Source organism: Komagataeibacter xylinus, from assembly GCF_009834365.1.
Taxonomy (GTDB): domain Bacteria; phylum Pseudomonadota; class Alphaproteobacteria; order Acetobacterales; family Acetobacteraceae; genus Komagataeibacter; species Komagataeibacter xylinus_D.
Map to the genome: position 1 here is coordinate 2,288,886 of NZ_CP041348.1, position 57,671 is coordinate 2,346,556.

Annotated in this window: 49 protein-coding genes, 3 tRNA genes and 3 pseudogenes (2 of these 55 cut by a window edge); 43 read left to right on the forward strand and 12 right to left on the reverse strand. The window is 60.8% G+C overall.

Annotated features, from left to right (window positions below):
• From tig to bcsA, 31 genes are all read left to right on the forward strand, one after another.
• Positions 1-811: the 3' portion of a trigger factor gene (gene tig / locus FMA36_RS10900; RefSeq protein WP_159262318.1), read on the forward strand. It extends 527 nt beyond the left edge of the window; the window shows 811 of its 1,338 coding nt (coding positions 528-1,338); its start codon lies beyond the left edge, outside the window; the stop codon is at positions 809-811.
• A gap of 264 nt (positions 812-1,075) precedes the next feature.
• Entirely contained in the window at positions 1,076-1,711 is a 636-nt protein-coding gene (locus FMA36_RS10905) for an ATP-dependent Clp protease proteolytic subunit (RefSeq protein WP_061272180.1), read from the forward strand.
• A 134-nt stretch (positions 1,712-1,845) separates the two neighbouring features.
• Complete coding sequence (gene clpX, locus FMA36_RS10910) at positions 1,846-3,105, forward strand: ATP-dependent Clp protease ATP-binding subunit ClpX (RefSeq protein WP_078524412.1); 1,260 nt, start codon at positions 1,846-1,848, stop codon at positions 3,103-3,105.
• 162 nt (positions 3,106-3,267) lie between these two features.
• On the forward strand, positions 3,268-5,760 hold the full coding sequence (lon, locus tag FMA36_RS10915; RefSeq protein WP_159262319.1) for an endopeptidase La: 2,493 nt from the start codon (positions 3,268-3,270) through the stop codon (positions 5,758-5,760).
• Positions 5,761-5,941: 181 nt separating this feature from the next.
• Positions 5,942-6,229 (forward strand): HU family DNA-binding protein, encoded by a 288-nt coding sequence (locus FMA36_RS10920; RefSeq protein ID WP_061272185.1) that lies wholly within the window; start codon positions 5,942-5,944, stop codon positions 6,227-6,229.
• A gap of 82 nt (positions 6,230-6,311) precedes the next feature.
• Positions 6,312-6,386 (forward strand) — tRNA-Val (locus tag FMA36_RS10925).
• Between the two features lie 33 nt (positions 6,387-6,419).
• A tRNA-Asp gene (locus tag FMA36_RS10930) sits at positions 6,420-6,496 on the forward strand.
• A 292-nt stretch (positions 6,497-6,788) separates the two neighbouring features.
• Complete coding sequence (locus FMA36_RS10935) at positions 6,789-7,154, forward strand: NADH-quinone oxidoreductase subunit A (protein WP_061272187.1); 366 nt, start codon at positions 6,789-6,791, stop codon at positions 7,152-7,154.
• A gap of 23 nt (positions 7,155-7,177) precedes the next feature.
• Positions 7,178-7,759, forward strand: coding sequence for a NuoB/complex I 20 kDa subunit family protein (locus FMA36_RS10940; RefSeq protein WP_078524409.1), 582 nt, complete (start codon positions 7,178-7,180; stop codon positions 7,757-7,759).
• A gap of 1 nt (position 7,760) precedes the next feature.
• Entirely contained in the window at positions 7,761-8,417 is a 657-nt protein-coding gene (locus FMA36_RS10945; protein ID WP_206065313.1) for an NADH-quinone oxidoreductase subunit C, read from the forward strand.
• A gap of 4 nt (positions 8,418-8,421) precedes the next feature.
• The gene (locus FMA36_RS10950) at positions 8,422-9,678 is read left to right on the forward strand and encodes an NADH-quinone oxidoreductase subunit D (RefSeq protein WP_110568827.1); all 1,257 of its coding nucleotides are present in this window, start codon (positions 8,422-8,424) and stop codon (positions 9,676-9,678) included.
• A 5-nt stretch (positions 9,679-9,683) separates the two neighbouring features.
• Positions 9,684-10,334 (forward strand): complex I 24 kDa subunit family protein, encoded by a 651-nt coding sequence (locus FMA36_RS10955; RefSeq protein ID WP_159262321.1) that lies wholly within the window; start codon positions 9,684-9,686, stop codon positions 10,332-10,334.
• Between the two features lie 5 nt (positions 10,335-10,339).
• Positions 10,340-11,665 carry an NADH-quinone oxidoreductase subunit NuoF gene (nuoF, locus tag FMA36_RS10960; protein WP_159262322.1) on the forward strand — a complete coding sequence of 442 codons (1,326 nt, stop codon included), beginning with the start codon at positions 10,340-10,342 and terminating at the stop codon, positions 11,663-11,665.
• Between the two features lie 5 nt (positions 11,666-11,670).
• Entirely contained in the window at positions 11,671-13,737 is a 2,067-nt protein-coding gene (nuoG, locus tag FMA36_RS10965; protein WP_159262323.1) for an NADH-quinone oxidoreductase subunit NuoG, read from the forward strand.
• Positions 13,738-13,741: 4 nt separating this feature from the next.
• Complete coding sequence (gene nuoH / locus FMA36_RS10970) at positions 13,742-14,764, forward strand: NADH-quinone oxidoreductase subunit NuoH (protein ID WP_159262324.1); 1,023 nt, start codon at positions 13,742-13,744, stop codon at positions 14,762-14,764.
• A complete protein-coding gene (gene nuoI, locus FMA36_RS10975; protein WP_061272200.1) occupies positions 14,764-15,252 on the forward strand; it encodes an NADH-quinone oxidoreductase subunit NuoI in 489 nt (162 codons plus the stop codon). The genes nuoH and nuoI overlap by 1 nt, the downstream gene beginning before the upstream one ends.
• Before the next feature lie 78 nt (positions 15,253-15,330).
• Positions 15,331-16,104 carry an NADH-quinone oxidoreductase subunit J gene (locus FMA36_RS10980; RefSeq protein ID WP_159262325.1) on the forward strand — a complete coding sequence of 258 codons (774 nt, stop codon included), beginning with the start codon at positions 15,331-15,333 and terminating at the stop codon, positions 16,102-16,104.
• The gene (nuoK, locus tag FMA36_RS10985; RefSeq protein WP_078524400.1) at positions 16,097-16,420 is read left to right on the forward strand and encodes an NADH-quinone oxidoreductase subunit NuoK; all 324 of its coding nucleotides are present in this window, start codon (positions 16,097-16,099) and stop codon (positions 16,418-16,420) included. Before FMA36_RS10980 ends, nuoK begins: the two co-directional genes overlap by 8 nt.
• Before the next feature lie 5 nt (positions 16,421-16,425).
• Complete coding sequence (gene nuoL, locus FMA36_RS10990) at positions 16,426-18,363, forward strand: NADH-quinone oxidoreductase subunit L (protein WP_159262326.1); 1,938 nt, start codon at positions 16,426-16,428, stop codon at positions 18,361-18,363.
• A 25-nt stretch (positions 18,364-18,388) separates the two neighbouring features.
• Positions 18,389-19,813, forward strand: a complete 1,425-nt coding sequence (nuoN, locus tag FMA36_RS10995) for an NADH-quinone oxidoreductase subunit NuoN (protein WP_159262327.1) — start codon at positions 18,389-18,391, stop codon at positions 19,811-19,813.
• A 3-nt stretch (positions 19,814-19,816) separates the two neighbouring features.
• The gene (locus FMA36_RS11000; protein ID WP_159262328.1) at positions 19,817-20,608 is read left to right on the forward strand and encodes a biotin--[acetyl-CoA-carboxylase] ligase; all 792 of its coding nucleotides are present in this window, start codon (positions 19,817-19,819) and stop codon (positions 20,606-20,608) included.
• Between the two features lie 296 nt (positions 20,609-20,904).
• Complete coding sequence (locus FMA36_RS11005) at positions 20,905-22,548, forward strand: ribonuclease J (RefSeq protein WP_159262329.1); 1,644 nt, start codon at positions 20,905-20,907, stop codon at positions 22,546-22,548.
• A 306-nt stretch (positions 22,549-22,854) separates the two neighbouring features.
• On the forward strand, positions 22,855-24,177 hold the full coding sequence (proS, locus tag FMA36_RS11010) for a proline--tRNA ligase (RefSeq protein WP_159262330.1): 1,323 nt from the start codon (positions 22,855-22,857) through the stop codon (positions 24,175-24,177).
• Between the two features lie 2 nt (positions 24,178-24,179).
• Positions 24,180-25,424, forward strand: a complete 1,245-nt coding sequence (locus FMA36_RS11015; protein ID WP_159262331.1) for a lipoprotein-releasing ABC transporter permease subunit — start codon at positions 24,180-24,182, stop codon at positions 25,422-25,424.
• Entirely contained in the window at positions 25,417-26,118 is a 702-nt protein-coding gene (locus FMA36_RS11020) for an ABC transporter ATP-binding protein (RefSeq protein WP_159262332.1), read from the forward strand. Before FMA36_RS11015 ends, FMA36_RS11020 begins: the two co-directional genes overlap by 8 nt.
• A 138-nt stretch (positions 26,119-26,256) precedes the next feature.
• Positions 26,257-29,691, forward strand: a complete 3,435-nt coding sequence (gene dnaE, locus FMA36_RS11025; protein WP_159262333.1) for a DNA polymerase III subunit alpha — start codon at positions 26,257-26,259, stop codon at positions 29,689-29,691.
• A gap of 207 nt (positions 29,692-29,898) precedes the next feature.
• A complete protein-coding gene (gene metX, locus FMA36_RS11030; protein ID WP_159262334.1) occupies positions 29,899-31,068 on the forward strand; it encodes a homoserine O-acetyltransferase MetX in 1,170 nt (389 codons plus the stop codon).
• A 2-nt stretch (positions 31,069-31,070) separates the two neighbouring features.
• Positions 31,071-31,685, forward strand: a complete 615-nt coding sequence (gene metW, locus FMA36_RS11035) for a methionine biosynthesis protein MetW (protein ID WP_078524387.1) — start codon at positions 31,071-31,073, stop codon at positions 31,683-31,685.
• Positions 31,686-31,711: 26 nt separating this feature from the next.
• The gene (locus tag FMA36_RS11040; protein WP_159262335.1) at positions 31,712-32,323 is read left to right on the forward strand and encodes a nitroreductase family protein; all 612 of its coding nucleotides are present in this window, start codon (positions 31,712-31,714) and stop codon (positions 32,321-32,323) included.
• 308 nt (positions 32,324-32,631) lie between these two features.
• Positions 32,632-33,975, forward strand: coding sequence for a DEAD/DEAH box helicase (locus FMA36_RS11045; RefSeq protein WP_159262336.1), 1,344 nt, complete (start codon positions 32,632-32,634; stop codon positions 33,973-33,975).
• Between the two features lie 491 nt (positions 33,976-34,466).
• A complete protein-coding gene (gene bcsA / locus FMA36_RS11050) occupies positions 34,467-39,059 on the forward strand; it encodes a UDP-forming cellulose synthase catalytic subunit (protein ID WP_159262337.1) in 4,593 nt (1,530 codons plus the stop codon).
• Positions 39,060-39,234: 175 nt separating this feature from the next.
• On the opposite strand, the gene FMA36_RS11055 is transcribed toward bcsA, so the two are convergent.
• From FMA36_RS11055 to FMA36_RS19455, 3 genes and pseudogenes are all read right to left on the reverse strand, one after another.
• Positions 39,235-39,324, reverse strand: a tRNA-Ser gene (locus FMA36_RS11055).
• Between the two features lie 66 nt (positions 39,325-39,390).
• Positions 39,391-39,723, reverse strand: coding sequence for a site-specific integrase (locus FMA36_RS11060; RefSeq protein ID WP_240906335.1), 333 nt, complete (start codon positions 39,721-39,723; stop codon positions 39,391-39,393).
• A 173-nt stretch (positions 39,724-39,896) separates the two neighbouring features.
• Positions 39,897-40,436: pseudogene (locus tag FMA36_RS19455) on the reverse strand (IS5 family transposase); the annotation flags it as partial.
• Between the two features lie 58 nt (positions 40,437-40,494).
• On the opposite strand from FMA36_RS19455, the gene FMA36_RS11080 reads away from it, so the two are divergent.
• The gene (locus FMA36_RS11080; RefSeq protein WP_159262340.1) at positions 40,495-41,709 is read left to right on the forward strand and encodes an IS256 family transposase; all 1,215 of its coding nucleotides are present in this window, start codon (positions 40,495-40,497) and stop codon (positions 41,707-41,709) included.
• A gap of 55 nt (positions 41,710-41,764) precedes the next feature.
• Here the strand turns inward: FMA36_RS11080 and FMA36_RS11085 are convergent.
• Positions 41,765-41,986 (reverse strand): annotated as a pseudogene (locus tag FMA36_RS11085) (transposase); the annotation flags it as partial.
• 145 nt (positions 41,987-42,131) lie between these two features.
• On the opposite strand from FMA36_RS11085, the gene FMA36_RS11090 reads away from it, so the two are divergent.
• From FMA36_RS11090 to FMA36_RS11125, 8 genes and pseudogenes are all read left to right on the forward strand, one after another.
• A complete protein-coding gene (locus FMA36_RS11090; protein WP_010516652.1) occupies positions 42,132-43,211 on the forward strand; it encodes an IS5 family transposase in 1,080 nt (359 codons plus the stop codon).
• Between the two features lie 353 nt (positions 43,212-43,564).
• Positions 43,565-44,191, forward strand: coding sequence for a hypothetical protein (locus FMA36_RS11095; protein WP_159262341.1), 627 nt, complete (start codon positions 43,565-43,567; stop codon positions 44,189-44,191).
• An 86-nt stretch (positions 44,192-44,277) separates the two neighbouring features.
• A complete protein-coding gene (locus tag FMA36_RS11100) occupies positions 44,278-44,490 on the forward strand; it encodes a hypothetical protein (protein WP_159262342.1) in 213 nt (70 codons plus the stop codon).
• Positions 44,491-44,548: 58 nt separating this feature from the next.
• Positions 44,549-44,884 carry a hypothetical protein gene (locus tag FMA36_RS11105; protein ID WP_159262343.1) on the forward strand — a complete coding sequence of 112 codons (336 nt, stop codon included), beginning with the start codon at positions 44,549-44,551 and terminating at the stop codon, positions 44,882-44,884.
• Between the two features lie 131 nt (positions 44,885-45,015).
• On the forward strand, positions 45,016-45,726 hold the full coding sequence (locus tag FMA36_RS11110; protein ID WP_159262344.1) for an autoinducer binding domain-containing protein: 711 nt from the start codon (positions 45,016-45,018) through the stop codon (positions 45,724-45,726).
• Between the two features lie 79 nt (positions 45,727-45,805).
• Complete coding sequence (locus tag FMA36_RS11115; RefSeq protein ID WP_159262345.1) at positions 45,806-46,435, forward strand: acyl-homoserine-lactone synthase; 630 nt, start codon at positions 45,806-45,808, stop codon at positions 46,433-46,435.
• A gap of 172 nt (positions 46,436-46,607) precedes the next feature.
• Positions 46,608-46,784, forward strand: coding sequence for a hypothetical protein (locus FMA36_RS11120; RefSeq protein ID WP_159262346.1), 177 nt, complete (start codon positions 46,608-46,610; stop codon positions 46,782-46,784).
• Between the two features lie 217 nt (positions 46,785-47,001).
• Positions 47,002-47,756 (forward strand): annotated as a pseudogene (locus FMA36_RS11125) (IS5 family transposase).
• 766 nt (positions 47,757-48,522) lie between these two features.
• Here the strand turns inward: FMA36_RS11125 and FMA36_RS11130 are convergent.
• The 4 genes from FMA36_RS11130 to FMA36_RS19740 form a co-directional block, all read right to left on the reverse strand.
• On the reverse strand, positions 48,523-48,693 hold the full coding sequence (locus FMA36_RS11130) for a hypothetical protein (protein WP_159262347.1): 171 nt from the start codon (positions 48,691-48,693) through the stop codon (positions 48,523-48,525).
• A 74-nt stretch (positions 48,694-48,767) separates the two neighbouring features.
• Positions 48,768-48,971, reverse strand: coding sequence for a TOBE domain-containing protein (locus FMA36_RS11135; protein ID WP_159262348.1), 204 nt, complete (start codon positions 48,969-48,971; stop codon positions 48,768-48,770).
• Positions 48,972-49,057: 86 nt separating this feature from the next.
• Entirely contained in the window at positions 49,058-50,035 is a 978-nt protein-coding gene (locus FMA36_RS11140; RefSeq protein WP_159262349.1) for a ribonucleotide-diphosphate reductase subunit beta, read from the reverse strand.
• A gap of 44 nt (positions 50,036-50,079) precedes the next feature.
• Entirely contained in the window at positions 50,080-50,208 is a 129-nt protein-coding gene (locus FMA36_RS19740; RefSeq protein ID WP_276612579.1) for a hypothetical protein, read from the reverse strand.
• A gap of 277 nt (positions 50,209-50,485) precedes the next feature.
• Here FMA36_RS19740 and FMA36_RS11145 point away from each other — a divergent pair, with 277 nt between their 5' ends.
• Positions 50,486-51,802, forward strand: a complete 1,317-nt coding sequence (locus FMA36_RS11145) for an O-antigen ligase family protein (protein WP_240906336.1) — start codon at positions 50,486-50,488, stop codon at positions 51,800-51,802.
• A gap of 170 nt (positions 51,803-51,972) precedes the next feature.
• A complete protein-coding gene (locus FMA36_RS11150) occupies positions 51,973-53,340 on the forward strand; it encodes a lipopolysaccharide biosynthesis protein (protein ID WP_159262350.1) in 1,368 nt (455 codons plus the stop codon).
• Positions 53,341-53,361: 21 nt separating this feature from the next.
• On the opposite strand, the gene FMA36_RS11155 is transcribed toward FMA36_RS11150, so the two are convergent.
• The 3 genes from FMA36_RS11155 to FMA36_RS19460 form a co-directional block, all read right to left on the reverse strand.
• Positions 53,362-55,518 (reverse strand): TonB-dependent receptor, encoded by a 2,157-nt coding sequence (locus FMA36_RS11155; protein ID WP_159262351.1) that lies wholly within the window; start codon positions 55,516-55,518, stop codon positions 53,362-53,364.
• 68 nt (positions 55,519-55,586) lie between these two features.
• A complete protein-coding gene (locus tag FMA36_RS11160; protein ID WP_206065083.1) occupies positions 55,587-56,048 on the reverse strand; it encodes a DUF2946 domain-containing protein in 462 nt (153 codons plus the stop codon).
• Between the two features lie 103 nt (positions 56,049-56,151).
• Entirely contained in the window at positions 56,152-56,616 is a 465-nt protein-coding gene (locus tag FMA36_RS19460) for a hypothetical protein (RefSeq protein ID WP_240906596.1), read from the reverse strand.
• A 21-nt stretch (positions 56,617-56,637) separates the two neighbouring features.
• On the opposite strand from FMA36_RS19460, the gene FMA36_RS19465 reads away from it, so the two are divergent.
• Positions 56,638-57,015 carry an energy transducer TonB gene (locus FMA36_RS19465; RefSeq protein ID WP_240906570.1) on the forward strand — a complete coding sequence of 126 codons (378 nt, stop codon included), beginning with the start codon at positions 56,638-56,640 and terminating at the stop codon, positions 57,013-57,015.
• A gap of 136 nt (positions 57,016-57,151) precedes the next feature.
• Here FMA36_RS19465 and FMA36_RS11170 read toward each other — a convergent pair.
• Positions 57,152-57,671 (reverse strand): IS630 family transposase gene (locus tag FMA36_RS11170; RefSeq protein WP_159260215.1) (it continues 429 nt past the right edge of the window). Within the gene, positions 57,152-57,671 belong to an annotated coding region that runs on past the window's edge; the region does not span the whole gene.

Consider the following 57,671-nt stretch of genomic DNA (forward strand, 5'->3'; position numbering starts at 1 on the left):
GGTTGACGGCACGGCCTTCGAAGGCGGCTCCGCTGACGACGTGAACGTCGAACTCGGCGGCGCGGGCTTCATCCCCGGTTTTGCCGAGCAGATCGTGGGCATGAAGGCCGGTGAAGAAAAAGTGATCACCGTCACCTTCCCCGCCGATTACGGCGCGGAGCACCTTGCGGGCAAGGAAGCCACCTTCGACATCAAGGTGAAGGAACTCAAGCGCCCGGTCGAAGCCAAGATCGATGACGAGCTGGCCAAGAAGCTCGGCTTCGAGGGGCTCGAGCAGGTGCGCGAACTGATCACGCAGCAGGTCACGCAGGAATACGACCAGCTTTCGCGCCTGCGCCTCAAGCGCGAGCTGCTCGACAAGCTGGCCGAGAAGACCGACTTCCAGGCCCCTCCGGGCATGGTGGATGCCGAGTTCAGCCAGATCTGGGCCCGTATCGAGGAAGACCGCAAGGCCGGTCGTCTCGATGAGGAAGACAAGGACAAGGACGAGGACACCCTGCGCGCCGACTATCGCAAGATTGCCGAGCGCCGCGTGAAGCTGGGCCTTCTGCTTGCCGAAATCGGTCGTGTGAACAACATCACCGTGACGCAGGAAGAAATCGTTCATGCCGTTCGGGCCGAAGCCGCGCGCTATCCGGGCCAGGAACAGGCCGTGTTCGAATATTTCGGCAAGAACCCGCAGGCGATCGATGGCCTGCGTGGCCCGATCTTCGAGAACAAGGTCATCGACTACATCGTCGAGCTGGCCAAGGTCGAGGATAAGGTCGTGACGCCGGAAGAGCTGGCCGAAATGCCGGAAGCTGACGTCTGATCCGCTCTCGCGGCATAGGTAACGCCTGCGGCGCGCGGAAGGGGACTTCCGCGCGCCGTATGTGTTTGTGGACAGGTGAACACGCGCGGATTGTGCGGCCCGTTTCTGGCAAAATGACAGGGGTGGGGTGGTATCTGGCGTGTTTGTCTCTATTTTGTCATAAGTAACCGGGAAGGGTCCGGCTGCGCCTGCGCTGTCCGTGCCTCCTGCACCGGGCACGTAACGTGGATCGGGCCCTTGCTTTTCAGGATCGGGAATATGGCTATGAGGGATCGGGATCCCGTAGAGATCTTCAATAACGCTCTGGTACCGATGGTGGTCGAGCAGACCTCCCGCGGAGAACGGGCATTCGACATCTATTCCCGCCTTCTGCAGGAACGGATCATCTTTCTCACCGGGCCGGTCTATGACCAGGTCTCGGCGCTGGTTTCCGCGCAGCTGCTTTATCTGGAAAGCGTGAACCCCAGCAAGGAAATCTCGTTCTACATCAACAGCCCCGGCGGCGTGGTGTCGGCGGGGCTCGCCATCTACGACACCATGCAGTACATCCGCTGCCCCGTCAGCACGGTGTGCATCGGGCAGGCGGCCTCGATGGGGTCGCTGCTGCTGGCCGGTGGCGAGAAAGGGCGGCGATTCGCGCTGCCCAACTCGCGTGTCATGGTGCACCAGCCTTCGGGCGGGGCGCAGGGCCAGGCCAGCGATATCGAGATCCAGGCGCAGGAAATCCTGACCATCCGCCAGCGCCTGAACGAGATCTACAAGGAGCACACCGGCCGCACGCTCGAGGAGATCGAGCAGAAGCTGGAGCGCGACAGCTACATGTCCGCTGAAGAGGCGCAGGCATTTGGCATTGTGGATGAAGTGGTCCGTCGTAACGTTGCGTCAAAACCTGCAGAGTAATCTGCATCAGGGAGCGCGTTCGCAGGCGCGCTCCCGGCCCCGGCGGGGAAGGGTTGCCTGCGGCGGTCCGGGCAGCGTTTTCCGCTCGGTCGCAAGGTATGGAGAAGTTCCCCTGAGCGGGAATAGGAGCGGTTATGAATAACAAGTCCGGCGATTCCAAAAATACGCTTTACTGCTCGTTCTGCGGCAAGTCGCAGCATGAGGTCCGCAAACTGATCGCCGGTCCCACCGTGTTCATTTGCGATGAATGCGTCGAATTGTGCATGGATATCATCCGCGAGGAGCACAAGACGCATCTGGTCAAGTCGCGCGACGGGGTGCCTACGCCGCGTGAAATCTGCAAGATTCTCGATGATTACGTCATCGGGCAGGGTCATGCGAAGAAGGTGCTGTCGGTGGCGGTGCATAACCACTACAAGCGCCTCGCCCACGCCCAGAAGAACAATGATGTCGAGATTGCAAAATCCAACATCATGCTCATCGGTCCCACCGGCTCGGGCAAGACCCTGCTGGCCCAGACGCTGGCCCGCATCCTGGATGTGCCCTTCACCATGGCCGACGCCACCACCCTGACCGAAGCGGGCTACGTGGGCGAGGATGTGGAGAACATCATCCTCAAGCTGCTGCAGGCGGCCGACTACAATGTGGAGAAGGCCCAGCGCGGCATTGTCTACATCGACGAGATCGACAAGATTTCGCGCAAGTCGGACAACCCCTCCATCACGCGTGACGTGAGCGGCGAGGGCGTGCAGCAGGCCCTGCTCAAGATCATGGAAGGCACCGTGGCCTCCGTGCCGCCGCAGGGCGGGCGCAAGCACCCGCAGCAGGAGTTCCTGCAGGTTGACACCACCAACATGCTGTTCATCTGCGGTGGCGCGTTTGCGGGGCTCGACAAGATCATCAGCGCGCGCGGCAAGGGCTCGGGCATTGGCTTTGGCGCCGATGTGCAGTCGCCCGACGAACGGCGCATGGGGGCCGTACTGCGCGAGGTCGAGCCTGAGGATCTGCTGAAATTCGGGCTGATCCCCGAGTTCATCGGTCGTCTGCCCGTGGTTGCCACGCTGGAAGATCTTGATGAGGCAGCCCTGATCGAGATTCTCACCAAGCCCAAGAACGCGCTCGTCAAGCAGTATGCCCGCCTGTTCCAGATGGAGGACGTGCAGCTTACCTTCACCGAGGATGCGCTGCGTCAGGTAGCCCAGCGCGCCATCGCGCGGCGTACGGGTGCGCGTGGCCTGCGTGCCATTCTCGAGAGCATCCTGCTTTCGACCATGTTCGACCTTCCCGGCCTGAAGAATGTCGAGGAAGTAGTGGTCAACAAGGAAGTGGCTGAGGGCAAGGCGCAGCCTGTCTATGTGTATGGCAAGAACCAGCCGGCTGAACAGTCCGCCTGACGGTCTGGCCGCTTTACGCCGAATTGTCGCCACCGGGCTTGTGGTGGTGGCGCGTCGTGACAACATTGAAGTGAGGTTGTCGCATATGCGGCGCAACGGATGGGTAGGCCACATGCCTGGGTGCCCATCCGGGATCGTCCATCAGGAGGTCAAAAAAACAATATGTCTGAAACTGACAGACTGACTCCCGTGCCCGAAGGCACGGAAAACACCGATACCAACACCACCAGTAATCCCGTCGCCACCACGCGTGGCGTGGAGGGAGCTGAAGATGATGCGCGCGACACGATTGCCGTGCTGCCCCTGCGCGATATCGTCGTCTTTCCGCACATGATCGTGCCGCTGTTCGTCGGGCGTGAGAAATCCGTCCGCGCGCTTGAAGCGGTAACGCGCAGCGACAAGCAGATCCTGCTCGTGGCCCAGAAGAACGCGGCGCAGGATGACCCCACGCCCGATGACATCTACCGCTACGGCACGGTTTCCACCATCCTGCAGTTGCTCAAGCTGCCCGACGGCACGGTCAAGGTGCTCGTTGAAGGGGGCAGGCGCGCCCATATCACCGCGCTGCACGAGGTCGATGGCCATTTCGAGGCCGAGATCGAGGACGTGCCCGAGCAGGAAACCGATGGCAAGGAAGCCGAGGCGATCGGCCGCACGCTGATCGGCCAGTTCGAGCAGTACATCAAGCTGAACAAGAAGATCGCGCCCGAGGTGCTGGTCTCTCTCAACCAGATTGATGACCTGTCGAAACTCGCGGACACCATTGCCAGCCACCTGAACCTGAAGATTCCCGAAAAGCAGGAAATCCTCGAGATCCAGGACGTGAACGCGCGCCTGGAGCGGGTTTTCGCGCATATGGAAGCCGAGATCGGCGTGCTGCAGGTGGAAAAGCGCATCCGTAACCGCGTGAAGCGGCAGATGGAGAAGACCCAGCGCGAGTACTATCTCAACGAGCAGCTCAAGGCGATCCAGAAGGAACTGGGCGAAGGCGAGGACGGCAAGGACGAGACCGCCGAGCTTGAGGAAAAGATCGCCAAGACCAAGTTGAGCAAGGAAGCGCGCGAAAAGGCCCTGGCCGAGCTGAAAAAGCTGCGGAGCATGAGCCCGATGTCCGCCGAGTCGACGGTAGTGCGCAACTATCTCGACTGGATTCTGGGTATTCCGTGGAAGAAGCGCTCGAAGGTCCGCCATGACCTGTCCGAGGCCCAGAAGGTGCTCGACACCGACCATTACGGGCTGGAGAAGGTCAAGGAACGTATCATCGAGTATCTGGCCGTGCAGAGTCGCGCCCAGAAGCTCAAGGGGCCGATCCTGTGCCTTGTGGGGCCGCCGGGCGTGGGCAAGACCTCGCTTGCCAAGTCCATCGCCAAGGCGACGGGGCGGCAGTATGTGCGCATGTCGCTTGGTGGCATGCGCGACGAGGCCGAGATCCGTGGCCACCGCCGCACCTATATCGGCTCGATGCCCGGCAAGATCATCCAGGGCATGAAGAAGGCCAAGACCTCGAATCCGCTGTTCCTGCTTGATGAGATCGACAAGCTTGGCGCCGACTGGCGCGGCGATCCGTCTTCGGCCCTGCTTGAAGTGCTGGACCCCGAGCAGAATTCGACCTTTGGCGATCACTATCTGGAGGTCGATTATGACCTGTCGGATGTGATGTTCATCACCACCGCCAACAGCCTGAACATGCCCCAGCCGCTGCTGGACCGCATGGAGATCATCCGCCTGTCGGGTTACACGGAGGATGAGAAGGTCGAGATTGCCAAGCGCCATCTGCTGGGCAAGCAGACGGCTGCCAACAACCTCAAGCCGGGCGAGTGGTCGGTGTCGGATGATGCCCTGCGCGAGCTGATTCGCAGCTACACGCGTGAGGCGGGCGTGCGTAACCTCGAGCGCGAAATCGCGACACTGGCCCGTAAGGCTGTGACCGAGATCGTGACCGGCAAGGCCAGGACCGTGACGATCACGGCCGAAAATCTTGAGCAATACGCAGGCGTAAAGCGCTTCCGCCACGGCGAGACCGAGTCGGAAGACATGGTCGGAGTCGTGACCGGGCTGGCCTGGACCGAAGTGGGCGGGGAAATCCTGACCATCGAAAGCGTGATGGTGCCCGGCAAGGGCAACATCAAGCTGACCGGCAAGCTTGGCGATGTGATGAAGGAAAGTGTCGCGGCAGCATTGTCCTATGTGCGTAGCCGCGCAGTGACCTTTGGCATCAGCCCCGACCTGTTTGAAAAGCGCGACCTGCATGTGCATGTGCCTGAAGGGGCCACGCCCAAGGATGGCCCTTCGGCTGGTATCGCCATGGCCACCTCGATCGTGAGCGTGATGACGGGAATCCCCGTGCGGCGCGACGTGGGCATGACCGGCGAAATCACGCTGCGTGGCCGCGTGCTGCCGATTGGCGGCCTGAAGGAGAAGCTGCTGGCTGCCCATCGTGCCGGGCTGCGCACCATCTTCATCCCCAAGGATAACGAGAAAGATCTCGTTGATATCCCCACGGTGGTGACCGAGGCGCTGACCATCCTGCCGGTCTCGCATGTGGATGAAGTGATTGGTCAGGCACTCGTGGAAAAGCCCGAGCCGATCGAGTGGACGGAGCCGGTGGCAGCACCCTCCGCCGAAGGCGCCACGACACCTGCATTGACGCATTGAGCGCTGTAGGGCAGGGGTGCGTGGTCGCAAAAATGTCATGAAGGAGGGGAATGACGGTTTTCTCTGTCATTCCCCGAATTCTGTTGGTTGACGTGAGAAAAAACAGCGGCATAGTGCGAGCAGAAATGCGGCGCGATGTTTGAACGATTGCGTAAGCGCACAGTACAAAGAAAGGCGTAAAATGGAGAAGCCACTTAACAAGCAGGAACTGGTTGCTGCGGTAGCCGAGGAAGCCGATCTGGCCAAAGCCAAGGCTGGCGAAGTGGTTGATGCGGTTTTCGGTGCAATCGAAAAGGCGCTGGCAAACAATCAGGAAGTCCGTCTGGTCGGTTTCGGCACGTTTGTCACGGCGACCCGCAAGGCCGCCAAGGGCCGCAACCCCCGCACGGGTGAACCGCTGGACATTCCGGAATCCACGTCCGTGCGTTTCAAGCCGGGCAAGAACCTGAAGGAAGCGGTCAGCAAGTAAGACCGCCTGTTTTCAGGAAAAAAAGAGGGGGCAATCCATTTTTCGGGTTGCCCCCTTTTTTGTAATCCCTTACTAGGGGCGCGGGCGATTAGCTTAGCGGTAGAGCATCTCGTTTACACCGAGAGGGTCGGCGGTTCGATCCCGTCATCGCCCACCATGTTTCCTGTTGCAGTACAGGAACATGCCCCATGCGGGTGTAGCTCAGTTGGTTAGAGCGCCGGCCTGTCACGCCGGAGGTCGCGGGTTCGAGCCCCGTCACTCGCGCCATTATGGCGCAGCCATCATCATAATGTTCCGCACCACGCCAGATGCCATTGCGCTGGCGTTTTTTTGTGCCGGTTTTTCCACACGGAAAAATGAGAATAATAAATCGTACCATTATAGTCATGACAGGGCAGTGTTAACGGAAGCGTTACTGTATTCAGCCTCACGGTAATGTTCATGAGTGCACACGGTTAAGTAACTGTTCCCCCCACCGGGTTGGGTCTAGCATCCCTTCAGCCACATATAAGTCGATAAAGACACCGGGCGGCGTATTAACAGGTTGGGAACACGGAAGATGCATTCCGTTATCGCTGATTATTTGCCCGTACTGATATTCGGGTGCATTGCTGTGGTGATCGCGGGGGCCATGCTGGGCAGCTCGCTGCTTTTTGGCCACCAGAAACCCTATGCCGAGAAAACGTCGGCCTATGAATGTGGTTTCGAGGCATTTGACAATGCCCGCCGCCGTTTTGACGTGCGGTTCTATCTGGTGGCGATCCTGTTCATCATTTTCGACCTTGAGGTCGCTTTCCTCTTTCCCTGGGCGCTCAGCCTGTCGCGGATCGGCTGGTTCGGCTTTGCCTCCATGATGGGTTTCCTCGGCGTTCTGGTGGTCGGCTTCATTTACGAATGGAGCAAGGGCGCGCTGGACTGGGATTGAGCATGACAAGGGGAGGCGCCCCAATGGGCAACGATGATACCTCAGGGCCGGGTCGGCCCGCTGACAGCATTGCCTGGAACCGCGACATGCTGCCCCCGGGGCCGGAGCAGGATGCGGTGATAAAAGGCATCACCGGCGAGATGACGGAAAAGGGCTTTGTCGTCGCCAGTCTCGACAAGCTGGTCAACTGGGGGCGCACCGGCAGCCTGTGGCCCATGTCATTCGGGCTGGCCTGCTGTGCTGTCGAGATGATCCACGCCTACATGCCGCGCTACGATCTTGACCGCATGGGCATCATTCCGCGCGGCTCGCCACGCCAGTCCGATGTAATGATCGTGGCGGGCACGCTCACCAACAAGATGGCACCGGCGCTGCGCCGGGTGTACGACCAGATGGCCGAGCCGCGCTGGGTCATCTCCATGGGGTCATGCGCCAACGGGGGCGGGTATTACCATTATTCCTATTCCGTCGTGCGAGGGTGTGACCGGATCGTGCCGGTGGATGTGTACGTGCCCGGCTGCCCGCCCACGGCGGAGGCACTGATCTACGGCATCCTGCAACTGCAGAAAAAGATCCGCAGGACAGGGACAATCCGCCGTGGCTGATGTGCAGAACCTTCCCGCAAGCCAGCCGCGCGGGGTCACGGGTAGCCTGGGGTCGATCAGCTTCCGGCTTTCCACAGCCGTGCCGGGCATCATGTCCGCCGGCATCGAAAAGGGCGAACTCGTGGTGCGCACCACGCGCGACCGTCTGCTCCCGCTCATGTCCATGCTGCGCGATGATCCGCTTTATGCCTGCCAGCAGGTGATGGACATATGCGGCGTGGACTTTCCCGACCGGGCCGAGCGGTTCGAGGTGGTCTACAACCTGCTGTCAGTCACCCATAACCACCGCATCCGCGTGATCGTGACCACGGACGAGACCCATCCCGTGCCGTCGGTGCACCAGCTCTGGCCTGCCGCTACATGGTGGGAGCGCGAGGCGTATGACCTGTTTGGCATCCTGTTTACCGACCAGCCGGACCTGCGCCGCATCCTGACCGATTACGGCTTCGAGGGGCATCCGCTGCGCAAGGACTTCCCGCTGACCGGCTATGTCGAGATGCGGTACGACGAGGAGCGGCGGCAGGTGGTCTATGAGCCGGTCGATCTGGTGCAGGACTTCCGCAATTTCGACTTTGAATCGCCATGGGAAGGCATCCTGACCCTGCCTGGCGATGAAAAGGCCCATGCCGACCGCCATGACATCAAGCGAAAGGGATAAGCCGATGAGCGATGTCACCCTTCGTAGCGATACGGACATTCCCGACAGCCTGCTGCCAGAAGAGCCCGATGGCGAGGTAAAGCGCCATGTGGTGGAAATTGATTCCCACGCGCTGAACTTCGGCCCCCAGCATCCCTCCGCCCACGGCGTGCTGCGCCTGGTGCTGGAGATGGAAGGCGAAGTCGTGGCCCGCGCCATCCCGCATGTGGGGCTTTTGCATCGTGGCACGGAAAAGCTGATCGAGTACAAGACCTACCCCAAGGCGCTGCCCTATTTTGACCGACTCGATTACGTCTCGCCCATGTGCGAGGAGCAGGCCTTCGCGCTGGCGGTGGAAAAGCTGCTCAACATCGAGGCCCCGGACCGCGCGAAGTGGATCCGGGTGATGTTTGCCGAGATCACGCGCATCCTCAACCACATCCTCAACCTGACCTCCTTCGGGCTGGATTGTGGTGCGCTCACCCCCGCGCTGTGGGGGTATGAGGAACGCGAGAAACTGATCGAGTTCTATGAGGCCGCATCGGGCGCGCGCTTTCATGCCAATTACGTCCGCCCCGGCGGCGTATCGCGCGATCTGCCCGCGGGGCTTGAGGAACGCATAGCCAACTGGGCGCGTACCTTTCCGCAATGGATTGATGACCTTGAATCCCTGCTGACCAGCAACCGGATCTGGAAACAGCGCACGGTGGGCATTGGCGTATTCACCACCGAGCAGGCGCTGGCCTGGGGCTTCAGCGGGCCGTGCCTGCGGGCCTCGGGCGTGCCGTGGGACCTGCGGCGCAGCCAGCCCTACGATAATTACGACAAGGTGCAGTTCAACGTGCCCGTAGGCCGGCAGGGCGACTGTTATGACCGCTACCTCGTGCGCGTGGCCGAAATGCGCGAGAGTGTCAGCATCATCAACCAGTGCCTCGAGCAGATCCGTCCCGGCCCGGTGAAGGTGCGCGATCACAAGATCACGCCACCACCCCGGCGCGAGATGAAGCGCTCGATGGAGGCGCTGATCCATCACTTCAAGCTGTTTACCGAAGGCTATCACGTGCCGCCGGGTGCGACCTACACCGTGACCGAAACGCCCAAGGGCGAGTTTGGCGTGTATCTGGTGGCTGATGGCAGCAACCGGCCGTATCGCTGCAAGATCCGGCCTACGGGTTTTTCCCATCTTCAGGCCATTGATGAGATGTCGCGCCGCCACATGCTGGCGGATGCCGTGGCCATTATCGGGTCGCTCGACCTGGTGTTTGGCGAGATTGACAGGTGACCGACATGTCCACCCAGCCCACTGCGCCCACGGGCGTGGAACCTACCCATTTCGCATTTGATGCCGAGAGCGAGCAGCAGATTGCGGTGATCCTTGCCAAATACCCGCCCGAGCGCAAGGCAAGCGGCGTGCTGCCGTTGCTTTACGTGGTGCAGAAGCAGATGGGCCGCCAGACCGGCAGCGCGTGGATACCGCGCATTGCCATGGACGTCGTGGCCGAACGCCTCGATATGGCGCCGATCCGGGTTTATGAGGTCGCGACTTTCTACCTCATGTTCAACACGAAGCCGATCGGGCGCTACCACCTGCAGGTCTGCACCACCACCTCGTGCTGGCTGCGCGGGTCGGATGATGTGACGGCGGCGTGCAAGAAGGCCGCGGGCATCAGGGCATTTGGCGAGACGAGTGCAGACGGCCTGTTCACCCTGACGGAGGTGGAATGCCTCGGCGCCTGCGCCAATGCCCCGATTTTGCAGGTTGATGATGATTACTACGAAGATCTGGACGGCCCGCGCACGGTTGAGCTGATCGAGGCGCTCAAGCGCGGGGAGCGGCCCACGCCCGGCCCCACCATCGACCGCCTGAACTCCGCCCCCGCAGGCGGGCGCAAGGTGCTGGTGGATGATGCGGCGGCCAAGCCGCAGGGGCAGGGGTAAAACGCATGTTGCAGGACAAGGATCGTATCTTCACCAACCTGTATGGCCAGAATGACTGGACGCTGGCCGGGGCCCGCGCCCGGGGCGACTGGGATGGCACGGCGGAAATCCTCGCGCGCGGGCGCGATGCCATCATCGGCGAGATGAAGGCATCAGGCCTGCGCGGTCGCGGCGGGGCGGGCTTTCCCACCGGGGTCAAATGGTCGTTCATGCCGCGCAAGAATGACGGGCGACCGCATTATCTCGTCATCAATGGCGATGAGTCCGAACCCGGCACCTGCAAGGACCGCGAGATCCTGCGCCACGACCCGCATAAGCTGGTGGAAAGTGCGCTGATCGCCTCCTTCGCCATGGGGGCGCATGCGGCCTACATCTATATTCGCGGCGAGTTCTATAACGAGGCCATGCACCTCCAGCATGCCATTGACGAGGCATACGAGGCGGGGCTGATCGGCAAAAACGCCTGCGGCTCGGGTTGGGATTTTGACTTCTACATCCATCGCGGCGCGGGTGCTTACATATGCGGTGAGGAAACGGCCCTGCTTGAAAGCCTTGAGGGCAAGAAGGGCCAGCCGCGCATGAAGCCGCCTTTCCCCGCAGCAATGGGCCTGTATGGCTGCCCCACCACGGTCAATAACGTGGAAAGTATTGCGGTCTCGGCCACCATCCTGCGGCGCGGGGCGGCATGGTTCTCGGGGCTGGGGCGGCCCAATAACGCGGGCAGCAAGCTCATGGCCATATCGGGCCACGTCAACACGCCCTGCGTGTTTGAAGAAGAGCTTGGCGTGCCGATGCGCGAAATCATTGAAAAGCATGGCGGTGGCGTGCGCGGCGGCTGGGACAACCTGCTCGCCGTCATTCCCGGTGGCTGCTCGGTGCCCATGCTGCCGCGTGATGTATGTGAAAACGTGCTGATGGATTACGACAGCCTGCGCGCCGAAGGCTCCGGCCTTGGCACCGGCTGCATGATCGTGATGGACAAGTCCACCGACATCATCGCGGCCATCGCCCGGTTCTCGAAATTCTTCAAGCATGAAAGCTGTGGCCAGTGCACGCCGTGCCGCGAGGGTACGGGCTGGATGATGCGCATCATGGAACGCATGGTGGAAGGCCGCGCCGAGATCGAGGAAATCGACATGCTCGAGCAGGTCACCCGCCAGGTGGAAGGCCACACCATCTGCGCGCTGGGCGATGCGGCGGCATGGCCCATACAGGGGCTGATCCGCCGGTTCCGACCGGTGATGGAAGAACGCATCCACGCCTACAAGGCGGCCCATGGCGGCAGCCGGCCGGTGCAGGTGCCCACCGGCCTTGTTGAAGCGGCGGAGTAGGAACAGTGGTCAAAGTAACCGTTGACGGTATTGTGGTTGATGTAGCCCCCGGTTCTTCCGCGCTGCAGGCGTGCGAGGCGGCGGGCAAGGAAATACCGCGCTTTTGCTACCATGAGCGGCTTTCGGTCGCGGGTAACTGCCGCATGTGCCTTGTTGAAGTATCGGGCGGGCGCAAGCCGGTGGCTTCTTGCGGCTTTCCCATCAGCAATGGCATGCAGATCTTTACCGACACCGCGGTTGTGCGCCGCGCGCGTAAGGCGGTAATGGAGTTCCTGCTCATCAATCACCCGCTTGACTGCCCCATCTGTGATCAGGGCGGCGAGTGCGACCTGCAGGACCAGGCCTTCGGCTACGGGGCAGACCATTCGCGCTACCGCGAGAACAAGCGCGCGGTGACCGACAAGTATCTCGGCCCGCTGGTCAAGACGGTCATGACGCGCTGCATCCAGTGCACGCGCTGCATCCGCTTCTCCACCGAGGTGGCGGGCGTGCCGGAACTTGGTGGCGTATCACGCGGCGAGAACCTCGAGATCACCAATTACGTCGAGAAGGCGCTGACATCCGAGCTATCAGGGAACCTGATCGACATCTGCCCCGTGGGCGCGCTGACCTCGCAGCCCTACGCCTTCAGCGCGCGGCCGTGGGAGCTCAAGCGCACGGACTCGATTGATGTGTGCGATGCGGTGGGCACCAACATTGTCATGCAGGCACGCGGGGCATCGGTGCTGCGCATCGTGCCGCGCATCAATGATGAAGTGAACGAGGAGTGGCTGGCCGACAAGGGGCGCTTCGTGGTCGATGGCTTCCGCCGCCGCCGCCTTGACCGGCCCTGGGTGCGGGTGGAAGGCAAGCTCCAGCCTGCAAGCTGGGCGGATGCGTTCTCGCTCATTGCAACGCGCCTCAAGGGCGTGCCGGGTGCGCGCATCGGTGCGATCGCAGGTGACATGTGCGATGCCGAGAGCCTGATGGCGCTGAAAGACCTGATGGGCATGCTCGGCTCGCCCAATATCGACTGCAGGCAGGACGGCGCGCACTACGATACATCCCGCCGTGACTTTTACACTTTCAATACCGGCATTGCCGGTATTGATGAGGCGGATGCGCTGCTGATCGTGGGCTCCATCCCCCGGCAGGAAGCCCCGGTGCTCAACGCCCGCATCCGCCGGCGGTTTGTTGATGCGGGGCGGGGCAAATTCCCCATCGCCATGATCGGCGCGCCCAATGCCGACCCGACCTACACTGCCACCGTGCTGGGCGAGGGGCCGGACACGCTGGCAAAGCTCGCGGCAGGCGACCTGCCCTTTGCCGAGGTGCTGGCAAACGCCAAAAACCCCATGATCATCGTGGGCCACGGCGCGCTGACCCGCCCCGACGGGCAGGCCATTGCAAACGCATGCTGGAATCTTGCAGTGCAGTCGGGCGCCATCCGCCCCGACTGGCACGGCTTCAACGTGCTGCACACGGCAGCGAGCCGTGTGGCCGGGCTGGACCTCGGCCTCGTGCCCGGCCCGCAGGGGCATGACGTGGCGGGCATGCTGGGCGGTGGCGTGGACGTGCTGTGGCTGATGGGGGCCGATGAGTTCGCGGTGCATGACATCGGTCAGGACACGTTTGTCATCTATCAGGGCCACCATGGTGATGCAGGAGCCGCGCGGGCGGATGTGATCCTGCCCGGCGCGCTCTATGCCGAAAAGCCGGGCACCTACACCAATACCGAAGGGCGCGTGCAGCAGGCTTTCCGTGCGGTCATGCCGCCAGGCGAGGCGCGTGAGGACTGGCGTATCCTGCGTGCCTTCTCGGAGGTGGCGGGCCGCAAGTTGCCCTATGATACGATCGAGGCCCTGCGCGCGCGCATGGCACAGGCGCATCCGGCCTACGGGCAGGCGGAACACAGGCGGCTTGGCGCAGCGGACACCACGGCCCCCCAGCCGGGCAGCGTGGCGGTGGCGGCAACGCCCTTTCACCCGGTCATTGCCGATTATTACCTGACCCATGCCGTGTGTCGCGCAAGCCCGACCATGGAAACCTGTTCGGGGATATACGTGCGCCCCGCAACCGAGGCGGCGGAGTAGGGACATGGCGGATTTCTTCTATCACACCACGCTTGGCCAGATTTTGCTGATCGTGCTGGAATCGCTGGCGGTACTCGTGCCGCTGCTGCTTGGCGTGGCCTATCTTACGCTGGCCGAGCGCAAGGTGATGGCCGCGATGCAGCTGCGCAAGGGGCCGAACGTGAACGGTCCGTTCGGCGTGCTCCAGGCCTTTGCCGATGCCATCAAGATGCTGACCAAGGAGACAGTCATTCCATCAGGTGCCAACCGGATGCTGTTCCTGTTCGCGCCGTTCCTCACCTTCTCGCTGGCCATGATCGCGTGGGCGGTCATTCCCACCGGCAACGGGCTGGCCATTGCCAACATCAATGTGGGCATTCTCTATCTGCTGGCCATCTCCTCGCTCGGTGTTTACGGCATGCTGATCGCGGGCTGGGCGTCGAACTCCAAATACGCCTTTCTCGGCGGGCTGCGCTCGGCTGCGCAGATGGTGTCGTATGAAGTGTCCATCGGGCTGGTGATCGTGTCGGTGCTGCTGGCGGTGGGCAGCCTCAACCTGAACGACATCGTGCTGGCGCAGCGGCATGTGTGGTTCTGCCTGCCCATGTTCCCGATGTTCATTGTCTTTTTCATCTCGGCGCTGGCCGAGACCAACCGCGCGCCGTTCGACCTGCCCGAGGGCGAGAGTGAACTGGTGGCAGGTTTCTTTGTGGAATATTCGGCGCTCGCCTTCGGCCTGTTTTTTCTGGGTGAATACGCGAACATGTTTCTCATGTCCGGCATGGTCAGCATCCTGTTTCTCGGTGGCTGGCTGCCGCCGCTGGCCATTGCACCCTTTACATGGATACCGGGGCCCCTGTGGCTGATCGCCAAGATCCTGTTCTGCCTGTTCGTGTTCATCTGGGTGCGCGCAACATTCCCCCGCTACCGTTACGACCAGTTGATGCGACTGGGCTGGAAGGTGTTCCTGCCGTTCTCGCTGGCGTGGATGGTGCTGACGGCGGGGTTCCTGATGGTAACGGGCCTTCTGCCCGGAGGAGCAGGCTGATGAATGCGTTGACCAAAGCCGCCCGTTCCATGCTGCTCGCCGAACTTGCAGCAGGCATGGGGGCAACGCTGAAGGCGTTTTTCAAGCCCAAGGCCACGATCAACTACCCCTACGAGAAAGGTGTGCTCTCGCCTCGCTTTCGTGGCGAGCACGCGCTGCGTCGCTACCCCAATGGGGAGGAACGCTGCATTGCGTGCAAGCTGTGCGAGGCGACATGCCCCGCCGAGGCGATTACCATCGAGGCCGAACCGCGCGATGACGGCTCGCGCCGCACCACGCGCTACGACATCGACATGACCAAATGCATCTATTGCGGCCTGTGCGAGGAAGCCTGCCCGGTCGATGCGATTGTCGAGGGGCCGAATTATGAGTTCGCGACCGAAACCCGCGAAGAACTGATGTACGACAAGGACAAGCTGCTGGCCAATGGCGACCGCTGGGAAAGCGTGCTGGCCCGCAGGCTCGAGCTTGATGCCCCGTACCGCTGAACGTGCATGGCCGCCCCGGCCCATGTCGGGGCAGCCTTGCCAGCAGGAGGAAACATCCATGCGGCAGGAAACCTACCCATGATGACCCAGATTGTCTTTTACGTTTTTGCTGCGGTTCTGGTCCTGTCCGCCACCATGGTGGTGAGCGCGCGCAACCCGGTGCATTCGGTGCTGTTCCTGATCCTTGCGTTCTTCAACGCAGCAGGCCTGTTCCTGATTGCAGGCGCCGAGTTCCTGGCGATGACGCTGGTCATTGTCTATGTGGGCGCGGTCGCGGTCCTGTTCCTGTTCGTGGTCATGATGCTGGATGTCAACTTCACGCAGATGCGTGAAGGCGTGCAGCGTTATGCGCCCATTGGTGGTGTTGTGGGTGGCGTGCTGCTGGTTGAACTGCTCATGGCGTTCATGCACTGGCGGTCGGCTTCCAATATCGGGCAGATCGCGCATCTCGCGCCCTCATCGCCCACGCGCACCAATACGGCGGCGCTCGGCGATGTGATCTACACCCACTACATCTTCCTGTTCCAGACCTGCGCGCTGGTGCTGCTTGTCGCCATGATCGGGGCCATCGTGCTCACCCTGCGCGAGCGGCCCACCGGGCGGCGGCAGAACATCGACCGCCAGCACGACCGCACCGCCGCTGATTCACTTGAAATGCTGCAGGTGCCGCTTGGCGCGGGCGTTGATGCGCAGGGCGGCTTCCTGCGCCCGCATGAAAGCTACGACATCGCTGCCGTGCCCGGCACCTATGGCACCGAGGCCTGGCGCGTGGCGGAGGCACACGAAACAGCCAGCACCGCGCTGGTGATCACAACGCCTGCGCACGGCACGAAAGGAGAGGGCGATGAATAGCCCGATTGAGGCCATCGGCCTGACACCCTACCTGAGCATTGGCGCGATCCTGCTGGTGCTGGGGGTGTTCGGCATTTTTCTCAACCGCAAGAACGTCATCATCATCCTGATGTCGATCGAGCTGATCCTGCTTTCGGCCAATATCAATTTCGTGGCGTTTTCAGCGGCTACCGGCGACCTGTCGGGTCAGGTGATGACCCTGTTCGTGCTGACCATCGCGGCTGCGGAATCCGCCATCGGGCTGGCCATTGTCACGGTGTATTTCCGTAATCGCGGCTCGATTGAAGTCGACGATATTACGATGATGAAGGGGTAAGGGAAATGCAGGCGGCATCCTTCCTTTTTGAAGTCGCGGTCTTCGCGCCCCTGATCGGGTTTCTGCTCGCTGGTGGCTTTGGCCGCCTGATGGGTGATGGCGCGGCGCGGTTCACCACAATTGCCCTCATGCTGTGTGCGGCGCTGTCCGCCATTGGCGTGCTGGGGTTCGAGATGGGGGGCGTGAACCCCATCGTCGTGCCCGTGGCGGACTGGATCCACGCGGCAGGCTTTACGGCCGACTGGCAATTGCGCATGGACATGCTCTCGGTTAGCGTGGTGGCCATGGTCACGACCGTGTCGCTGCTGGTGCATGTGTACAGCGTGGGCTACATGGCGCACGACGCGCAGCCGGTCTACCGCTTCTTTGCCTATCTCTCGCTGTTCACTTTCGCCATGCTCATGCTGGTCACGTCCGACAACCTGCTTCAGCTCTTCTTCGGCTGGGAAGGGGTGGGGCTGGCGAGCTACCTGCTGATTGGCTACTGGTATGACCGCCCCGCCGCGTGTGCTGCGGCCATCAAGGCGTTCGTGGTCAACCGCATTGCCGACCTGTTCTTCCTTGTCGGCATCTCGCTCATCTACATCCGGCTGGGCAGCGTGTCGTATGATGCGATCTTCGCCGCCATTCCCTATCACGTGCATGACACGTTCCAGCTTTTCGGCACGCATCCGCTGCTGGAGGTGATCGCCACCCTGCTGTTCATCGGCGCCATGGGCAAGTCGGCGCAGCTTTTCCTGCACACCTGGCTGCCCGATGCGATGGAGGGGCCAACCCCGGTCTCGGCGCTGATTCACGCGGCCACCATGGTCACGGCGGGCGTGTTCCTGATGGTGCGCATGTCGCCGCTGGTGGAACTCGCCCCCATAACCCGCGACTTCATTATTCTCATTGGCGGCACCACCAGCTTCTTTGCCGCCACCGTGGGGCTGGTTCAGCCCGATATCAAGCGTACCATTGCCTATTCCACCTGCTCGCAGCTTGGCTACATGTTCGTGGCCGTTGGCGTGGGGGCATATCAGGCCTCGATGTTCCACCTCACCACGCATGCTTTCTTCAAGGCGCTTTTGTTCCTTGGCGCGGGCTGCGTGATCCATGCCGTGCATGACGAACAGGACATGTTCCGCATGGGCGGGCTGTGGCGGAAGATCCCCTATACCTACGCCGCCATGTGGATTGGCAGCCTCGCGCTGGCCGGTATCTTTCCGTTCGCGGGCTACTGGTCGAAGGACGCTATTTTAGAGGCCGCATGGATGTCGGGTTCCTCCATGGGCCATTATGGCTGGATGATGGGCTGCATCACCGCGTTCCTCACCGCTCTGTATAGCTGGCGGCTGATCTTCCTGGTGTTCCATGGCAAGCCGCGTGATGCCCACCTGCATGAGGGCGCGCATGAAAGCCCGCCTTCGATGATGGTGCCGCTCGCGGTCCTGTCGGTCGGCGCCGTGCTGGCGGGCGTGGTGCTGGCGCCGTTCTATGTAGGTGCCAACCAGGCCGGGTTCTGGGGCGGGGCGATTGCCAGCCTGCCGGGGCATGACATCATGGAGCGCCTTGAACAGACGCCGGACCTGATTGCGCTGGTGCCGACCTTCGCAGGCGTTGCGGGCATTGCCGTGGCCTATCTGTGCTACATGGCAAGCCCCGGCATTCCGGCTACGCTGGCCCGCAGCCTGCGCCCGCTTTACCTGTTCCTGCTCAACAAATGGTATTTCGATGAGGTGTACGATGCCGTGTTCGTGCGCCCCTACCGTGCGCTGGCGCGGCTGTTGTGGAAGGGCGCTGACGAAGGCGTGGTCGAGGCCATACCCGAAGGGCTGGCCCGCCTGACTGCAGGTAGTGCCGGGCAGGCCGTGCGGGTGCAGACCGGGTCGATGGCGGTCTATGCCTTTTCCATGCTGATCGGGCTGGTGGTGCTGCTGACCACCATCCTGTTCGCCCGCTAACCCCAGCGATGTCAGGGTCAAACCAATGAACTGGACACTTGCTCTGCCCGAAATCGTGCTGGCCCTGTCCGGGCTGGTCATCCTGCTGGCCGGGGTGATGCAAAAGCGCGGTCAGGCTTTCTTTTCGTGCACCATGATGACGCTGTTCGCCCTGGTGGTGACGGCGGCCCTCGTGGTGCTCTCGCCCGATGGCACGGGTTACAGCCATGTTTTCATCAATGATGGCTTCGCGCGCTTCATGAAGGTGCTGGCGCTGGCGGGAGCGGCACTCTCGCTGGTGCTGGGCATTGGCTATGCGCGCGAGATGGAAATCGACAAATTCGAGTTCCCCGTGCTGGTGCTGTTCTCGACCCTTGGCGCCATGATCATGGCCTCATCGGGCAACCTCATGACGCTGTTCGTGGGGCTGGAGCTGTCATCGCTGTCCATCTACATCCTGTGCGCGTTTGCGCGTGATCAGGTTACGGCGGCAGAGGCGGGCCTGAAGTATTTCGTGCTGGGCTCGCTGGCCTCGGGCATCCTGCTTTATGGCATCTCGCTGGCTTACGGCTTTGCAGGCACGCTGGACTATGCCGGGTTGCAGCAGGCGGTGCGCGGCAGCGCCGTGCTGCCTGCGGGGCTTATGGTGGGCATCGTGTTCGTGCTGGTGGGGCTGTGCTTCAAGCTGTCCATGGTACCGTTCCATATGTGGACGCCCGATGTTTACCAGGGCGCCCCCACCTCGGTCACCGCCTATATGGCTGGTGCGCCCAAGATTGCAGCGTTTGCCGTGCTGCTGCGGGTCATGGCGGGACCGTTCGGCTCGATGGCGCATCAGTGGCAGTTGCTGATCGAGGTGGTCTCGGCGGCGTCGATGGTGTTTGGCGCGCTCGCGGCCATTCCGCAGGGCAATATCAAGCGGCTCATGGCGTATTCCTCCATCGGGCATATGGGCTACGCCATGATCGGGCTTGCGGCAGGCACGGCGGAGGGCACGCGCGGCACGCTGGTCTATCTGGTGACGTATCTGTTCATGAACGTGGGCGCGTTCGCGGGCATCGTGGCCATGCGGCGCAAGGGGCGTGCGGTCAGCCGCATCAGCGACCTTGCAGGACTGGGCCGCACCGACCCGGGCATGGCGCTGGCCATGGCGGTGTTCATGTTCTCCATGGCAGGCGCACCGCCGCTGGCAGGCTTTTTTGGCAAGTTGATGGTGTTCTATGCCGCGATCAACGCCCAGCTTTACGGGCTGGCGGCAATCGGTATCATCAGTAGCGTGGTCGGGGCGTATTATTATATACGCATCGTCAAGATCATGTTTTTTGATGCTGCAGCCCCGGCGCTGGACCGCGCGCCGGTTTCGGTCTCGTTCGTCTCCGCCGGCATGGGGCTGGTGACGGTGTTCTTCATCGTGGCACTCGGCCCGGTTGCCACGGCAGCGCAGGCGGCGGCAGGCGCATTGTTCAGGTAGTTCATGACCCATAGCCCCTCTGCTTTCCGCACCATGAGCATTCCCCGCAATGGGGGGCGTACATGGCAGTTGCAGGTGCACGACAGGCTCGGCTCCACATCCGACCTGTGCAAGGACATGCTGGCGAAAGGGCAGGGGCAGGACGGGCTTGCGGTGCTCGCACTTGAACAGACAGCCGGGCGCGGCAGCCGGGGGCGCGAGTGGCGTGATCCGGGGGGCAATCTGGCGCTGTCTGTCATGTTGGTGGGGCAGGGGGCCGTGGTGCCGGTGGGGGCATGGCCGTTCATTGCGGGGCTTGCGCTGCATGATGCCGTTGCGGGTTTTGTGCCCTCACCAGCCGGGTTGCAACTCAAATGGCCCAATGACCTGCTGCTGCACGGGCGCAAGATGGCGGGTATCCTGATCGAGACCGGGGCGGGTGAGACCGGGCCGTGGCAGGTGATCGGCATGGGGGCCAACCTGAAAGCTGCCCCGCGCATAGAAGGCCGCGAACTGGCCTGCCTGGCCGAATGTGGCGTTACGGTCAGCCCGCCCGACATGGCGCGCGCCGTGCTGCGTGCACTCGATGCGTGGCTTGAATGCCATGCGGCGCAGGGATTTGGCGCCATACGCACAGCGTGGCTGGCGCGTGCGCACCCGCCGGGCACGCAACTGCGTGTGGTGGCAGGCAACCAGGCTTTCAGCGGCACGTTTGCCGGGCTGGCGGATGATGGAATCCTGCTGCTCGACACGCCCGCAGGCCCCCGGCAGGTGGTGACGGGCGAGGTGCTTATGGCGGGTGGCGGGCAAGAATAATCCGCCCCGATTGCGGAAAGAGATTTAAGTCAGAGGGATTACATGATAATCCCTTGCATGAATTCATCGTGCGTCGTTTTGTTTCGGTGCGGTGTCGAACGCCATTTTCCGGGCGGGAAATGCGCTGGTTCCACCGCCTGCTTCAGATCGCGCACACTGCCAGCTACTGGCGAGAACAGGATCTTGGCCCTGATCGGGCTGACAACAGGACAGGCAAACCGGCACGGAACAGGCGTTCCGGGCCCTTTCTTCAAACGCATCTTCCAACCCATGATATCTTGTAACAGGATTTTTTAATGAATGACATGACAGGCGTTTCTTTCCTTCCGCTGGGCGGAACCGGCGAAATCGGCATGAACCTCAACCTCTACCGCCAGGGCGATACGTGGCTGGCGGTGGACTGTGGCATCGGCTTCAGCGGCAACGACACGCCCGAGGCCGAGATCATCCTGCCCGACCCCGTGTTCATTGCCGAGCGGCGCAAGGCGCTGGCAGGCCTGGTCGTGACCCACGCGCATGAGGACCATCTCGGCGCCATCGCCCATCTGTGGCCGCAGCTTGGCTGCCCGGTCTATGTCACGCCGTTTGCCGCAGCCGTGCTGCGCCGCAAGCTTGGTGAGGCGGGGCTGGTGCAGCAGGTGCCCATTCACGTGATCGCGCCCGGTGGCGCATTCAACGTCGGGCCGTTCGACCTGCGTTTTATTTCGGTTACGCATTCAGTGCCGGAATCACAGTCGCTGGTGCTGCGCACGCCGCAGGGCATCATCATCCACACCGGTGACTGGAAGATCGACCCCGACCCGCAGGTCGGCCCGCCGACCGACCTTGAAAGCTTTGCCGAACTGGGCCGTGAGGGCGTGCTGGCCATGGTGTGCGACAGCACCAACGTGCGCACCGAAGGGCCTTCCGCTTCGGAAGCCGATGTACGGCGCGAGATGATCCGCCTCATCGCATCACTTGAAGGGCGCATTGCCGTCACCTGCTTCGCCAGCAACGTGGCGCGGGTGGAAACGCTGGCCAAGGCGGCGCAGGCCGCTGGTCGCCGCGTGGCCGTGGTGGGCCGCAGCCTGCGCAACCTCGAGGTTGCGGCACGTGAATGCGGCTACCTGTCGGATGTGCCGAACTTCCTGTCCGAGCAGGACGCCAATTCGGTGCCTGACAACCAGATCATGCTGATCGTGACCGGCAGCCAGGGCGAGCCGCGTTCGGCGCTCTCGCGCATTGCATCGGACACGCACCCCAACATCTCGCTTGGCGAGGGGGATACGGTCATCTACAGCAGCCGCATGATTCCGGGTAACGAGCAGGCCGTCATCCAGGTGCAGGACAACCTGACCCGGCGTGGCGTGCATGTCATTACCGACAAGGACCACCTCGTGCATGTGTCCGGCCATGCCACGGGCGGTGACGTGCGCAAGCTTTATGACCTCGTGCGCCCGCGCTTCCTCATTCCCGTGCATGGCGAGTGGCGTCACCTGACCGCCAATGCCGCCATTGCACAGGAACTCAACATCGAGCCGGTGCTGCTTGAGGATGGCGATATTCTCGACATCCGCAGCGACGGGGTGGAAGTTGGCGATACCGCGCCCACCGGGCGGCTGGTGCTTGATGGCGGCCGCATCCTGCCCATGAACGGCGGCGTGCTGTCAGCACGGCGGCGCATGCTGTTCAACGGCATGGTGCTGGGCAGCTTTGCGGTGGATGATGAAGGCTACCTGATTGGCGACCCCAAGGTAAGCGCGCCCGGCCTGCTGGATGCCGAAGACCCCGAAACCGTGCGCGTGACGGAAGAGTTCGGCAATGCGCTGGACGAAATTCCCGATGAACTGCGCGAGAATGATGCCACTTTCCGCGAGGCCGCCAAGACCGCGCTGCGCCGGGCACTTGGCCGCAAGCTGCAGAAGCGCCCGCTGGTGGATGTGCATCTGCTGCGCGTCTGAACCAGGCACACAGGCCCGTAAATGATTATGGCAGGGAACGGATGGACCGTTTCCTGCCATTTTTTTTGGTACGTTTTCCCTAAACCCGGCGGCTTTCGTGCAACCCGATTTGTGTTGGCACCATAGGCCCTCAAGGCCCGCACGGCCATGGCTGCTCACGCGGATGTTTACGGCTGGAGGGGCATGTTGCATCACGCTTGAGTGTAATGTGGAGGTGCGCGGCGCATATGCCCCATTCCACGGGCGTTGCGATTGGTCTAGGGTCCGCAGCGTTATCGGTTCTCATACGTCAAGGTTCATACGGATATGCGTCTGTCCCGCAGTTTTCTGCCGACTCTCAAGGAAAATCCGGCCGAGGCCCAGATCACCTCGCACCGGCTCATGCTGCGCGCGGGCATGATTCGCCAGACATCGGCCGGCATCTATGCCTGGCTGCCCGCTGGCCTGCGCGTGCTGGAGAACATCGCCAATATCGTGCGCGAAGAGCAGGATGCAGCAGGCGCGCAGGAAGTGCTGATGCCCACCATGCAGTCCGCCGAGTTGTGGAAGCGCTCGGGCCGGTATGATGATTACGGCCCCGAGATGCTGCGCATCCGCGACCGCCACGAGCGCGACATGCTGTTCGGCCCCACCAATGAGGAAATGATTACCGATATCTTCGGTCAGGTGGTCAAGTCCTACAAGGAACTGCCGCAGGTTCTCTACCAGATCCAGTGGAAGTTCCGTGATGAGGTGCGCCCCCGCTTTGGCGTGATGCGTGGCCGCGAGTTCTACATGAAGGACGGCTACAGCTTCGACCTCGACACGGCATCGGCAGTCGATACCTATCGCCGCATGATGCTGGCCTATCTGCGAACTTTCCAGCGCCTTGGTGTGCGTGCCATCCCCATGCGGGCCGATACCGGGCCGATTGGCGGCGAACTGAGCCATGAGTTCCTCATCCTTGCCCCCACGGGCGAGAGCGGCGTGTTCTTTGACAGTGCGCTCGAGGATCAGGACTGGCTGGCCGAGGACGTGGACATCAACGACCGGGCCTCGCTGGAAAAATTCTTCACGCGCATGACCTCGTTTTATGCCGCCACTGACGAGATGCATGACGCCGCAGCCTGGGCCGAAGTGTCTGCCGCGCGCCAGCGCGAGGGCCGTGGCATCGAGGTAGGGCATATCTTCAACTTCGGGCGTAAATACACCCAGTCCATGGATATTGCGGTCAGCGGCCCCGATGGCGCGCCGCTCTACCCCGAGATGGGTTCCTACGGCATTGGCGTCTCGCGCCTTGTCGCGGCCATCATCGAGGCCAGCCATGATGAAAACGGCATCATCTGGCCGGAATCGGTTGCGCCCTTCAAGGCGGTCATCATCAACCTCAAGAATGGTGATGCCCAGTGCGACGCGCTGTGCGAGCAGCTTTACGCCGCAGCACCCAGGGCCGTGCTGTATGATGACCGCGCCGAGCGCGCTGGTGCCAAGTTTGCCGATGCCGACCTGATGGGCCACCCGTGGCAGCTGATCGTGGGCCCGCGCGGGGCGAAGGAAGGCAAGGTGGAAGTCAAGAACCGCCGCACCGGCGAGCGCACCGAGGAGACGGCAGAAGGCGCGCTGGCCCTTATTGCAAAGCTGCAGGGCTGAGCATGTTCGGTCCCTTCGAGCGGATGATCGCCGGGCGCTACCTGCGGGCCCGGCGGGGGGAGCGGTTCGTTTCCATCATCGCGATCTTTTCGCTGGTCGGGATCGCGCTTGGCGTTGCCACGCTGATTATCGTGATGTCGGTCATGAACGGGTTCAAGGCCGACCTGCTGGGCCGCATCCTGGGCCTTAATGGCGACCTGAGCGTGTATGGCCTGAGCCGCACCATCAGCGATTATGATGCCGTGGCCGGGCGCGTGCGCGGCGTGCCGGGCGTGGTTTCGGCGGCGCCTTTGGTTGAATCGCAGGTGCTGCTCAATTCGGGCAGCTACAACGCGGGCGGGCTGGTGCGCGGCATGACGCGGGCCGACCTGGTGGGGCTGCACGAGGTCAGCGACAACCTTGTTGCGGGCAGCCTCGATGACTTTGGTGGCGATGACACGATCGTTGTCGGCACCACGCTGGCCGAGCGGGCAGGGCTGACCGTGGGTGGCAGGCTCACCCTTGTCTCGCCACAGGGGGCGGCCACCGCCTTTGGCACCATGCCGCGCGTGCGCGCCTACCGCGTGGTGGGGATCTTTGATGCAGGCGTGAGCGACTATAATTCCAGCTACGTGTTCCTGCCGCTGCATGCGGCTCAGGTTTACTTCCAGCTACCGGGGCAGGTGACGCAGGTGCAGGTGATGACAAAGGATGCGGAAAACGTCATCCCCATCCGCGAGGCGATTGAAAAGGCGATGAATGGGGAGGTCCGCGTCATGGACTGGACCCAGAGCAACAACGCCTTCTTCGGCGCGGTGCAGGTGGAACAGAACGTGATGTTCCTGATCCTGACGCTCATCATCCTTGTCGCTGCCTTCAACGTCATTTCCTCGCTGATCATGATGGTCAAGGACAAGAGCGCCGATATTGCCGTGCTGCGCACGCTCGGCGCCACGCGGGGCGCCATCATGCGCATCTTCCTCATGTGCGGGGCCTCGGTGGGGATAACGGGCACGTTTGTCGGCACCGCTCTGGGCATTGTGTTCTGCCTCAACATCGAGCGGATCCGCCAGTTGCTCCAGCGCATGACCGGCACCGACCTGTTCAATGCCGAGGTGTATTACCTCGAGCACCTGCCCGCCAAGCTCGTGTGGTCGCAGGTGATCGAGGTGATCGGCATGGCGCTGGTGCTCTCGCTGCTGGCCACACTCTACCCCTCATGGCGGGCGGCCAAGACTGACCCGGTGGAGGCCCTGCGCCATGAATAACACTGTGACCACCGCCCCGCCGCTGCACCTTGATGGCGTGGTGCGCCGCTATATCAGCGGCGAGGAAACGCTTGAGGTGCTGAGCGGGGCCGATCTTACGCTGCATGGCGGCGAGATCGTGGCGCTTGTGGCTCCCTCGGGCACTGGCAAATCCACCTTGCTGCATGTGGCGGGCCTGCTGGAAAAACCCGATGCAGGCTGCGTGCTGCTGGCAGGGCAGGATGCAGGCACGCTGCCTGATGGCGGGCGCACGGAACTGCGGCGCGACCGGATCGGGTTTGTCTATCAGTTCCATCACCTGCTGGCTGAGTTCACCGCGCGCGAGAATGTCATGATCCCGCAGATGATCGCGGGCGTGCCACGCGGGCAGGCACGGGCGCGGGCGGATGAACTGCTGGCCGATTTTGGGCTGGCGCATCGGCTGGACCACCTGCCGGGCAAGCTTTCGGGCGGGGAGAAGCAGCGCGTGGCCATTGCCCGCGCGCTGGCCAACCGCCCGCATGTGCTGCTGGCCGATGAGCCAACGGGCAACCTGGATGTCAATACATCCGATGCCGTGTTCGATGCCCTGCTGGTTACCGTGCGCGCCCATGGCGTGGCCGCCCTGATCGCCACCCATAACATGGATCTTGCCCGCCGCATGGACCGCATCGTGACCCTGCGTGACGGAAAGGTGGTGCCGGTGGAGGGCTAACCCCCTCGCACCCGACAATACGGGACTGACAGGCTTGCAGGCCCATTGAGCACGCAGGCGGCCTGCACGCCATCTTCACCGCTTTGCGGTCGTGTCAAGGGAGTGCACATCGCGCTCCGGGTGCGTTAGAATGGCCGCATGTCCCATGCCGATTTTGTCCATCTGCGCGTCCACTCCGCCTATTCCCTGAGCCAGGGGGCCATCCGCGTGCCCGAGCTGGTGGCGCTGGCGCATGACATGCGCATGCCCGCCGTTGCCATAACCGATACGGGCAACATGTTTGGCGCGCTTGAATTCTCGCAGTATTGCGGCAAGAAGGGCGTGCAGCCCATCATCGGCTGCCAGCTCGCGCTCCCTTCGCGCAGTGACAAGCCCGGCATGCCCGCCGAGCCGCTGGTGCTGCTGGCGCGTAACCCCGAGGGGCTGGCCAATCTGCAGTTCCTGTCCTCCGCCGGTTTTTTGCAGCACGAGACGGATGAGCCAACCGTAACACTCGACCAGTTATGCGAACGCGCGGGCGGGCTGTTTCTGCTCACCGGCGGCAGCCGTGGGCCTCTGTTTCACATGCTGGCTGAAGGTCAGGAGAAGGAAGCCGCCCGCTTCATGGACCGCCTGCATGAGGCTTATGGCAGCCACATGGCAGTCGAACTGCACCGCCACGGGCAGGCGGCCGAGCGCGCGGTGGAGCCGGGCATGATCGCCATGGCCGACCGCATGGGCCTGCCACTGGTTGCCACCAATGAATGCTTCTTCCCCCGGCCTGACATGTACGAGGCGCATGATGCGCTGCTGTGCATTGCCCAGGGCCGCACCATGGCCGAGCGCGACCGCTGGCGCGTCACTCCCGAGCACTGGTTCAAGCCGCCTCAGGTGATGCGCGAACTCTTTGCCGATCTGCCCGAGGCCTGTGACAACACGCTCGAGATCGCGCGCTGCTGCGCAGTGCAGGTGGAAACGCGCAAGCCCCTGCTGCCCATGTGCCCCAAGGTGCAGCCCGGCAAGACCGAGGATGAAACCCTGCGCAACATGGCCATTACCGGCCTGAAAAACCGCCTGTCGCGCATGAGCGTGGATGACGAGACGCGCACGAAATACGAGGAACGTCTGGCGTTCGAACTCGATATTATCGCTCAGATGGGTTTTCCCGGCTACTTCATGATCGTGGCCGACTTCATCCAGTGGGCCAAGGCGCATGATATTCCCGTAGGGCCGGGGCGTGGCTCGGGTGCGGGCTCACTCGCGGCCTGGGCGCTGACCATTACCGATATCGACCCCATTCCCTTCAACCTGCTGTTCGAGCGCTTTCTCAACCCCGAGCGCGTGTCGATGCCGGATTTCGATATCGATTTCTGTCAGGACCGGCGTGATGAGGTCATCAGCTACGTCCGCAGTGAATACGGCCCGGACCGCGTGGCCCAGATCATCACGTTCGGTAAGCTGCAGGCCCGCGCCGCCGTGCGTGACGTGGGGCGCGTGCTCGGCCTGCCATTCGGCATGGTCAACCGCGTGGCTGAACTCATCCCCAATAACCCAGCCCAGCCGGTAACCCTCAAGCAGGCGATCGAGGGCGAGCCGCGCCTGCAGGAAATGCGCGACGAGGACGAGGCCATCCGCCGGCTGCTGGAAATTGGCCAGCAGCTTGAAGGCCTGTTCCGCCATGCCAGCACCCATGCCGCAGGCGTTGTGATTGGTGACCGCGAACTCGTGGAACTGGTGCCGCTCTACCGCGACCCCAAGAGCGAGATGCTGGTCACGCAGTATAACATGAAGTTCGTGGAGCAGGCGGGGCTGGTCAAATTCGACTTTCTCGGCCTGACCACGCTCACCATCTTGCAACGCGCTGTGCAGTTCCTGCATGGCATGGGCATTGAGGTTGATCTGTCTGCCCTGCCGCTGGATGACGAACTGACCTACGACATGCTGGCACGCGGCGATACGGCGGGCGTGTTCCAGTTTGAAGGCGCTGGCATGCGCGACGTGCTCAAGCAGATGCGCCCGACCCGGCTCGAAGACCTGATTGCCGCCGTGGCCCTGTACCGCCCCGGCCCCATGGCCAACATCCCCGATTACTGCCGCCGCAAGCATGGCGAGGCATGGGAGCCGCCGCACGAGGAAATCCGTGACATTCTTGAAGAGACCTACGGCATCATGGTCTATCAGGAACAGGTCATGCAGATTGCCCAGAAGATGGCGGGCTACAGCCTTGGCGGGGCCGACCTGCTGCGGCGCGCCATGGGCAAGAAGATCCGCGCCGAGATGGACCGCCAGCGCGTGATCTTTACCGAAGGGGCGATGAAGCGCGGCATCGAGCGCGACAAGGCCGCCGAGGTGTTCGACCTCATGGCCAAGTTTGCTGATTATGGCTTCAACAAATCACATGCTGCCGCCTATGCGCTGGTGTCGTACCAGACCGCATGGATGAAGGCGAACCATCCCGTGGCCTTCATCGCCGCATGCATGTCGCTCGCCCGGGAAAAAACCGACAAACTGGCCGGCCTGCGGCAGGAGGCCGACCGGCTGGGCATTCCGCTCCTGCCGCCTGACATCAATGCGTCCGGCGCTGATTTTACGGTGGAAAAACTGCCCGATGGCCAGACCTATGGCATCCGCTACGCGCTGGCGGCGATAAAAAAGGTGGGGCTGGGTGCCATGCAGTCGCTGGTGGCGGTGCGTGGCAACAAACCCTTTACCGACCTTGAGGACCTTGCCGCCCGTCTTGACCCCAGGCAGGTCAACAAGATGCAGCTTGAAAATCTGGCCCGCGCGGGCGCGTTCGACACCATCCTGCCCAACCGCGCGCAGGCCTGTGGGGCGGCCGAGACCGTGATGCGCCGTGCGCAGGCCAACGCGCAGGAGGCGGCAAGCGGGCAGATCGGCCTGTTTGGCGGCGGCAGTGGCGCACCCGCCCAGCGCGAGCCGCTACGCATGCCGCGCTGCGCCGACTGGCCGGAATTCGAGCGGCTGAACATGGAGGCGGATGCCATCGGCTTTCACCTGACCGGCCATCCGCTGGATTCCTACGGCCCGCTCATGCGCAGGCTCGGCGCAATCCGCGCCACGGGCCTGGAGGCTGCGGCACAGGCCGGGATCGGGCGGGTCAAGATCGCGGGCTGCGTGGTCGACCGCAAGGAGCGCCCCACGCGCACGGGCAACAAGATGGCGTGGGTGCGCCTGTCTGATGCTTCTGGCGGGTGTGAGGTCACGTTCTTCTCGGAGGTGCTGTCGCGCGCGCGCGAAATTCTGGTGGCGGGCAATGCGGTGGTGGTCACCGCCGACCTCAAGCTCGAAGGCGAGGCGCTGCGCATTACTGCATCCGACGTGATGGAACTCGAGCAGGCGGCGGCAGAGGCGGCAGCGGAACTGCGCATCTGGTTTGATCAGGCCGAGGCCATCGAGCCAATCCGTGATGTGCTGCTTGGCCATGGCAGCGGGCGCGGGCGGGTGATTCTGCTGCCCTCGGTCGCCGCCACGCAGGATGTGGAACTGACCCTGGCCGAGCGCTACCGCGTGACCCCGCGGGTGGCGCAGATGATCAAGGCCATTGAAGGCGTGGGCAAGGTGGAACAGTTTTAATCATTTCTGTATAAATAAAAGTAGAAGTTCTTCCTGAAACTTTTTCATAAAAAAGCTTCAGGAAGCGCTCCTGCCCTGTCAATGCAGAGGTGTTTTCAGGCAATTATCAGGTCAGGGGGCATGAACCTTGCAAGGCCGCGGCAGGGGTGCCATACGCAGGGGCTGCCTTTTGCGCATCATCCCTGTTCATGCAACGCCGGATACAGAATGGACAACGCCATTCCCGCCACCAGCCTGTCGCACCAGAGCGTGACCTTTGCCGAGGGCCTGCCGCTTGACTGCGGCTTTCATCTCGCCCCGGTCGAGGTCGCATACCGCACCTATGGCACGCTCTCGCCCGCGCGGGATAATGCCATCGTGGTGTGTCATGCGTTAACGGGTGACCAGTACTTGGCTGACCCGCATCCGCTCACCGGCAAGCCGGGCTGGTGGAGCCGCATGGTCGGCCCCGGCCTGCCGATCGATACCGACCGCTTCTTTGTCATCTGCGCCAACGTGCTTGGCGGCTGCATGGGCACCACCGGGCCGCGCAGCCCGCGCATGCTGCCCGATGGCACGGAGGAGCCGTGGGGCACGGATTTTCCTCCCATCACCATCCGCGACATGGTGCGCGCGCAGAAGCTGCTGGTCGAGCATCTGGGCATTACGCGCCTGCTGGCCGTCGTTGGCGGCTCGATGGGGGGCATGCAGGTGCTTGAATGGGCCGCGACCTACCCCGAATGCGTGTTCGCGGCCATGCCCATTGCCACATCGCCCTTCCATTCCGCCCAGAATATCGCGTTCAACGAGGTCAGCCGCCAGGCCATCTTCGCTGATCCGCAATGGCATGGCGGGCGGTATTGGGAATGCGGCGAGATCCCGGCACGCGGGCTGGCGGTGGCGCGGATGATGGCGCACATCACCTACCTTTCGGAGGCCGCGCTGACGCGCAAATTCGGCCGCCGCGTGCGCCATGAGCCGGGCAAGGGCGGGGCAGGGGGGCCGGGCTCGCTGTTTGGCGAGATGTTCGAGGTGGAAAGCTATCTGCGCCACCAGGGCTCGACCTTCGTGCGGCGGTTTGACGCCAATTCCTACCTCACCATCACCCGCGCCATGGATTATTTCGACCTTGGCGCCGAGCATGATGGTGATATGTCGCACCCGTTTGCGGGCACGCGCACGCGCTTTTGCATCGTGTCGTTTTCATCCGACTGGCTGTTCCCCACCTCGCAGTCACGCCTGCTGGCGCGCGCGCTCAACCGGGTTGCGGCCAACGTGTCGTTTGTCGAGATCGAGAGCGACAAGGGTCATGATGCCTTTTTGCTTGATGAGCCGGATTTTGACCGTACCATCCGTGGCTTCCTGTGCGGAGCCGCCGAACATGCCGGGATTGCCTGACCATGCGCCTTGACCAGCGACTCATCGCCGGCATGATCCGCCCCCGTACCCGCGTGCTTGACGTGGGCAGCGGCGATGGCGCGTTGCTCGACTACCTGTTCCGCAACAGCGGCTGCGACGCCCGTGGCATCGAGATCGACATGAAGGAAGTGACCCGCTCGGTCGCCCATGGCCTGCCGGTCATGCATGGCGATGCGGATCATGACCTGGCCCATTACCCCGATAACGCCTTTGACTACGTGGTGCTGCAGCGCACGCTCCAGGCCGTCGAGCGCCCGCGTGAGGTGCTGCGCCAGATGCTGCGCATCGGGCGGTATGCCATCGTCTCCTTCCCCAACTTCGGGCACTGGCGGCTGCGCCTGCAACTGCTCACGCGCGGGCGCATGCCCATGACCAGCGTGTGGAGCAGGCCGTGGTACGATACGCCCAACATCCACCCCTGCACCATTCTCGACTTTTTGACGCTGTGCCGCGATGAGGGTTATGGTGTGCAGCAATGGATGGCCGTTGATGAAGACGGCGAGCGCGCACCGTGGCGGCGCTCGATCCGGCTGGCCAACCTGTTTGGTGAACAGGCGCTGTTCCTGCTGCGGCGCAAGGACGGCCCGCGCCCCTGAACGCGCCACGATGGGGAGACCCGACCATGGACACACTTGAAGCCATTCGCACCCGCCGTGCCATCCGCGCCTATGATCCCGACCACCGGCTTAGCGATGCCGAACTGCGCACCCTGCTCTCGGCGGCCCGCATGGCGCCCTCGGCATTCAATGTCCAGCACTGCCGTTTCGTGGTGGTGAAAGACCCCGCCCTGCGGCGCGAACTGCGCAAGGTGGCGTGGGATCAGGCACAGGTGACCGAGGCCTCGGTGCTGATCGTGCTGTGCGCTGACCGCAATGCCTGGAAGGAAGACCCCGCCCGCTATTTCAGCGGTGCGCCCGATGCGGTCAGGCAGCAGATGGCACAAACGATAACCCGCTATTATGAAGGCCGCGAGTGGGTGCAGCAGGATGATGCCATGCGTAGCTGCGGTCTTGCCGCCCAGACGCTCATGCTTGCTGCCACCGCCATGGGCTATCAGTCCTGCCCGATGGATGGCTTTGATTATGAGGCCGTGGGCAAATTGATCAACCTGCCGCCCAACCATGTGGTGGCGATGTTCGTGGTGATCGGCAGGGGCACGCAGGAGGCGGCCCCCCGCGTGGGCAAACTGCCTGACAGCGAAGTCATCCTGACCGACCGCTTCCCCCCGCGCTGAAGTCGGGCGCAGGGCAGGCGCATTAAAAGCTTGCGGTCGGGCCCGCAACGCGATAGAGCATCACGCTCGGGAACGGACCGCGCCTGTTCCCCGTGCTGGCTAGATTGCACGTGTCCTTGACGCGGGGGACACGACCATAAGCAGACTGGACCGGCCTTTATTCCTTACATGATATCCTTGCGACGACAGAACGAGTGTCCCCATACATATGGGGGCCGGTTTCGGATTCATCTGTCGGTTCGCCACCCGGGCATGCAGCGCACTCAAGGGTTCGCTGCCCCGTTTTTTTGCGCCAGGAGGCGCCATTCATGACAACGACGTTTGCCGATCTTCATCTTGCAGAGCCCCTGCTGCGGGCACTGGACGAGGAAGGCTACGCCACGCCCACGCCCATTCAGGCCGGCGCCATTCCCTACCTGCTCGAAGGCCGTGACCTGCTGGGTCTGGCCCAGACCGGCACGGGCAAGACCGCAGCTTTCGCGCTGCCCATCCTTGACCGTCTTTTCCGTGAGAAGGGCCGCGCCCACCCCAAGGGCGCGCGCGCCCTGGTGCTGGCCCCCACGCGTGAGCTGGCCTCCCAGATCGGGGAAAGCTTCGCATCCTATGCCCGGCACATGCGCTTCAGCCACGCTGTCGTGTTCGGTGGCGTGGGGCAGGGGCGCCAGATCGAGGCGCTGCGCCGTGGCGTGGACGTGCTCGTCGCCGCCCCCGGCCGCCTGCTTGACCTGATGGGCCAGGGCCATGTCGACCTGTCGGGCCTTGAAGTGCTGGTGCTCGATGAAGCCGACCGCATGCTCGACATGGGCTTCGTGCGCGATATCCGCAAGATTGTCGCAGCCCTGCCCACCGACCGCCAGACCCTGCTGTTCTCGGCCACCATGCCCAAGACCATATCGGATCTGGCGCATGGCCTGCTGCGCGACCCGGCCACGGTGCAGGTGACCCCGCCGTCGAGCACGGTGGACCGCATCCGCCAGGCCGTGATGTTTGTCGATACCGGCAACAAGCGCGAGGCGCTGAAGCTGCTCGTTGACTCGCCCAAGGTCGAGCGCGCCGTGGTGTTTACGCTGATGAAGCATGAAGCCAACAAGGTCGCGACCTTCCTCAACGAGCACGGCATCACTGCCGAGGCCATTCACGGCAACAAGTCGCAGGGTGCGCGTGAACGCGCCATGTCCGGCTTCCGTTCGGGCAATGTGAAGGTGCTGGTGGCGACCGATATCGCGGCCCGCGGCATTGACGTGGATGACGTGACCCACGTGTTCAACTACGACCTGCCCAACGTGCCCGAGAGCTATGTGCATCGCATCGGGCGCACGGCGCGTGCTGGGCGTGAGGGCTGGGCGGTGTCGCTGTGCGATGCCGAGCAGCGTGCCTGGCTGCGTGATATTGAAAAGAATATCGGCAAGAAGATCCCCGTCGTGTCCGAGCATCCGTACCATTCGGAAGCCGCCGAGAACTCGACCATGCGCCCGCCCGTGCTCGGCGGCGGCGGTCGTGGCCGTGGTGGCGGCGGTGGTCGGCCCGGTGGCGGTCGCCCCGGTGGCAACGGTCGCCCTGCCGGTGGAGGGCGACCGCCCGGTGGTGGCCGGGGTGGTCGCCCCGGTGGCAACCGTTCCGGCGGTGGTGGCGGTGGCCGCCGCGCGGTCTGACCCGGCCATGGCCCGCCCTGCACGCGCAGGCGGGTCACGGCACCCGGTATGATTGGAAAAAGGCGCCTGGCCTCTGGTCGGGCGCCTTTTTGCATGGATTGCCGCAGGCCGGGATAAAGTAAATTATGAATTAATTTACGTTGCATCATTAAATAAAATGATAAATGGTGCCTGATACAAACATGTCTTCCACATGTTGCAATATTTATACTGGCAAAATAAACAGCACGGCGTGTCTGTGCCATCCGCTTGTGAAATAAGTGAAAAAACCAGATAATATCTTGCAGTGATGGGGGCTGCTCATTTACTGTTCCGGCTCGTTAAGAAAAACCTAACAGACACAATCTTTTTTTGTGGAGCCATCGATTATAGGGAACAGGGCGCAGCCGTAGCGCAGGGAGCAGCCTGCTGTCCGCAGGGGCACTGGTGCCCCCTTAGGCATGCATATACGTATTGTAGGGCTTTATGTTCGGGTAATCTGGTTGTTAATCATGTTCAGGGAATTATGGCTGAAGTGGGGCGGGGCATCTTTGATAGCCACGCCCGCCGCGCAGAGGGCGCTGATCTTCGTGCTTGTGGCTGGGGGGGCGCTCATCTGCGTCTCGGTGGGGGGCGTTAGCGTTTCTCCCGTGCAGCAGGGCTGTATTTCCATTGGCACGGTGGGGCTGTTCTTTTTGCTCAACCGCAGGCCGGGGCGACATATCACCTGCATTCTCATGATGCTGTCGCTGTTCGTATCCTTCCGCTACCTGATCTGGCGGCTGGGCAGCACGGTACAGTTTGCCAGCCTGCTCCAGAGCGTGCTGTCAGTAGCACTTTTGCTGGCGGAGGGTTATGCGCTCTCGACCCTGTGCCTGAGCTATTTCCAGATGTCGTGGCCGCTCCACCGCAAGCCCCACCGCCTGCCTGACAACCTTGATGACTGGCCGATGGTCGATGTGTACGTTCCCTCCTACAACGAGGATCTGGAACTGGTGCGTTCAACCGTGCTTGGCGCCATGGACCTGCACTGGCCCGAGGGCAAGCTCAACGTCTATATTCTCGATGACGGGCGGCGCAAGGCGTTCCATGATTTTGCCAAGGAATCCGGCGCAGGCTACATTATCCGCTCCGAGAACAATCATGCCAAGGCGGGCAATCTCAACCATGCGATGAAGATCACGAAAGGCGAATTCGTGGTCATTTTCGATTGTGATCATGTGCCCACGCGCTCGTTCCTGCTCAAGACCATTGGCTGGATGGTGGCCGACCCCAAGCTGGCCCTGCTTCAGACCCCGCATCACTTCTATTCCCCCGATCCGTTCCAGCGCAATCTGGCCGCAGGCTATGACGTGCCGCCCGAGGGCAACATGTTCTATGGCCTGGTGCAGGACGGCAATGATTTCTGGGATGCCACCTTCTTCTGCGGTTCCTGCGCCGCCATCCGCCGCTCAGCCCTGCTCAGCGTGGGCGGGTTTGCCACCGAGACGGTAACCGAGGATGCGCACACCGCGCTGAAGATGCAGCGCAAGGGGTGGGGCACCGCCTATCTGCGCCAGCCGCTTGCCGGTGGCCTCGCCACCGAGCGCCTGATCCTGCATATCGGCCAGCGCGTGCGCTGGGCGCGCGGCATGCTCCAGATCATGCGGCTTGATAACCCCATGCTCGGCTGTGGCCTGCGGTGGGAGCAGCGACTGTGCTACCTGTCGGCCATGTCGCACTTTCTGTTTGCCATACCAAGGGTGACCTTTCTGGTCTCGCCGCTGGCGTTCCTGTTTTTAGGCCAGAACATCATCGCGGCCTCGCCGTTTGGCATTACGGTTTATGCCCTGCCGCATATCTTTCATTCCATCATGACGCTCTCGCGCATCGAGGGGCGGTGGCGCTATTCCTTCTGGAGCGAGATTTATGAAACCTCGCTCGCGCTGTTCCTGGTGCGCATTACCATCGTAACCCTGCTCCAGCCGCACAAGGGCCAGTTTAACGTGACCGACAAGGGCGGCCTGCTGGCGCGGGGCTATTTTGATTTCAGTGCGGTTTACCCCAACGTCATCATGGCGCTGATCCTGTTTGCCGGCATGGTGCGTGGCCTGTTCGGCATGGTGTTCGACTATCACGAGAAACTGGCCTTCCAGTCTTTCGCGCTCAATACGTTATGGATCACCATCAGCCTGATCGTGGTGCTGGCCTCCATTGCGGTGGGGCGCGAGACCCGGCAGATCCGGCATGCGCCGCGCGTGCGGGTCAAGCTGCCGGTTGATATCTGTTTTGAAAATGGCGATGTCTTTCATGCCCATACAACCGATATCTCGCTTGGCGGGGCGGGCGTTACGCTTAACCTGTCCACCACGCTGGAAACGCCCGTCGATATTGAATTGCGCTATACCCACCCCGAGGATGGCATTGAAGTGGCCGTGCCCGCCCGTATTCTGGGCCAGCGTGGCTCGTGGCTGCACCTGCAATGGAAGATCGAGACGCTGGAAGAGGAACGGCAGGTTGTGAGCATGGTATTCGGGCGCAGTGATGCGTGGAATAACTGGGCCGATTTCAAGGACGACCGGCCGCTTAACAGTATCTATCAGGTAATCAAAAGCATCGGCGGGCTGCTTGCGCCGCCGTATCTGTGGAATGTCAGCCCTGCAGGCGATAGCGGGGATGAGGGGGAAGCCGGAGGAAAGAAAGAGGAAGAAAAGCTGGAAAAGAAGAGCCTGATCGTGCCCCCCACACATGCCAGCAGCATACGCGGCGGTGCGGCTGCGCTGATTGCATCCCTCGTGCTGGCGGTCTTTCCTGCCATGGCGGCTGAACCCGTGCACCCCACGGTTTTTGACCGCACGGGCGTATCATCCGCAACGCCCTGGGGCGACAGCAATTCCGGTGATCTGCCGCCCGTGCCGCAACCGGTGGATGCCGCCGCTGCCGGGCGCATAGCCGATACCGAGGTCACGCGCACCATTGCCTTCCGCGATCTCGGCCTGGTCAACGGGCCGCTGAGCCTGACCGGTATCTCCCCGCTCCAGGGGCTTGATGTGGTGGTGCCGGCCAACCGCGTGGTTACGCACGCGACGCTGAGCCTGTCTGGTGCGATTTCGCCTTCGCTTCTGCCTGAGGCCTCTGCCGTCAACGTTACCCTCAACGAGCAGTATGTCGGCACGATCCGGGTCGATCCCACGCACCCGACTTTCGGGCCGGTCGAGTTCCCCATAGACCCGCTTTACTTTACCGAGGACAGCAAGCTCAACTTCCGCTTTGCGGGTGAATACCGGCGTGACTGTAACGATCTTTACAATGATGTGCTGTGGGCCAAGATATCGGACCAGTCCACCATTACCCTCACCACTGCCCGCATAGCACCTGAACGCACACTTGCACGCCTGCCCGCGCCTTTCTTTGACCCCGCCCTGAGGGTGGCGATGCGCGTGCCCGTTGTCCTGCCCGCGCCCACGTCGGCACCGGAGGTCCTGCGCGGGGCGGGACTCGTGGCCTCGTGGCTGGGCCGGATGGCGGGATCGCACCAGATTTCCTTTCCCGTATCTTCCGCCCTGCCAGATACGGGGAATGCCATCGAGATTGGCGAGAACCTTGCGGTTGATGACGAAGGCCATCTGCCAGCAGGACCAACCCTGCTGGAGATCGCCAACCCTGCCGACAAATGGGGGACCATCCTTGTCGTGACCGGGCGCAATGCGAAGGAGGTCGAGATCGCGGCGCGCAAGCTGGTGTTCTCGCCTGATACGCTGGGCGATGTTCCGTCCATCGTGGTGCAGGATGTCAGCCTGCGCCCGCGCCAGCCTTATGACGCGCCTGCGTTCATTCCCACTGACCGGCCGGTGCGGCTGGGCGAACTCGTTGCTGCAAGTGATCTGCAGACATCGGGTTTTGTGGGCACCCCCCTGCATGTGCCCTTTCATCTGCCGCCCGACCTGTATACCTGGCACCAGCTGCCTTTTCTGATGGATCTGTGGTTCCGTGCGCCTGATGGGGCGGTAATGGACCTCAATGCATCGCGGCTCGATATTCATCTCAACCATAATTATATCCAGAGCTATTCGCTCCGCCCCAACAGTTTGTGGCGGGCCTGGTCGGAGCGGATGGTGACCCAGCATGCAGGGGCCGTGGGGCATGTCACCGCCATGCCGCCCTGGCTTCTGTTCGGGCAGAATGACCTGCAGTTCAGCTTCAATACCCGCCCGGTAGACTTTGGTGCATGCCGCCGCACGCCCGGCGATGTGCAGATGGCGGTTGATTCGGACTCCATGCTCGACTTCCGGCGTGGGGTGCATTTCACCATGCTGCCCAACCTGTCCTATTTTGCCGAGATTGGTTTTCCGTTCTCGCGCATGGCCGATCTGAGCGAGACCACGGTAGTGCTGCCCCGCACGCCTGACCACGATACGCTTGGCGCTTATCTGGACCTGATGGGCTTTTTCGGGTCGATTACGGGTTATCCGGTTGCGGGAGTGCATCTGACCAGCACGGATGAGGTCGCGCAGAAACCACCTTCGGGCGATGTGATCCTGCTGGCGCCGGTGCAGCAGATGGGGGGCGGGGCTGCGCTGCTGTCGCGGTCAGCCTATCATATTGATGACCGCCATCTCGCCGTTGGGCAGAACATGGGGCTGCAGGGCATCTGGTACCTGTTTCAGGACCGGGACAGCGCTGGCCTGCGCAATGGTGTTACGGCCAACCTTGATGCCCCCGTCAAGGGAGCGGCGTTCATGATCGGGGCGGAATCGCCCTACGCGGCACATCGGTCGGTCCTGGCGCTGATAGGCGATGATGGCGGCCGGATTGAGGAACTGGTGACCGGCCTGCATGACAGCAAGGTGCTGCCGCAGATACAGGGTGATCTGGTGCTGAAAAACGGCAGCCAGCTGACCACCTACCGCACATCGCCCACCTATAGCGTAGGACACCTGCCATTCTGGATGTGGGTGGACTGGTTCCTCTCACGTCATCCGCTGCTGATGTATCTATGCGGCGTAACGGGGGCGGTCATGCTGGGCACGGGGGCATGGATGTGGTTGCGTGCGCGGGCCCGACGCCGGGTGCGCGAACAGGAAAAAGCCGATGAAGAAGCCCGCATGCGTGGGGAGGGGCACTAACGTGCCCCGCTGAGGTGGCAGGGAAGCGGACAGGATAAGGCATCATCCGCCTGTCTTGCCGCTTCATGCTTGCAAGAATGCGGAACAGCATGAAACAATAGGCACAGGGAGTGCCGACAGAAGGGGAGAAAACCAAGCCTTCTGGAACAGATTGGTGCTGGGTGGGATGCTAATATGGCGGAGAGGGTGGGATTCGAACCCACGGTACGCTCACACGCACGGCGGTTTTCAAGACCGCTGCCTTCAACCGCTCGGCCACCTCTCCATAAGGTCTCTTTAGCCAGCTATTCCGCCGCCGTCTAGAGGTTACCGTGCACAAAAACCGCTACAGTCATGGGGTCTCTGTGCCGTCTTTTGTGCCGACATGCAGCACGCGGTCCAGTTCATCCGCCGTCAGGGCAGACAGGTAGATTTCGGTCGTCTTGACCGATATATGTCCCAGATGGCGGCTCAGCCGGTAGATGTCACCACCCGCCTTGAGCCATCGGATGGCGAAGGCGTGGCGGAGGTCATGGATGCGGAAGCGGGTGAAGGGTATGCTTTCGGCCTCGCAGCGTGCAGCGACCCGGCGCATGACCTGCCCGTAATTCGAGGCCGCGTTGCGATAGGGGGCGCCATCACGATTGGGGAACAGGAGACCGCTGCGTGGCGCGCGTTCCAGCAATGTCGCCGCGTTCCCACCCGGCGTGGATCAGGCGATTGTTCGCGGTCGGCTCGTTTTGGTCCGGATCAGGCGGATCTGGTGGCGTTCGTGGTCCACGTTTTCAGCTATCAGGCTGACGGCTGAATTGCCCAGGGTTTTGTGGAGACATTTTTTATCTGAACTACGGCGTGTCGTCAGTTAAGCAGGATGATGATTGAGGCGAATTGCACGGCTGTGAGGAAGCTCGATTTCAGTTTATCGTAGCGGGTTGCGATAGCGCGAAACTGCTTGAGTTTATTGAAGAGCCTCTCAACAAGGTTCCGTTCGCGGTAGAGAGAAATCGGTTTTCCGTCGTGTCGTTCTGTTGCATTTTGGCGGGATGACCGGGGTAATCCCGCGCTGTATCAGCCGATCGATCAACCTGTCCGCGTCATACGCCCTGTCAGCAAGGAAAGCATCAGGATCGATGTTTTCCAGAAGTGGTTCCGCCTGGGTGATATCGGCATCCTGTCCCGGTGTGATACCGAGTTCCACCGGATTGCCCAGAGCGTCGCAGATGGCATGGATCTTTGTAGTCAACCCACCGCGTGACCGTCCGATGGCCTGATCCGTGCCCCTTTTTTAAGAGCTCCGGCACTATGCTGATGCGCCCGGACAATTGTGCTGTCGATCATCATGTATTTGTTGTCGTGATCAGCGGCCAGATAACGAAATATCCGTTCGATGACGCGAGAGTGTCCGATCTTCTGTGTATAATTGATCTGGTCCATACTTCACCGAAAGGAAGTATGAATGACCATCTCGAAGGAACTCCTGGACGAATTGCTGACGGGCGTGAAGCGTCCTGAAGACCTGCTCGGAGACAGCGGGTTGCTGAAGGAGCTGAAAATTCGGCTCATGGAGCGTATGCTGGGTGCGGAGTTGACCGCGCATCTGGGCTATGAGGAAGGCAAGGCTGCCCCGCCGGGCCAGTCGAACCGGCGGAATGGCTCCACGACCAAGGTGCTGAAAGGCCAGGAGGGCACCTTTCCAGTGACGGTGCCGCGCGACCGCGACAGCAGTTTCGAGCCGGAGCTTGTAAAGAAGGGCCAGACCCGGATTGACGGGATCGACGACAGGATCATCGGTCTCTATGCCGCCGGCCTGACTGTCCGGGACATCCAGACCCATCTGCTTGATCTTTATGGCCTGAAGGTCTCTCCCGACCTGATCAGCCGCGTCACCGATGCCGTGCTGGACGAGGTCCGGGAGTGGCAGGGCCGGGCGCTGGATCGGATGTATCCCATCGTGATCTTCGATGCTCTTCGGGTAAAGATCCGCGATGCTGACAGCCGGACCGTTAAAAACAAGGCGGTTTACGTTGCTCTCGGTGTCACCCGCGAGGGAGTGCGCGAGGTTCTGGGGCTCTGGATCGCCGAGAATGAAGGCGCCAAATTCTGGCTTTCGGTCATGAACGAGTTGAAGAACCGGGGCATCCAGGACATCCTGATCGCGGTCGTGGACGGGCTGAAAGGCTTTCCCGAGGCCATCACCGCCGCCTTTCCCGAGGCGATGGTTCAGACCTGTATTGTTCACCTGGTGCGCCACAGCCTGAACTTCTGCTCATGGAAGGACCGTAAGGCCGTGGCTGCCGACCTGCGCCGGATCTACGGGGCCGCCACCGCTGACATGGCGGCCGCCGAACTTGATGCGTTCGAGGGGAAATGGGCCGGGAAATACGCGTCAATCGCCCCGGCATGGCGCCGGGCATGGCCAGAAGTGATCCCGTTTTTTGCCTTCGATCCGGCAATCCGAAAGATCATATACACCACGAACGCCATTGAGAGCCTGAACAGGGTTATCCGCAAATCGATCAAGACGCGCGGTTCGTTCCCGACTGACGATGCCGCAACAAAGCTGATCTACCTGGCAATCCGCGGCTTTGAGAAAGACGGGCGGAATGTTCGGGAATGGTTTGCAGCCCGCAACCAGTTCGCCATAATGTTCGGCGAGCGCTTCGCCGCTTGAGTAGCTGAACAACCGTGGGCCAGGTCAGATACACAGACTTCAGGACACTCCCGATGACGCCGCTTTCACACCAGCGGCGCAGACGCCGGTGCACGTTTTTCCAGTCCCCGAAACGGGCAGGAAGGTCGCGCCATGGAATACCCGCGCGATAGCGATACAGCACCACCTCCACGAACAGACGGTTGTCCACCGCAGTGCCGCCGACATAGCCTTCTCGACCAGGAAGAAGATCCTTTATCCGCTCCCATTGGTCATCGCGTAAACTATAGCGCCGCATCTGTCTGTCTCCCCCAAAAAACGGGAAAACAGTCAGCACACGCAGACACAAAGTACAACCCTCACGTGGAGGGTTCGAAAAACCCCTTGGCTCTGAATTGGTGGCTGTGATTCCATACCTTGTGTGATGATTGGGGGGATGGCTCATGAAGCAGCCGGGTTTCTTTGATGTTGACGAGCGGCTTGCCCGGTTAAGCGGGCTTGGCGATCAGTTGGAGGCATTTTCCCGGACTGTGGATTTTGAGGCGTTCCGCCCTGATCTGGAGAAGGCTCTGGCCTATTCAGACAGGAGCAAAGGCGGCCGTCCCCCGTTCGATCCGGTGCTGATGTTCAAGATCCTGGTCATCCAGACGCTGAACAATCTCTCCGACGAGCGAACGGAATATCTGATCAACGACCGCCTGTCCTTCATGCGTTTCCTCGGTCTGGGACTGTCGGACCGGGTGCCCGATGCCAAAACGGTCTGGCTGTTTCGCGAGCGTCTGACCGAGGCAGGCGCCATCCAGAAGCTGTTCGAGCGCTTTGACGCCACCCTGCGTAACGCTGGGTATCTGCCGATGTCCGGCCAGATCCTGGATGCCACGCTGGTGGCAGCGCCAAAGCAGCGCAATACCAAAGGGGAGAAAGCGGATCTCCGGGCGGGACGTATTCCAGAAGACTGGCAGGACAAGCCCGCAAAGATGTCGCACAAGGATCGTCATGCACGATGGACACTTAAGTTCACGAAGGCGAAGCGGCAGGACGATGGAACCATACCGTCGAGCGATCTCGCCATCCCGTTCTTTGGCTACAAATCCCACATCTCCATCGACCGGAAGTTTCGGTTCATCCGAAAATGGAAGACGACGGATGCCGCCGCCAGTGATGGTGCGCGATTGAGAGAGGGGCTGTTAGATAAAACCAATACGGCCTCAAGCGTTTGGGCTGATACAGCTTATCGCTCGAAAGCGAATGAGGACTTCATGGACAAAGAGGGTTTTGTCTCAAAGGTTCACAGAAAAAAGCCGCATCTCAAGCCTATGCCCCGACATATCCAGAAATCGAATGCTGGAAAGTCCGTGATCCGATCACGCGTCGAGCACGTCTTTGCCGACCAGAAATCACAGACGGGATTGTTCATCCGAACTGTCGGTATCACCCGGGCCACCATGAGGATCGGGCTGGCCAATATCGTCTACAACATGCGCCGCTTCCTCTTCCTCGAAAGGTTGAACGCGAGCGCGTAGTCATCCAGCGGGAGGGCAGTCCCCGATCTGCTCAAAACGCAGATCAAAAGCTACCCCAAAAACCGTAAATCAAATCGCCAAAACCCTGAAATCACGAGCCAGGCGCATCAACCAACGGTTCTTCGATCCCTCCACGTGCCACACTCAGGGCTTAACTGACGACACGCCGTAGTGCATTTGAGTATAATATTTGACGTATAGAAGACTATTGAGAGTGCCCTTCAGGAATCAGTCAGATATATTTAAGATAGTAGGAAGAACTGCTTGGGGGCGGACAACCTACCACACTGACCTTGATAACGATTGATTCGCCAGACTCGCACTCTTCCTGACAAACTATGGCAGGAGGAACCATGCGATTTATCATTTTAAGCTTAGTCGGCTTATTCGCGACTGGAATCGCCTATGCGGAACGGCCAAAAGGGGATGGAATTGTCGAAATATGCGCAGCATATAACCCGGCCGACCAAGAAGATTTTCAAAAAGAATTTTCGTTCGGGAATATTACTATTCCCGCAGGTGCCGTATTTGATGGAACGGCCCATATGTTTAATGGGTTGAAAGATCCTCGGGACGAGGAACACATGACGGATGAGGTCGCGGCCCATGGTGGAAAAATCTGGCCGTCTATCAGCGATGCAGAAGAAAAAAAGAGAGAAGATGACTTGCGGATAGACCGTGATCCGGGGCATTCTCATCAAGCGTTTATCACCGATGATCCAATCAAGCTTAGCAAGCATCATCTATGTGAAAAAGTGAGTGCGCATGTAATGGTATCCTCCCAATGGGATTGGGATGCGCGTCCCATTGATGTTTCCGCGTCCCTGTATTATCAAGCCTATGGTGTGGTCTCAGATAACAAGATAGATACTTCATTTGATAATGAGGTGATGGCATTCAAATGGAATGCGCAGGCTGGAACCCTGAATGCATCAGTAATCAAACCTTTGAATACGGTTTATGAATTGCCTCCAGATTGATTCCTGCATCGGGACAAAAAGGAACTGAAAGCGGCTAAAGCCTGACAGCAAAAATCCGCCCGACCGAACATTCCCAAGGATATGAAATGAAGAAGATCACCATACTTGCCGCAGTCGTAATCCTCACGGCTTGTGCCCACAAGCCGCATCATCCTGTTACGCCTGATAGCATCACTGCGCGACAGGGCATTGAGCCCCAGTCTGTTCATACAGCCCGATTTGGCGCAATGTCTCGGACTGCATCCTATGCGACTCATCATGCCAATCAAAATTCTGATTCGGCAGATGAAAAGAAGTGAGGCGGATATAAAGAGCTTCCGGGGCAAGATACTGTTCCGGACGTGAAAAGGGGCCATCATGCAAGAAAAAATCCTGACTGGCCCAAGCGGCAAAGAATATCGCTTTGTTGCGATAGAACCCAAAGATGCTCCGAACAGAGCATGCCTGTTTTTGGTTCAGGACACGCGATCCAATTCTTCATCTGACCAAACATATATCGCCCATGCCCGACACGGCAGAGGATGGGTGAAGTTTTACGGAGAAGAAGAGAAGAATGGGCTAACCCCGTTCAATCGCATCTTTTTATATGCTGGCACGAGTGGCGATCTGACCATTCCGTTCGGAGATATTCTGAGCGGCGGGACTGAACAGGTGTTGGGGTATAAAATGCCACATGGGAGAGACTGCCCTTAAGGACTGACAGCAAAAAGCCGCCCGGGGACGGCTTGGCTTCAGACGGAGATCGTCATCATAAATCTGTAGAATAAATATATCATATAATTTAGGCTTACTATTGGATGGTACTGGAGGTAGGCGCGGCATAGATGGTGGGCTTGACGATTGACCTCCTGGCGAAACTACATGACCTTGAGAACGCAGCCACTAAGCACGATCTATTATCCATCTATCTTGGTGCCGTTCTGTCAGTCGGGAATGTCCACGTAACCATTGTGGAATTGAACAGGATTGAAGACCCTAAAGAAAATTTTATACACGTTGGTTATCCAACGGAATGGGTCAATTTCTATATTGAGAACAATTACATTATCTCTGACCCAATAATAAAAAAATCCAGATTTATAAGTCACCCATATTTCTGGCATGAAATCAGAAACACAAACAAAGAAGAAAAAAAGATAATAAGAGATGTATCTGAATTTGGCATAAAAAAGGGCCTGACAATACCGGTCCATACTCATGACAGATTGGTTTATGCCATTTGCTTCGCATTTACAGATAAAAACATAGATCAGGAAATTGAACTTTATCTGCGTGCGTTATCCAATTTTTTCATTGCCAGTTATAAAAAATTGGATGAACCGGCAGATATGTCGCCCCCCATTCTTACCCCCCGTGAAAAAGAATGTCTGAGATGGACAGCCAAGGGTAAAAGCTCGTGGGAAACCGGGATGATTGTTGGTGTCAGTGAGCGAACCGTTAACTTTCACATCAACAATGCCTTGCTGAAACTGAAATGTACGAATCGCATCATGGGTGTGGTGCAGGCTATCTGTGCCGGCCTGATTGAACTGTGAAACCTGTCAGGTCTGACAGGTAACCCGGCCGTCAGTTTTCGTGAATGATCCTCTCATCCAACAGGAAGAGAGTGGATCCATGATCGAAGTCGTAACCGTTGAAAATGCCCACTGGTGCGGAACAGCTCTCGCTGAGCAGTTCAAGTTTCGCTACCGCCATTTTGTGGCCAATGAGCAGTGGGAAGTCCCCTTCTACAAGGGGATGGAATACGACCAATTCGATACGCCTGCTGCTGTCTACCTTGTATGGCGCGATGTTGCAGGTGTTGTCCGGGGCATGATCCGTCTGCTGCCAACGAACCGGCCTTACATGCTGGAAACGCTTTGGCCCGATATGATGCCCGATCCGATTGTTCCATCTGGTCCGACCGTCTGGGAAATCACCCGGTTTGGCGTTGAACGAAATCTGTCCCTCTCCCTGCGTAAGCAGATATCAGCCGAACTGATCCTGGCATGCATAGAATTTTCAGTGCTGAATGATATTCACACCTATCTGTTCCTGACAGCATGGGGTGTCCTCAAGCGGATTGTACCTGGCGCTGGAGTAGAGGCGCAGATTCACAGCAGGAAGACACTGCCTTCCGGCCATGATGTTGCTTCTGCCGTTGTGCCAGTCTCCCAGGTCGTTCTGGATAAGGCCCGGGCCAAGCTGAATATCCATTACGCTGTTCTCGATAACAACAGCTTTGAGCAGCAACATGCAGCATAGGCAGAAAAACGAAGAGATGGAAAGAAAAGTAGAACACATCAAAAATGCATTATCCTTCTTACGGTCAGAAGCAAGAAAATGCGACCTTCTACAAACGGATAACTCGCTTTCCATTGCAGAGATAATCATCGATATGGAAATAAAAAAAATAAAATAAGGGAGGTCTGGTAATTTGTTCTACAATGAAGGAAATATAGAATACCTCGCCAAGCAAATATTTTCTCAGCACTATCCTTTCCGAAAGTGGGATGACCACCCTGATTCTATATCAGGGGGTCCTACGCAAGAAGAAAAAGATAAATTCAAAGATATTGCACGCCAACAATTATCTGACTGGCATCCGGTATAATTCAGGCTGCTCCATGGGGGCAGCCTGTGTCCTGCTGACTACGTTGTTGAGATTGGCGGAAATATCACAACTGTGGAAACGGCATTGCCCACTCCAGAAGAATCCTGAAGTGAGTTCGGGTTGCTTAGGGCGTGTCGTCAGTTAAGCGGGAGGATTATGCCGCTTGTACTCCTGCCTGATCTGTGATGTTTTCTCCCTGTTTTCGGGGAGAGTGTGAATGCGACGGTATGGTCTGAGCGACGGTCAGTGGGAGCGGATAAAGGACCTTCTTCCGGGTCGCAAAGGTCATGTCGGTGGGACGGCTGCGGATAACCGTCTGTTTATCGAAGCCGTGCTGTATCGTTATCGCGCAGGCATTCCCTGGCGTGACCTGCCTGTCTGCTTTGGGGACTGGAAGAACGTGCACTGGCGGCTGCGTCGCTGGTGTGAAAGCGGTGTGATCGAACGGATTTTTCGGCATCTGGCTGCTGACCATGACAACAAATACATGATGATCGACAGCACGATTGTCCGCGCTCACCAGCATAGCGCAGGCGCCTGTAAAAAAGAGGGGTGGATCAGGCCATCGGCCGATCCCGTGGCGGACTGACTACCAAAATCCATGCCATTGTCGATGCCGCTGGAAAGGCTGTGGCTCTTTCCCTGAAACCCGGGCAAAGGGCGGACATCACTGAAGCAGAGCCATTGCTCGATGAAGTTGATCCCAAGACCTTCATCGCCGACAAGGCGTATGACGCCGATCCCCTCATCGAAAAGCTTGAAGAGCGGGGGATCTCACCGGTTATCCCCTCAAGGAAAAACCGTATCTGTCCACGAAAAACCCGTTTTTCAATTTATAAAAAACGAAATATCATCGAACGCTTCTTCGCCAGACTGAAGCAGTTCTGAGGCATTGCAACGCGCTACGACAAGCTGAAGTCAACCTTCATCGCAGCCGTGCAATTCGTCTCCGACATCATCGGAATTAACTGATGACACGCCCTAATGCTGATCGAAAAGGGAAACCGGGCCGGTGAGCCGATGCGCATTGCTGATTGTGGGATAACTGACCACTGCTGCGCCAAGAATGGCCAGCGCCAGAAAAACGGCCTTTTTGACCATCTATATTCCCCCTTGAATGAGAGGAAATGTTAACAGGGGCATGTATCGCCTGCATGTCTGGCGTATGTCATTTTGTATCATATATTTCATGGCATTGAGCAGGCGCTTTATTTAAAGGCAGCTTTTCATAAGGTTATCTGGAAACGCCTTGCCGAAAATTTTCTTATGATTTTAGTAATTAAAAAAAGACGTATTGAACAATATTTATGGATCATGGTTTTTTAAAAACATACTATAAAGAAAATATTTATAATATCTATGATCCAGTCATGTTATCTGGACCATTAATGCAGAGACATAATGCATTCTATGATGAAATTTACAAAAAGTCCCATGTACCACCCTGCGGGAAAAAACTTCAATGCACTTCGGGATATCCTGACGGACCTGATAATGAACAGAATTAAATATGTTATCTTTTGCTAAAAAATTCAGAAAAAATACTTAAAAAGAAAACGCCTTACAGGATTGCCAGGAAATATTAGAAGTAGTGGGAAAGGGCTGGAGCCGATCCGTGCCGCAGGGTGCAATATGGGATCGACCCGCCATTCCGTTTCATGCAATTCTACAGGTTCAGGAGCTTTGTGTATCTCACTTGCCCTGTACAGTTCCTGTTATCGGGCCAGTTTAATCCGATTTAATATGAATGCAGGCCCGATAACTGTTCATGGGCCAGAACACGGAAGCGTTCCTGTTCTTCCAGCGTGGCGGCGTGGGCATCGGCGCCGATGGTCCATTGCCGGTCCGGATAGTGTAACTGAAATATCTTTCTGGCCAGTCGTTCAATATCTTCAGGCGTATAGGACATGAGCCGGTTTCCTGCGCATGATCAGGAACGATAACCGAGCCACCCTGCGGGCGGCCCGGAAACAGGGAAGGGGGTCAGACGCCCACCATCACATCGGATGCCTTGATGATCGCGGTCGCTTTTTCACCAATCTTCAGGTTCAGGTCGGCCACGGCTTCATTCGTGATGGAGGCGGTAATGGTGTTGCCGCCCACATCAATCGTGACATGCGATGTGGTCGCGCCCTTGGTAATGCCGGTAATCGTGCCTGCAATCTGGTTGCGTGCGCTGATTTTCATTGTTTCAGTCTCCTTGGTGGCTTCACGGGTGGGTATGGGCCGATAAGCCGTGTCAATCAAATGACTGCCGCAGGCATGGCAAGGCTTCAGGCGAAGGCTTCATCCCAAGTACCCTGCGTCGCCCCCCGGCTGTATTCGGTGGCGCGGTTTTCAAAGAAGTTGGTGTGCTCCACCGCGTTCATCATCTCGTCAATCCACGGCAGCGGATTGCTCGGCACGTCATAGATCGGGTCGAGTTCGAGGCCGATCAGGCGGCGGTTGGCGATGAAGCGGATGTACTGCTTGACCTCATCAGCGCTCAGCCCCTGCACCGGCCCCATGCGGAAGGCGAGATCGATGAAGCGGTCCTCATTGGTCACGATTTCGCGGCAGGCCGTGTGGATGGCGGCGGCCACGGCAGGTTTGTCAATCTGGCGGCCGAATTCCTGCATGTAGGTCTTGAACAGGCGCGTGATGGATTCAACGTGCAGGCTCTCGTCGCGCACCGACCATGTCACGACCTGGCCCATGCCCTTCATCAGGTTATGGCGCGGGAAGTTGAGCAGCATGGCGAACGAGGCGAAAAGCTGCAGCCCCTCGGTAAAGCCCGCGAACACGGCCATGGAGAGCGCGGTGTTGTAGTGGTCTTCCATGTTGAAGCGCTTGAGGAACTCATGCTTCGCGGCCATTTCCTCGTATTCGAGGAAGGCGGCATATTCCGTCTCGGGCATGCCGATGGTGTCGAGCAGATGGGAATAGGCGGCCTGATGGATGCTTTCCATGTTGGTGAATGCCGAGAGCATCATCCGCACTTCGGTCGGTTTGAAGCGCGGCATGTACAGGTCGATATAGGCGTTCTCGACCTCGGTATCCTGCTGGGTAAACAGCCGGAAGATCTGGGTGACCAGATAGCGCTCGGTTTCGGACAGGTTGTTGTTCCAGTCCTTCACGTCATCGCCAAGGGGAATTTCCTCAGGCAGCCAGTGCAACTGCTGCTGGGTCTGCCATGCCTCATACGCCCAGGGGTAGCGGAACGGCTTGTAGACCGGGCTGGGCGAGAGAAGATTCGGTGTGTCTTTGCTCATGATTCGTCCCTTTGCCACAACATCGATTTCCATGCGCCTACGGTTTAGAGGGCGGTTGGCTTTCCTGCCAACAGGGCATTGCGCAAATTAAAAAAGTTTTTGGGGAAGCTCTTTTCCAAAAGCTTCAAAGAACGCCATTTTTTTGAAAAAAGGCGACACTCAAAAATTTTCATCAGGGTCTGTCCTCAGTGCGCGCCGAGGGGCTGGCGCTCGGGGGCGGCCCCCGCATGCCTTCATCATGACGGTGAGTCGGCTCCGGGCCATAACAGCCGCCAAGCAACAGGGCCAGGACCAGAACGGCAAGGGAGCAGGGGATCAGGCGCATCGTGACCTCCAGGGCATGTCGGCTGAACGCGGCAGAGGGGCGGGAGTTTGTGCCGCCGTCATGGCATGCAGCGCCGGGCCTGACGGGCGACGGGGCCGGGTAATCCATTTTGTTTCTGCATGCTGATGCGATACACCGGGCGCGGACAGCAGGCACGATGGGCAGGGTGGATGCACAAGCTTGAGCAATGGATGCGGTGGATCGCCACCGGGCTGGTCATCCCCATGCCGCTGCTGCTGCTTTATGCCCTGGCCCCTGCGGAAATTGTCATGACCACCGTGGCAGTCCTGTTTGTGGCCCACTGCGTGCTGCGGCGCGACGGGGGCTGGCTGCGGCAGGGCTGGGTGGCGGCGGCCGGGCTTTTGTGGGCGCAGATCGTGCTGGCCTCCCTTCTTGCCGGGCAGGGCGTGACACAGGCCGTCATGTTCATGCGGTATTTTGTCTTTGTCGCTGCCCTGCAGAACTGGGTTCTGTCCGATCCCCGCACGCGCCGCATGCTGGCCTGGGCTTATGGGGCCGTGGCCGTGTGGCTGGTTGCAGGCTGCTGGCAGCAATATCTGTGCGGGCGCAATTTCATGGGCTACGGACGGTGGGAGGATGGCGCCCTGCTCGGCCCGTTATGGGCCCCGCGCGCGGGGCAGGCACTGGTCATGACGGCGCTGCCGGGCCTGTTCCCGCAGGTCATTGACCTCGCGCGGCGCGAGGGCGCGCGGGGACGGGTCATGGCCGGGGCGCTTCTGCTGGGGCTGGTGGTGACCATGGTACTGATCGCCCAGCGCATGCCGCTTTTGCGCCTGCTGCTGGCCATGGGGCTGTGCAGCCTGCTGGTGCCCCGCCTGCGCGCCGTGGCGGGGGCGGCGGTCGTGGCGGGAGCGGGGGCTGTGGCCCTGTCGCCGCTGCTGGCCCCGCAGGCCTACCACAAGCTGGTGCTCAATTTTGTCACGCACATGCAGGGTTTTGCCGATAGTCCGTATGGCATGCTGTTCATCCGCGCGGGCGTGATGATTGAACGGCATCCATGGTTCGGGCTGGGGTTTGACGGGTTCAGGCACGCCTGTCCCGATCCGGCATATTTTCATGGCCTGCCCTGGCTTGGCGTAAGCGAAGGCGTGCATGGGGCGGCCGTGGGGTGCAACATGCATCCGCATAATTTCTATCTGCTCATGGGCACAATGGGCGGCGTGCCTGCTATGGTGCTGTTTGCAGCCTTTGCCGCCTGCGTGCTGGCGCGGGCATGGCGGGGGCTTGCGGCTGCAACGGCCACGCGCGACCCGCAAAGGCTTATGCTGGCGGTGGCGTGCGTGGTGGTGTTGTGGCCGTTGCAGTCAACGAGTTCATTCCTGACCCAGCCCACGGGGGGATGGCTGTTCATGATCCTGGGCTGGGCACTGGCCTGTGTTCCGCCTGCCTCTCATTTGCAATCCGTGCGGGACAGGGACTAGCCCCGGGGCCCCGAGCGCACTAGAGTGCCCCGCGCGGTCGGCCCGGATGCCCTTTCCGGCCTGCGACCGTTCTTGAACCAAGGGAGCCTGCACCATCGTTTCCCCCTGTTGTTCTGTAGGAACGCGTCCGGTTTCGCGCCGGGCGCGGGTATCTGTGCGTGTGGTGACCCATGGCAACTGAATCGGGCGATGCGCTCAAACGTATTTTTGGCAATACGGGCTTCCTGATTGCCGGGCGTGCGACCAACGCCATATGCAGTTTTCTCTACATTGCCTGGGCGGTGCGGGCGCTGGGGCTGTCGCGCTTTGGCGTGCTCATGCTCGTCACCACGTTCGGCACCGCGATCTCGACTGCAACCCATCTGCAATCGTGGCAGCCGCTGCTGCATTATGGCACCGATCCCTTCACCAACGGGCGGCGCGCACAGTTCTCGCGCGTGCTGGCGTTCTGTGTGAGGGCCGATTACCTCAGTGGCGGGGTCGGCTGGGTGGTGGGCACGCTGGGGGTGGCGCTGTTTGGTACCGCCATGGGCTGGCCGGCAGCAGACCAGGGGGCGGCGATGGTGTATATGACCACCATCGCGTTCATGAATTTTTCCTGGTCGGCGGGCGTGTTCCGGCTGTGCAATTCCTTCTGGCTGAACATGCTGGTTGACCTGTCGGGCACGATCGTGCGCACGGTGGGGTCTGGGCTGGGCTTCATGTACCATATGGGGCTGGATTATTACCTGCTGGTGTGGAGCATGACGCAACTGATCATGTTCCTCACCAGCACCGGGCTGGGCCTGCTGCAGTTGCGGCTGGCGGGCGGCATCCGCTTCAACCCGTTTGCCCGCCTGGCGGAAGGTGATGCGCCGGGCATCTGGCGCTTTACCCTTTCCACCAGTGGCAACCATGTGCTGAGTTCGGTTTTCAACCAGTTCGGCACGCTGCTTGTAGGTGGCCTGCTTGGCCCGGCCGATGCCGCCGTCTATCGCGTCTCGCGCCAGATAGGTGAAGGGATCGCCAAGCCCGCGCAGCTCATGGTGCCTGCCCTTTACCCCGAATTCATCCGCCTGCGCGATAAACAGGACTGGTATGGCATCAAGCGCGTGACCGTGCAGCTGTTCCTGACGATTGGCGGTTTTTCCGTAGCCCTCATGGGCGTTGCAATGCTGATGGGCAACATCCTGCTGACATGGATGCTGCACGTGCACTGGCATGGTGGCCGCCACCTGATCATGCTCATGCTGGGCAGCGCCGTGCTCGGCCTGGGCATCGTGCCGCTTGAGCCGCTGCTGACCGTGATCGGACAGGTCTCGCGCGTGCTCCGTGCCCGCATCATCGTCACCCTGACCTACCTGCCGCTGGTCTATGGCATGACCCGGCTGTGGCGGCTTGAGGGGGCCGCGGCGGCGGGCGTCGTGGCGGGGCTGATCATGTTTGGCATCTGCCTGCGCCCGGTGCTGGCATGGTTTGGCCAGATGGCCCCGGGCCGCGCGCCAGCCCAACCCGCCACGGCGGAAACGCAGGGCGGGGAAGGCGGGACGCGCACCTGATGCGCTGCCCCGCCCCGATCATCAGAAGCTTGCCGTCAGGCTCACATTGAACGACCGGCCCATGCCGGGCAGGGCGCGCAGGCTGCCGGTGGCGGCGTAATCAGCCAGCGCCCAGCCGCCCAGCGGCAGGTCATATTTCTGGTTCAGCACGTTGTCGATGCTGGCATCGAGCGTCATGTAGCGCCAGTGATACTGCCCGCCCAGCCCCAGCAGGGCATAGCCGGGGGTGCGGGGTTCGTTGCGCACCCAGTCTACCGTGTCCTTGGCCTTGACAAAGGTCATCTCGACCCGGCCGCTCCAGTTCTTCCACCGTTCGTTAAGCGTGACGCTGCCGTTGGTGGGCATCTGGTGGTACAGGCCCGCGCCATTGGTCAGGTCCTGCCCGCGCACCCAGTTGAGGTTGGCTACAATCTCGCCCCGGCCAAAGCGGGCGTTCTGCCACAGGCGGTAATTGCCCGAGCCGTTGATGCCGTAGCTCTGGGCATTATGGTTGGCGAAGCCCAACGTGTAGAACTGCCCCGCGCTGGCAATGCGGTAGGCGTTTATGTAATCGTGGGTGTAGGTGTAATAAGGCTGGACCTTCAGATCCCACCGATCGCCGTCGGGGTCATGCCAGTCGGCGGTGATGGAGGCGGTATTGGCCACCTCGGGCTTGAGGTCGGGGTTGCCCACGTAGCCGTTGCCATCGCCAAACCAGTTGATCATGCTCGTGACCATGGCCGAGCGCCCCCAGGCATAGCGCTCATACAGGTTGGGCGAGCGGGTCTTGCGGGCATAGCCGCCCTCGATGGTCAGGTCGCGGCGCGGCTTCCAGCGCACAAGGGCCGTCACATCGAAGTTTACGTCCGTCCGGCCCCGGTCGGTTGTGTTGAAGGCATTGGCCGCGTTGATGTTGGCCATGTTCATCATGCTCATGGTCGACGAATAGCCTGAAACCGGGCCGGTATTCATCATGACCAGATCATTGCGAAAGCCCAGCAGCGTGGTCACGCGCGGGGTCCAGGCGGCTTCCCACTCCACAAAATGGCCCAGCCGGTCGCGGTGGCCGTTATTGATGCTGTGATAGGTGTCCGGCCCCATCATCATGCTGCCCGCAACCGGTGGCCACCAGTCATTGAGCCCGGAATGGTCGAACGAACTGCCCAGCCGCAGGGTCTGGCCTTCCGCCAGGGGGATGGTGGCCTTGATGCTGTAGCCTGCCATGCGGGCATTGGTGTTCATGGGCATGTGGGTGGTCTTGGCGCGGTCGGGCAGGAAGTCCATGGCGTGGTCCTCGCGCTGCCAGTAGCCACGTGCCTCAAGCTCGCCCCAGTCAAACGTGCCGAGGTATTTGCCGTTGACGAAGGTGGAGCGGTTGTTCGTCATGTCCATGTACTGGTTGGCGAAGCCCTCATGCGGGGTGTCCTGCTGGCCGAAAGTCAGCGCGAGCAGATGGTTGCCCTTGTGCACGCCAAAGGTCACGGCATGGTTGTAGGTCAGGTAGCTGGTCGAGCGCACCAGCCCTGCATCGCCACCACCTTCATAATCGCCCGCCTGCGCGTAGGAGGCGTTATAGCGCAGGCTGAACGTGTCATTCGCCACCGTCAGGCTGCCCGAGGCCCCATAGCCGCCGCCATTGCTGCGATAGGTGCCGGTGACATGGCCGGTGACAAGCACCTTGCCGTGCCTTGCAAACTGCGGGTCCTTGCGCTCGACATCGATCGTGCCGCCGGTGCTGTCGCCGCCCATGCTCACGGGGGTGATGCCCGCAATGGCGGTGGCGGTGTCCACGCTGTCGGGATCGATGAAGGACAGGGCAGGGTTCATGTGGTTGGGGCAGCCCGAAGCAATGCGCACGCCATCGACCACGGTCGCCACGCGGTCATCTGCCATGCCGTTGAGCACGGGCAGCGCGGCAAGCCCGCCCGCGGAATACGTGCTGACACCGGGCTGGTTGCGAAACAGGCTGGCGGCATCGGGGCTGCTCAGGCTGGCCGCCGTGCGCTGCGTGGCGGAAGGAGACGAAGCCGAAAGCAGGCGCTCACCCATGGGCGTGCTGTCTGCCGTATCCTCGATGGAGAGGCCGGGCAGGGTTACGGTTGTCTGGGCGCGCGCGCCCAGCGGGTGCAGGGAGACTGCCAGCATGCAGCCGCCTGCGGCCACCACGAGGGGGGTGGCCGTTTTTTTCATGGAAGTCACTTTTCATGTCCTGAACAGGAAAACGAAAAACACGCACGCCCTTAAAGGGCCTGCGGCAGCGCGTGAGTTCAGGAGATGGAAGGTGGCCCGCAGGCCGGGGGCAGCCCCAGCGTAACAGGAGGGGGCGCGCGGGGCTGGCGGGGTTCATGCCGGTGGGTGGCCCATGCCATGGGCGGCAGGGGCAGGAAGGGCAGAACCACCAGCGCAAGGGCAGGCAGGTGCAGGAGCGGGCAGAGCGGGCAGCCTTCGGCATGGTCGTGGCCATGGGGGGCCGTATTATTGCCATGCTCATGGGGTGCGTTCGCCATCACCATGTGATGATGCGGCGGCGTGGCGTGCCGTTCTGCCCGCATGGTCACGGGCGCGATATCGATTCCCGTCAGCCGCATGATGGTGCCGCGCGGCAGTTCGCCGGGCAGGCTGCGGCTTTCAACCAGCAACTGGCCCCACAGCCCCAGGCACGCGCAGAGCACCATGACCCAGCGGATCACAGGCATGTCATGCATGAAGGGGTGGCGGGCTTGGCCCATGATGGACAGGTTCTTTGCTGTTGTATGATAAGGCGGTAACAGGAGAGTGTTCTCTAAGGTCGGGGGCTTTTTGTCAAATGACAAGGCGGCCCGCGCCCATGCCTCAATGGATGGAAGCGTGCAGCAGCAGGATAGAACGGCAGGCAGGATTCTTGTCACGCCAACCGGCCCCAACGGCTGGCGGCGGGGGCGGTTGCTTGCGGGCTGGGCCATCGTGGCTGCCGTGCTGGGCCATGGCCTGATTGCCGCGTGGCTGCTGCCCGCGCGCACGCCCGTACCTGCCGCACCTGCTGAAAAAAACACTGTCCAGGTCTTTTTTGACCGGCCAGGGGTTGCACCGCCGCCCCAGGAGGCTACGCCACAGCCACAGCCACAGCCACAGCCACAGCCACAGCCACAGCCACAGCCACAGCCACAGCCACAGCCACAGCCACAGCCACAGCCACAGCCACAGCCACAGCCACAGCCACAGCCACAGCCACAGCCACAGCCACAGCCACAGCCACAGCCAAAAGCCGTGGCCACGCCGCCCGTTGCCGCGCGGCCTGCCGTAACGCCTGGCCAGCATCCTGCTACGCGGCAACGGGCAGTGTCTGCGCCACTCCCCGCCCGGCCCGGCGCTGCCACACCAGCCGGGTCAGCCCCTGCGGCAACGACGCAGACCGGGTCGGGTGTACCCAGCACGGCGCAGGCAGAATCTGTGGTGCCAGCCGCGCCCCATTGCACGCCTCCTGCATGGCGTTACCCCGCCTTGGCCCGTCACATGCATGAGGAAGGCAATGCGATGGTTGATGTCGTTCTGGGTAGCGAAGGGCAGGTGACACAGGTCAGCCTGAAATCCAGCACCGGCTATGATGACCTTGACGACACGGCCCTTGCCGCTGCGCGCAATGTGCAATGCAGGCCGCAGGGGCATGCGCTGGCGGGAACGCATGTCCTGTTGCCGGTTACATTTCGTCTGCATTGAAGTGCCAGGCAGCGGCCCGCGCGGATAAGAGCATTTCTGGCATATTCTTTTCCAAAAATCTTTGAAGCAATCTGCCTTTTTTGAAAGAAGCAGCGCCTTTTCCAGGCCCGCATTTTTTAATTAGAGCATTCTGTGATTAGATTGATGCGTATCCTGAGTTCTTGAGATAATTGGCGCATTCCCGTGGAGAGAAGCATTTGATGAGTTCGCCGATGCGTTTCCATGTTGTCTCAACGGATCTCTCTGCGGCTTTTCGCAGCAAAGTCTTGAGTTTGGCGAAGGCCTGTTCGATCGGATTGAGATCGGGACTGTAGGGCGGCAGGAAGATCATCCTCGCCCCGACAGCCCGAATGGCCTTGCGAACCGCATCGCCCTTGTGACTGCCGAGATTGTCGAGCACGACGATATCGCCCGGCTTGAGTGTTGGAACCAGAAACTGCTCGACATAGGCCAAAAAACTGCGCCCGTTGATCGGTCCGTCGAGAACGCAGGGTGCGGTGATCCGGTCATGACGCAAGGCAGCCAGAAAGGTCAGTGTCTTCCAGTGGCCATGAGGGACTCTGGCTCTCAGTCTCTCACCTTTGCGGCAACGGCCGTGCGTGCGCGTCATGTTGGTCTTGGCCCAGGTTTCGTCGATAAAGACCAGATGCGTGGGA

Excerpts from the sequence above, each read along its gene's own strand:
- FMA36_RS11020 (WP_159262332.1), top strand. The coding sequence starts at position 25,417 with ATGAATAACACTGTGACCACCGCCCCGCCGCTGCACCTTGATGGCGTG.
- proS (WP_159262330.1), top strand. The coding sequence starts at position 22,855 with ATGCGTCTGTCCCGCAGTTTTCTGCCGACTCTCAAGGAAAATCCGGCC.
- FMA36_RS19740 (WP_276612579.1), bottom strand. The coding sequence starts at position 50,208 with ATGAAAATTTTTGAGTGTCGCCTTTTTTCAAAAAAATGGCGTTCTTTG.
- FMA36_RS11135 (WP_159262348.1), bottom strand. The coding sequence starts at position 48,971 with ATGAAAATCAGCGCACGCAACCAGATTGCAGGCACGATTACCGGCATT.
- FMA36_RS10955 (WP_159262321.1), top strand. The coding sequence starts at position 9,684 with ATGTCCACCCAGCCCACTGCGCCCACGGGCGTGGAACCTACCCATTTC.
- FMA36_RS11095 (WP_159262341.1), top strand. The coding sequence starts at position 43,565 with ATGCGATTTATCATTTTAAGCTTAGTCGGCTTATTCGCGACTGGAATC.
- nuoN (WP_159262327.1), top strand. The coding sequence starts at position 18,389 with ATGAACTGGACACTTGCTCTGCCCGAAATCGTGCTGGCCCTGTCCGGG.
- FMA36_RS11000 (WP_159262328.1), top strand. The coding sequence starts at position 19,817 with ATGACCCATAGCCCCTCTGCTTTCCGCACCATGAGCATTCCCCGCAAT.
- FMA36_RS11005 (WP_159262329.1), top strand. The coding sequence starts at position 20,905 with ATGAATGACATGACAGGCGTTTCTTTCCTTCCGCTGGGCGGAACCGGC.
- metW (WP_078524387.1), top strand. The coding sequence starts at position 31,071 with ATGCGCCTTGACCAGCGACTCATCGCCGGCATGATCCGCCCCCGTACC.
- FMA36_RS11160 (WP_206065083.1), bottom strand. The coding sequence starts at position 56,048 with ATGGGCCAAGCCCGCCACCCCTTCATGCATGACATGCCTGTGATCCGC.
- dnaE (WP_159262333.1), top strand. The coding sequence starts at position 26,257 with ATGTCCCATGCCGATTTTGTCCATCTGCGCGTCCACTCCGCCTATTCC.
- nuoK (WP_078524400.1), top strand. The coding sequence starts at position 16,097 with ATGAATAGCCCGATTGAGGCCATCGGCCTGACACCCTACCTGAGCATT.
- FMA36_RS11110 (WP_159262344.1), top strand. The coding sequence starts at position 45,016 with ATGGTGGGCTTGACGATTGACCTCCTGGCGAAACTACATGACCTTGAG.
- FMA36_RS11115 (WP_159262345.1), top strand. The coding sequence starts at position 45,806 with ATGATCGAAGTCGTAACCGTTGAAAATGCCCACTGGTGCGGAACAGCT.
- FMA36_RS10905 (WP_061272180.1), top strand. The coding sequence starts at position 1,076 with ATGAGGGATCGGGATCCCGTAGAGATCTTCAATAACGCTCTGGTACCG.
- FMA36_RS11130 (WP_159262347.1), bottom strand. The coding sequence starts at position 48,693 with ATGTCCTATACGCCTGAAGATATTGAACGACTGGCCAGAAAGATATTT.
- FMA36_RS10980 (WP_159262325.1), top strand. The coding sequence starts at position 15,331 with ATGATGACCCAGATTGTCTTTTACGTTTTTGCTGCGGTTCTGGTCCTG.
- FMA36_RS11140 (WP_159262349.1), bottom strand. The coding sequence starts at position 50,035 with ATGAGCAAAGACACACCGAATCTTCTCTCGCCCAGCCCGGTCTACAAG.
- FMA36_RS11045 (WP_159262336.1), top strand. The coding sequence starts at position 32,632 with ATGACAACGACGTTTGCCGATCTTCATCTTGCAGAGCCCCTGCTGCGG.
- nuoF (WP_159262322.1), top strand. The coding sequence starts at position 10,340 with ATGTTGCAGGACAAGGATCGTATCTTCACCAACCTGTATGGCCAGAAT.
- FMA36_RS11150 (WP_159262350.1), top strand. The coding sequence starts at position 51,973 with ATGGCAACTGAATCGGGCGATGCGCTCAAACGTATTTTTGGCAATACG.
- clpX (WP_078524412.1), top strand. The coding sequence starts at position 1,846 with ATGAATAACAAGTCCGGCGATTCCAAAAATACGCTTTACTGCTCGTTC.
- FMA36_RS11015 (WP_159262331.1), top strand. The coding sequence starts at position 24,180 with ATGTTCGGTCCCTTCGAGCGGATGATCGCCGGGCGCTACCTGCGGGCC.
- FMA36_RS11080 (WP_159262340.1), top strand. The coding sequence starts at position 40,495 with ATGACCATCTCGAAGGAACTCCTGGACGAATTGCTGACGGGCGTGAAG.
- FMA36_RS11040 (WP_159262335.1), top strand. The coding sequence starts at position 31,712 with ATGGACACACTTGAAGCCATTCGCACCCGCCGTGCCATCCGCGCCTAT.
- metX (WP_159262334.1), top strand. The coding sequence starts at position 29,899 with ATGGACAACGCCATTCCCGCCACCAGCCTGTCGCACCAGAGCGTGACC.
- FMA36_RS11145 (WP_240906336.1), top strand. The coding sequence starts at position 50,486 with ATGCGATACACCGGGCGCGGACAGCAGGCACGATGGGCAGGGTGGATG.
- FMA36_RS11090 (WP_010516652.1), top strand. The coding sequence starts at position 42,132 with ATGAAGCAGCCGGGTTTCTTTGATGTTGACGAGCGGCTTGCCCGGTTA.
- lon (WP_159262319.1), top strand. The coding sequence starts at position 3,268 with ATGTCTGAAACTGACAGACTGACTCCCGTGCCCGAAGGCACGGAAAAC.
- nuoH (WP_159262324.1), top strand. The coding sequence starts at position 13,742 with ATGGCGGATTTCTTCTATCACACCACGCTTGGCCAGATTTTGCTGATC.
- FMA36_RS11100 (WP_159262342.1), top strand. The coding sequence starts at position 44,278 with ATGAAGAAGATCACCATACTTGCCGCAGTCGTAATCCTCACGGCTTGT.
- nuoI (WP_061272200.1), top strand. The coding sequence starts at position 14,764 with ATGAATGCGTTGACCAAAGCCGCCCGTTCCATGCTGCTCGCCGAACTT.
- bcsA (WP_159262337.1), top strand. The coding sequence starts at position 34,467 with ATGTTCAGGGAATTATGGCTGAAGTGGGGCGGGGCATCTTTGATAGCC.
- FMA36_RS19460 (WP_240906596.1), bottom strand. The coding sequence starts at position 56,616 with ATGCTGGCCAGGCGTTACGGCAGGCCGCGCGGCAACGGGCGGCGTGGC.
- FMA36_RS11105 (WP_159262343.1), top strand. The coding sequence starts at position 44,549 with ATGCAAGAAAAAATCCTGACTGGCCCAAGCGGCAAAGAATATCGCTTT.
- FMA36_RS10920 (WP_061272185.1), top strand. The coding sequence starts at position 5,942 with ATGGAGAAGCCACTTAACAAGCAGGAACTGGTTGCTGCGGTAGCCGAG.
- FMA36_RS10940 (WP_078524409.1), top strand. The coding sequence starts at position 7,178 with ATGGGCAACGATGATACCTCAGGGCCGGGTCGGCCCGCTGACAGCATT.
- FMA36_RS10935 (WP_061272187.1), top strand. The coding sequence starts at position 6,789 with ATGCATTCCGTTATCGCTGATTATTTGCCCGTACTGATATTCGGGTGC.
- FMA36_RS10950 (WP_110568827.1), top strand. The coding sequence starts at position 8,422 with ATGAGCGATGTCACCCTTCGTAGCGATACGGACATTCCCGACAGCCTG.
- nuoL (WP_159262326.1), top strand. The coding sequence starts at position 16,426 with ATGCAGGCGGCATCCTTCCTTTTTGAAGTCGCGGTCTTCGCGCCCCTG.